Annotated in this window: 38 protein-coding genes and 4 pseudogenes (1 of these 42 cut by a window edge); 33 read left to right on the forward strand and 9 right to left on the reverse strand. The window is 28.0% G+C overall.

Features of this window, described 5'->3' with window-relative positions; translation table 11 throughout:
* The 3 genes in view from LEQ07_RS05035 to LEQ07_RS05045 are tightly spaced (at most 2 nt apart) and all read left to right on the forward strand, a layout consistent with a single transcriptional unit that may run on beyond the window.
* Positions 1 to 134 carry the end of a BMC domain-containing protein gene (locus tag LEQ07_RS05035; RefSeq protein WP_046823930.1) on the forward strand. The gene continues 424 nt to the left of window position 1, outside the view, so the window shows 134 of its 558 coding nt (coding positions 425–558); its start codon lies off the left edge, out of view; it ends in the stop codon at positions 132 to 134.
* Positions 135 to 136: 2 nt separating this feature from the next.
* On the forward strand, positions 137 to 1,228 hold the full coding sequence (eutH, locus tag LEQ07_RS05040; RefSeq protein WP_263329751.1) for an ethanolamine utilization protein EutH: 1,092 nt from the start codon (positions 137 to 139) through the stop codon (positions 1,226 to 1,228).
* 1 nt (position 1,229) lies between these two features.
* On the forward strand, positions 1,230 to 1,703 hold the full coding sequence (locus LEQ07_RS05045; protein ID WP_046823932.1) for a cupin domain-containing protein: 474 nt from the start codon (positions 1,230 to 1,232) through the stop codon (positions 1,701 to 1,703).
* A gap of 127 nt (positions 1,704 to 1,830) precedes the next feature.
* On the opposite strand, the gene LEQ07_RS05050 is transcribed toward LEQ07_RS05045, so the two are convergent.
* The gene (locus tag LEQ07_RS05050; RefSeq protein ID WP_263329752.1) at positions 1,831 to 3,072 is read right to left on the reverse strand and encodes a peptidoglycan-binding protein; all 1,242 of its coding nucleotides are present in this window, start codon (positions 3,070 to 3,072) and stop codon (positions 1,831 to 1,833) included.
* Positions 3,073 to 3,273: 201 nt separating this feature from the next.
* Between LEQ07_RS05050 and LEQ07_RS05055 the strand changes: the two genes are divergently transcribed.
* The 3 genes from LEQ07_RS05055 (at position 3,274) to LEQ07_RS05065 (ending at position 5,262) form a co-directional block, all read left to right on the forward strand.
* Positions 3,274 to 3,768 carry a hypothetical protein gene (locus LEQ07_RS05055; RefSeq protein ID WP_263329753.1) on the forward strand — a complete coding sequence of 165 codons (495 nt, stop codon included), beginning with the start codon at positions 3,274 to 3,276 and terminating at the stop codon, positions 3,766 to 3,768.
* Complete coding sequence (locus tag LEQ07_RS05060; protein WP_263329754.1) at positions 3,722 to 4,222, forward strand: hypothetical protein; 501 nt, start codon at positions 3,722 to 3,724, stop codon at positions 4,220 to 4,222. Before LEQ07_RS05055 ends, LEQ07_RS05060 begins: the two co-directional genes overlap by 47 nt.
* A gap of 209 nt (positions 4,223 to 4,431) precedes the next feature.
* On the forward strand, positions 4,432 to 5,262 hold the full coding sequence (locus LEQ07_RS05065; RefSeq protein ID WP_263329755.1) for a sensor histidine kinase: 831 nt from the start codon (positions 4,432 to 4,434) through the stop codon (positions 5,260 to 5,262).
* A 40-nt stretch (positions 5,263 to 5,302) separates the two neighbouring features.
* On the opposite strand, the gene LEQ07_RS05070 is transcribed toward LEQ07_RS05065, so the two are convergent.
* The 3 genes from LEQ07_RS05070 to LEQ07_RS05080 all read right to left on the reverse strand — a co-directional run bounded on the left by LEQ07_RS05070 (position 5,303) and on the right by LEQ07_RS05080 (position 10,006).
* Positions 5,303 to 7,171, reverse strand: a complete 1,869-nt coding sequence (locus tag LEQ07_RS05070; protein ID WP_263329756.1) for a hypothetical protein — start codon at positions 7,169 to 7,171, stop codon at positions 5,303 to 5,305.
* Between the two features lie 2 nt (positions 7,172 to 7,173).
* Positions 7,174 to 9,267, reverse strand: coding sequence for an efflux RND transporter permease subunit (locus LEQ07_RS05075; RefSeq protein WP_046823935.1), 2,094 nt, complete (start codon positions 9,265 to 9,267; stop codon positions 7,174 to 7,176).
* A 76-nt stretch (positions 9,268 to 9,343) separates the two neighbouring features.
* The gene (locus LEQ07_RS05080) at positions 9,344 to 10,006 is read right to left on the reverse strand and encodes a TetR/AcrR family transcriptional regulator (protein WP_052952090.1); all 663 of its coding nucleotides are present in this window, start codon (positions 10,004 to 10,006) and stop codon (positions 9,344 to 9,346) included.
* A 186-nt stretch (positions 10,007 to 10,192) separates the two neighbouring features.
* Between LEQ07_RS05080 and htpG the strand changes: the two are divergent.
* Positions 10,193 to 12,065, forward strand: a pseudogene (htpG, locus tag LEQ07_RS05085) (molecular chaperone HtpG).
* A gap of 512 nt (positions 12,066 to 12,577) precedes the next feature.
* Here htpG and LEQ07_RS05090 read toward each other — a convergent pair.
* Complete coding sequence (locus LEQ07_RS05090) at positions 12,578 to 12,907, reverse strand: hypothetical protein (RefSeq protein WP_263329757.1); 330 nt, start codon at positions 12,905 to 12,907, stop codon at positions 12,578 to 12,580.
* A gap of 165 nt (positions 12,908 to 13,072) precedes the next feature.
* Here LEQ07_RS05090 and LEQ07_RS05095 point away from each other — a divergent pair, with 165 nt between their 5' ends.
* From LEQ07_RS05095 to LEQ07_RS05140, 12 genes and pseudogenes are all read left to right on the forward strand, one after another.
* Positions 13,073 to 13,210 (forward strand): hypothetical protein, encoded by a 138-nt coding sequence (locus tag LEQ07_RS05095; RefSeq protein WP_263329758.1) that lies wholly within the window; start codon positions 13,073 to 13,075, stop codon positions 13,208 to 13,210.
* 133 nt (positions 13,211 to 13,343) lie between these two features.
* Positions 13,344 to 15,056 carry a tetratricopeptide repeat-containing diguanylate cyclase gene (locus LEQ07_RS05100; RefSeq protein WP_263329759.1) on the forward strand — a complete coding sequence of 571 codons (1,713 nt, stop codon included), beginning with the start codon at positions 13,344 to 13,346 and terminating at the stop codon, positions 15,054 to 15,056.
* 411 nt (positions 15,057 to 15,467) lie between these two features.
* On the forward strand, positions 15,468 to 16,853 hold the full coding sequence (locus tag LEQ07_RS05105) for a peptide MFS transporter (protein WP_084822225.1): 1,386 nt from the start codon (positions 15,468 to 15,470) through the stop codon (positions 16,851 to 16,853).
* Between the two features lie 248 nt (positions 16,854 to 17,101).
* Entirely contained in the window at positions 17,102 to 17,395 is a 294-nt protein-coding gene (locus LEQ07_RS05110) for a nucleotidyltransferase domain-containing protein (protein ID WP_021429368.1), read from the forward strand.
* A 33-nt stretch (positions 17,396 to 17,428) separates the two neighbouring features.
* Positions 17,429 to 17,773 (forward strand): annotated as a pseudogene (locus LEQ07_RS05115) (nucleotidyltransferase substrate binding protein); the annotation flags it as partial.
* A gap of 260 nt (positions 17,774 to 18,033) precedes the next feature.
* Positions 18,034 to 18,300: a hypothetical protein gene (locus LEQ07_RS20815; RefSeq protein ID WP_332842932.1), complete on the forward strand. Its 267-nt coding sequence runs from the start codon at positions 18,034 to 18,036 to the stop codon at positions 18,298 to 18,300.
* Positions 18,267 to 19,685 (forward strand): sigma-54-dependent Fis family transcriptional regulator, encoded by a 1,419-nt coding sequence (locus LEQ07_RS05120; protein ID WP_332842933.1) that lies wholly within the window; start codon positions 18,267 to 18,269, stop codon positions 19,683 to 19,685. The genes LEQ07_RS20815 and LEQ07_RS05120 overlap by 34 nt, the downstream gene beginning before the upstream one ends.
* An 83-nt stretch (positions 19,686 to 19,768) precedes the next feature.
* Positions 19,769 to 19,969 carry a helix-turn-helix domain-containing protein gene (locus LEQ07_RS20820; protein WP_332842934.1) on the forward strand — a complete coding sequence of 67 codons (201 nt, stop codon included), beginning with the start codon at positions 19,769 to 19,771 and terminating at the stop codon, positions 19,967 to 19,969.
* Between the two features lie 238 nt (positions 19,970 to 20,207).
* Entirely contained in the window at positions 20,208 to 21,272 is a 1,065-nt protein-coding gene (locus tag LEQ07_RS05125) for a 2,3-butanediol dehydrogenase (protein WP_263329760.1), read from the forward strand.
* A gap of 224 nt (positions 21,273 to 21,496) precedes the next feature.
* Complete coding sequence (locus LEQ07_RS05130) at positions 21,497 to 22,624, forward strand: ABC transporter ATP-binding protein (protein WP_263329761.1); 1,128 nt, start codon at positions 21,497 to 21,499, stop codon at positions 22,622 to 22,624.
* A 1-nt stretch (position 22,625) separates the two neighbouring features.
* Positions 22,626 to 24,185 carry an ABC transporter permease/substrate-binding protein gene (locus LEQ07_RS05135; protein WP_263329762.1) on the forward strand — a complete coding sequence of 520 codons (1,560 nt, stop codon included), beginning with the start codon at positions 22,626 to 22,628 and terminating at the stop codon, positions 24,183 to 24,185.
* A 191-nt stretch (positions 24,186 to 24,376) separates the two neighbouring features.
* Positions 24,377 to 25,825: a YjiH family protein gene (locus tag LEQ07_RS05140; protein ID WP_263329763.1), complete on the forward strand. Its 1,449-nt coding sequence runs from the start codon at positions 24,377 to 24,379 to the stop codon at positions 25,823 to 25,825.
* A 182-nt stretch (positions 25,826 to 26,007) separates the two neighbouring features.
* Here the strand turns inward: LEQ07_RS05140 and LEQ07_RS05145 are convergent, their stop codons facing one another.
* Positions 26,008 to 26,316 carry a nucleoside triphosphate pyrophosphohydrolase gene (locus LEQ07_RS05145; protein WP_263329764.1) on the reverse strand — a complete coding sequence of 103 codons (309 nt, stop codon included), beginning with the start codon at positions 26,314 to 26,316 and terminating at the stop codon, positions 26,008 to 26,010.
* A gap of 120 nt (positions 26,317 to 26,436) precedes the next feature.
* On the opposite strand from LEQ07_RS05145, the gene LEQ07_RS05150 reads away from it, so the two are divergent.
* Both LEQ07_RS05150 and LEQ07_RS05155 read left to right on the forward strand, forming a co-directional pair.
* Positions 26,437 to 28,983, forward strand: a complete 2,547-nt coding sequence (locus LEQ07_RS05150; protein WP_263329765.1) for a DEAD/DEAH box helicase family protein — start codon at positions 26,437 to 26,439, stop codon at positions 28,981 to 28,983.
* A gap of 47 nt (positions 28,984 to 29,030) precedes the next feature.
* Entirely contained in the window at positions 29,031 to 29,393 is a 363-nt protein-coding gene (locus LEQ07_RS05155; RefSeq protein WP_263329766.1) for an HIT family protein, read from the forward strand.
* Between the two features lie 112 nt (positions 29,394 to 29,505).
* On the opposite strand, the gene LEQ07_RS05160 is transcribed toward LEQ07_RS05155, so the two are convergent.
* On the reverse strand, positions 29,506 to 29,688 hold the full coding sequence (locus tag LEQ07_RS05160; RefSeq protein WP_263329767.1) for a DNA-binding protein: 183 nt from the start codon (positions 29,686 to 29,688) through the stop codon (positions 29,506 to 29,508).
* Between the two features lie 103 nt (positions 29,689 to 29,791).
* Between LEQ07_RS05160 and LEQ07_RS05165 the strand changes: the two genes are divergently transcribed.
* The 3 genes from LEQ07_RS05165 to LEQ07_RS05175 all read left to right on the forward strand — a co-directional run bounded on the left by LEQ07_RS05165 (position 29,792) and on the right by LEQ07_RS05175 (position 31,756).
* The gene (locus LEQ07_RS05165; protein WP_263329768.1) at positions 29,792 to 30,166 is read left to right on the forward strand and encodes a hypothetical protein; all 375 of its coding nucleotides are present in this window, start codon (positions 29,792 to 29,794) and stop codon (positions 30,164 to 30,166) included.
* A gap of 65 nt (positions 30,167 to 30,231) precedes the next feature.
* Positions 30,232 to 30,774 carry a hypothetical protein gene (locus LEQ07_RS05170; protein WP_263329769.1) on the forward strand — a complete coding sequence of 181 codons (543 nt, stop codon included), beginning with the start codon at positions 30,232 to 30,234 and terminating at the stop codon, positions 30,772 to 30,774.
* 382 nt (positions 30,775 to 31,156) lie between these two features.
* Positions 31,157 to 31,756: a hypothetical protein gene (locus LEQ07_RS05175; RefSeq protein ID WP_263329770.1), complete on the forward strand. Its 600-nt coding sequence runs from the start codon at positions 31,157 to 31,159 to the stop codon at positions 31,754 to 31,756.
* Positions 31,757 to 31,950: 194 nt separating this feature from the next.
* Here the strand turns inward: LEQ07_RS05175 and LEQ07_RS05180 are convergent, their stop codons facing one another.
* Both LEQ07_RS05180 and LEQ07_RS05185 read right to left on the reverse strand, forming a co-directional pair.
* Positions 31,951 to 32,175, reverse strand: coding sequence for a DUF4829 domain-containing protein (locus tag LEQ07_RS05180; RefSeq protein WP_442952398.1), 225 nt, complete (start codon positions 32,173 to 32,175; stop codon positions 31,951 to 31,953).
* Positions 32,162 to 32,377 (reverse strand): hypothetical protein, encoded by a 216-nt coding sequence (locus LEQ07_RS05185; RefSeq protein ID WP_263329771.1) that lies wholly within the window; start codon positions 32,375 to 32,377, stop codon positions 32,162 to 32,164. The genes LEQ07_RS05180 and LEQ07_RS05185 overlap by 14 nt, the downstream gene beginning before the upstream one ends.
* 234 nt (positions 32,378 to 32,611) lie before the next feature.
* Between LEQ07_RS05185 and LEQ07_RS05190 the strand changes: the two genes are divergently transcribed.
* The 9 genes and pseudogenes from LEQ07_RS05190 to LEQ07_RS05230 all read left to right on the forward strand — a co-directional run.
* The gene (locus LEQ07_RS05190) at positions 32,612 to 33,955 is read left to right on the forward strand and encodes a PTS sugar transporter subunit IIC (RefSeq protein WP_025161418.1); all 1,344 of its coding nucleotides are present in this window, start codon (positions 32,612 to 32,614) and stop codon (positions 33,953 to 33,955) included.
* A 27-nt stretch (positions 33,956 to 33,982) separates the two neighbouring features.
* Positions 33,983 to 36,652 (forward strand): glycoside hydrolase family 38 C-terminal domain-containing protein, encoded by a 2,670-nt coding sequence (locus LEQ07_RS05195; RefSeq protein WP_263329772.1) that lies wholly within the window; start codon positions 33,983 to 33,985, stop codon positions 36,650 to 36,652.
* Positions 36,653 to 36,664: 12 nt separating this feature from the next.
* A pseudogene (locus LEQ07_RS05200) lies at positions 36,665 to 38,181 on the forward strand (DUF4127 family protein).
* Between the two features lie 83 nt (positions 38,182 to 38,264).
* On the forward strand, positions 38,265 to 39,065 hold the full coding sequence (locus LEQ07_RS05205) for a MurR/RpiR family transcriptional regulator (protein WP_263329773.1): 801 nt from the start codon (positions 38,265 to 38,267) through the stop codon (positions 39,063 to 39,065).
* A 427-nt stretch (positions 39,066 to 39,492) separates the two neighbouring features.
* A complete protein-coding gene (locus LEQ07_RS05210; protein WP_046824250.1) occupies positions 39,493 to 40,368 on the forward strand; it encodes a sulfite exporter TauE/SafE family protein in 876 nt (291 codons plus the stop codon).
* 140 nt (positions 40,369 to 40,508) lie between these two features.
* Positions 40,509 to 40,985: an LURP-one-related/scramblase family protein gene (locus LEQ07_RS05215; RefSeq protein WP_046824249.1), complete on the forward strand. Its 477-nt coding sequence runs from the start codon at positions 40,509 to 40,511 to the stop codon at positions 40,983 to 40,985.
* Positions 40,986 to 41,068: 83 nt separating this feature from the next.
* A complete protein-coding gene (locus tag LEQ07_RS05220) occupies positions 41,069 to 41,548 on the forward strand; it encodes a carbonic anhydrase (protein WP_263329774.1) in 480 nt (159 codons plus the stop codon).
* Positions 41,545 to 41,781, forward strand: a complete 237-nt coding sequence (locus LEQ07_RS05225; RefSeq protein ID WP_263329781.1) for a carbonic anhydrase — start codon at positions 41,545 to 41,547, stop codon at positions 41,779 to 41,781. Before LEQ07_RS05220 ends, LEQ07_RS05225 begins: the two co-directional genes overlap by 4 nt.
* Positions 41,782 to 41,908: 127 nt before the next feature.
* A pseudogene (locus LEQ07_RS05230) lies at positions 41,909 to 42,533 on the forward strand (hypothetical protein); the annotation flags it as partial.

Consider the following 42,533-nt stretch of genomic DNA (forward strand, 5'->3'; position numbering starts at 1 on the left):
GTGGAAGTTTAAGTAGCGTAAATTACGGAATAGATGAAGGTAAAAAAGAGTTGAAGGACAAAGATGTGATACAAGCTTTAGTAATGCCTCATGTAGATGAAAAAATAATAAAACATTTAATAGGGAGAGGATAGCCATGAGTATAAATGAAATTATAATCTATATAATGGTAGCATTTATGGTATTGGGTGCTATAGATAAGTGCATAGGCAATAAATTTGGGTTAGGTGAACAATTTGAAGAAGGTATTGTTGCTATGGGATCACTTGCAGTTGCAATGGTAGGGGTAATATGTTTAGCTCCAGTACTAGCAGATGTATTAAGACCTATTATAGTTCCTGTATTTGATATGTTAGGAGCTGACCCAGCTATGTTTGCAGGTTCTATATTAGCAAATGATATGGGTGGAGCACCCCTAGCAATGGAACTTGCAAAAGATCCAAATGCAGGATTGTTTGGAGGACTTATAGTTGGAGCTATGATGGGACCAACTATAGTATTTATAATACCGGTAGCACTTGGAATAATAGATAAAGAAGATCAAAAATTCTTAGCAACAGGAATTCTTGCAGGAATAATAACTATACCTATAGGAGCGTTTATAGGAGGGTTAGTTGCAGGATTTGATGTAATGATGATAATTAAAAACTTAATTCCTATAATAATATTTGCAGCAATAATAGCTTTAGGATTATTAAAGTTTGAAAGTGCAATGATAAAAGGATTTACTTACTTTGGTAAAGGTGTTGTAATAGTAATAACTTTAGGACTTGCAGCAGCAATAGTTGAAGCTTTAACTGGAATTGTTGTAATACCAGGAATGAACCCTATTAGCGAGGGAATAGAAATTGTTGGAGATATAGCTATAGTTTTAGCAGGAGCATTCCCATTAGTATTTGTTATAACTAAAGTTTTCAATAAACCACTTATGGCTTTAGGAAAACTTTTAGGAATGAATGATATAGCAGCAACTGGATTAGTAGCAAGTTTAGCTAACTGCATACCTATGTTTGGTATGATGAAAGATATGGATGATAGAGGTAAGATTATAAATGTAGCATTTGCTGTATCTGCGGCATTTGTATTTGGAGATCATTTAGGATTTACTGCTGGATTTAATGCTGAGATGATAGCACCAATGATAGTAGCTAAGTTAGTTGGAGGAATTACTGCAGTTATTTTAGCTATGAAATTAGCAAACAAGATGTTAAAAAAGGAGAATGCTTAAGATGGATATAAAGAATTTAGATAAATCTATGTTAGAACAGTTAGTAAGACAAATAATACAAGAAAAGATAAATGGAAGTGAAAATAGTGTTGACTTTCTAAGAGATAAAGATGAAAGTGGAGTAATTTCTATAAAACTTCCAACTGTAAAAGTTGATGAGTCAAATAGATTAGATACAGGAAATCCAAGTGATGTAGTATATACTAAAGACTTATTTACATTAGAAGAAAGTCCTAGATTAGGATGTGGAATAATGGAGATGAAAGAAACTACATTTGATTGGACATTAGATTATGACGAAGTAGATTATGTAATAGAAGGAACTTTAGATATCATAATTAATGGAAAAACGGTATCAGCATCTGCAGGAGAGTTAATATTAATACCAAAAGGTAGTAGTATACAATTCTCAGTTAAGGATTATGCTAGATTTATATATGTAACTTATCCTGCTGATTGGGCTTCACAAAATTAAGCTAAGTTTAAAAATTTTGTAGTTATGAAGGTGGTAACAGTAGTTTTGCTTCCAAAGCTGGAAAGATGCTTTGAAGGTCGCTAAAACTTCTATTACCACTTTCACTATTTGTTTTTGCTATTTTAATTTATATTTCAAACTCTGCTATTTTAGTTACTGCTACATAAATTTTAGATATAGCATACCAAGTAGCAAAATCAACGTTTCCGCTTTGATTCATTCTAAATATTTCTTGGAATTTACGAACACTTTCTTGTGTTTTTGGACCGTAAATACCATCAACATCAACTTTAGGTAAAGCAGGATAAGCATTGGCTATAGCATTTAATTGATTTTGTATAGTTCTAACTGGTTCGCCTGTAGACCAAAGTGTAAGTGTATATCCTGGGAATGAAGAAGGAACTCCTTTTATCATATCCGTACCTTGAAGTCCTATATCTTGGCCGTAGTAATATCTTAAAATTTCATCAAACTTATAACCTTGATCTCCTAGATACTTACTTCCCCATTGAGTCATTTTACCAGGGCATTGAGTTTGAATTCCATCGCAGTATTGAGCTAATAGGGGTTGAGGATTTCCTTTTGGTCTTTGAATATATACATTAAATATATTATCAACAACGATACTTATAGTATCGAAAATATTTCTATTGTATATAAATTTATGGTCATATGCTGTAGTAGATGTAATTGTAAAATCATATCCCATATTTCTATACCATTCAGTATAAACTCTATTTAAAGTAAATGAAACTATAGCTACTACATTTGCATATATTGTTTCTGTTGGCCATGTAGCGTAAATCTCAGAGCTTGCAACGTTTTTAATATAATCTCTAAACGGGATCCAATAATTAGGTGCATTTTTATCACTTGGCATACCATCATGAACTATTATATATTCTGGAACTACAACATTTGATAAAACAAATGGTATTGGTTTTAAGTCGTCTTCAAGTATTGTAGGTTGATAATTTCCGTATAATACGTTATCACTAATTTTATAAATTTTTTTAGTTTTAGTAGTAAAAGCAGATATTTTTGAAAGTGAAATATTTTGAATAGCTTCTACAAGAGGAAGAATTTGAACTCCTTGTATTACAACTGTTTGATAACCTTCTTTAGATATTGTTAGTATATACGTACTGTAAGCCCTAGGTGAATTAGGAACTTGAGAGTAAATAAAATTTGGTGCATCTAATGAAATTTTTTTTATCATACCGGATGAATTGGTAATGAGATTTTTATAAATATATTTGCTTTTTGTGCTTCCTTCTTTAGGAATTGCACATATATTTATAGAAACTCCTTCAATTGGGAAGTTTGTAATTTCATCAGTCACTTTAATCGTCAATAATCCCTTATACAAAAAAATCCCTCCTAAATAATCTATTAGTTTATATGTATGTATAAAATATTTAAAGTGTACCAGTTGTATTATTAAATTGAACTTATGATATAAATGAATAAATTTAATAATGTAAAATTTATGAAACAGAAGGTAAAAAGGAGCTATATGTAGAATTATTATATTTGAAGTACATTTAAGTAAGGGCAGGGAGACTTTTTAATGAAAAAAAAGCGGGGAACGAAAAAATATATTTTTATATTCATATTTGTTTTTATAATCTTTTTCAAAGTTTTTAATTATAGGGTACAAGCATATGAAGCATACGAAAAAGAATCTAGAGGATTTAACGTTTTGGTATTAAACTCATATAATCAAGGGCATCACTGGGAAGCAGCTATAATGGATGGGCTAGAATCTTATTCTAAAAAAAATCCTGATGAGAGTATAAACTTTAAAATAGAGTACCTAGATTTTAGAAACAATTATAATGACGAATATATAGAGTCATTAAAACATATGTTAAATGAAAAGTATCCAAGGGGAAGTATAGATGCTATATATACTGTAAATGATGAGTCTTTTGAAGTATTTAATAAAGAAGTTTTAAATCAAAATAGCAGTTTTTACAAAATTCCGTTAGTATTTAGTGGAGTAGATGGAAAATTAGATGGAAGTAAAGAAGAAAAAATACATGGCGGGTATATATCATGGTGATGATAGTTTAAGTTTAATGAACTTGGTCTATTCACTTAATCAACAAACTAAAAATATAAATTTAATAGTTGAAAAGTCTAAGTATGGAGAGTCTATAAAAAGCGAGATTAATAAATTGATAGACACTTATTTAAACGATCAAATAGATATAAATTACATACAAAGCAATTACAGTGAAGATATAATATCTAAATTAAAAAAGTCAGATGATAAGCCAGATACTATAAACATTATAGCTGGTGAATTTCAGTGCAAAAAATCAAGTGGATATGTAGAACCTAAGGATTTAATACGTGATATTAAAAAGTATAGTAGTTCACCTATATATTCAAATGATCAGACTTATCTACATGCAGGTATTATTGGAGGACACGTAGATATAGGACAAGAGCAAGCGAAGATTATATGTGATATGATAGTAAAAATAAAAAATGGAACTCCTATTGAAAAATAAAAGATGAGGTAGAGCCATCTGCAAAGGCGTATGTTGACTATAAAAGTATATATGAATATGATATAGATCCTTTTGATGTAGGAACAAATGTAAACTTAATAAATAAAGGGCAATATGAACTATTAGCTCCAACATGGATGAAATACTTATTGCTTATTTTGCTTGTATTTTTTTTAATATCTATTGTATTTGTTACTAAAGCAGCTTCAATGTATAGAAAAGATATAAAAAAACAATTAGAAGACGAAGAAAAAGCAAAAGAACGTGAAAAATTAAAGTCTGACTTCATAGTTAACTTAAGTCATGAATTAAGAACACCTATAAATATAATATTGGGCACAACTAAACTTTTAGAATATAATATATCTAAGGGGAAAGCTAAAGAAGATGATGTCATAGATAAATTAGAAAATATAAATCAAAACTCATACAGATTATTAAAAATATCAAATAATATAATAGATATGACGAAAGCTGAGTGTGGAATGCTTAGCTTGAATTTAGAAAATTGTAATATTGTTAGTATAATAGAGGATGTTTTTGAATCAAGTATTGAATTTGCAAAAATAAAAAATATCGGTATGATATTTGACACGAAATATGAAGAAATAATAACAGCCATAGATGTTTATCAAATGCAAAGGGCTGTGTTAAATCTTTTATCAAATGCAATTAAGTTTACAAATGAAAATGGTGTTGTAGAGTTATCGATATATAAGGATAAAGAGGATATCATTATAGAAGTAAAAGATAATGGAGTAGGAATACCCGATAATAAGATAAACTATATATTCCAAAGATTCTACCAAGTCGATAACTTATATACTAGAAAAAATGAAGGTAGTGGAATAGGCCTTTGTATATCAAAAGAAATAATAGAAATTCATGGAGGCAAAATAGAGATAGAAAGTAAACTTGAAAAAGGTTCATTATTTAGGATAATTATTCCAATTAATATTGATGAAAGTTTGCCTGAGTATGATCCTTCAAATAATGTAGATACAAATAAAATTGTGAATTTGGAAATGTCAGATATTTAAAAGAATATAAAAAGAAGCTGTAAAAACAGCTTCTTTTTATTTAGTCATTTATTTTCATTATAAACTTAACTTTTCCATCCATATCCTTATTAAGGCCAGAGAAGTTATTATAATCTTTAGATAGTTTAACCATTTCATCTTTAACATCTACCAAACCTTGTATATCAGATAATTTAGTATTTCCTTCTTTATAGATTTTATCTAGCCCATCTTTTTTTAATTTATTAACCCCTTTATATAATTCGCTAGATCCTTTTGCTAGGTCATTTGTTCCTTTTAAAAGTTTGCTTGAATTATCATTTAAAGATTTAGTACCATTAACTAAACTTTTACTACCTTGAGATAGTTGGTTAGTACCTTTGCTTAGTTCACTTGTTCCTGCAGCCAACTTTTTACTACCATCTTCAAGTTTATTAGTAGCTGCTGATAATTGTTTTGAACTACTGCTTAAAGTTGAACCAGCATCTACTAAAGATTTGAAATTAGAGCTAAAACTATTTGAACCGGATTTTAATTTTTCTAGTCCAGCGCTTAAGCTATTAGCTCCACTTACAGCACTGCTCATTCCATCTTTTAAACTATTTAGCCCACCTCTTTGACCTTCAGACACTTGATTTAAAGAGCCTGCTAATCCTCTTAATTGATTAGCAACTTCTGGATTAGATTCGTCCAAAGCTCCAGCTATGTTAGCTATCCCTCCAGCGACTTGGTCTATATTGTTTGTAGAAGCTATTAAACTATCTACACCGCCAGATCCATTAGAAAGGCCAGAACTAAGTGCATTAGCACCATCGCTAGCACTATTAATTCCGCTGTTAATAGCTGAATAAGCATCGTAAAGCTTATTAGTATTTCCTACAAATGATTCAACACCGTTAGAAAACTTGCCTTGAGAATCATTTAGTTGACTAAGACCGCTACTTACACTTTTTGCTCCATTATCTAAAGATGGAGCTGATTGATTTAATTTATCTATCCCACTGCTTAGATCTTTAGATCCTTTATCTAAAGATTTTACACCTTTATCAAATTTTGCGAAATTAGTGTTTAATTCATTATTTCCGTCCAATAATTTTTTAGATCCATCTAATAAATCATCTCCACCTTTTCTTAAATCATTTAAAGATTTAGATAAATCATCTAATGTAGAGTTTTTATCAATTCCTTTAAGCTCTGGAATTTTTGGAGTTGCCATAACCATTATATTAGGCATTTTAAATTTATTTGCATTTCCTTCAATAACTAGTGTGTCTTCTAATTCTAAATAATCTTCTATATCTTTACTTAAATCTAAGCTTTCTCTTAAACCAGGGAAAGAGGCAAATGTTACACTAGATTTTTTACCATCGTCTAAAAGTTCTCCACTATTTATTTTTATATTTTTAAAATTATCTCTTTCAAATAAAACTTCAGTAGCTGTTAAAAATGGTACATACATATCTCTATTTTTACCGTTTACTTTACGTATTCTCTTTTCATTATTTTTAAGGTCTATAGTTATTTTAAATTTACCTGACTTCCCAGTGATTTCCTTAGCACTAACTTTCTTGCCATTTAATTCATATTTAACATCTACATCAATAGGGAGTTTTTTAGAACTCTCTCCTTGGTAGTATAAATCCTCTTTGTTAACATTCCACTCAACCGAATCATCCTTTATTACAGGCTTTTCATCACCTTTTACATTTTTTATATTTTTAAGATTACTAGAATCAGTAAATTTTCCAAGCTTTTCATCGCTGTTTATCCAAGTAGAAACAATAGTTTTTTCAACGCTACCATTATTATTTAATATGGCATATACAGTTTCTTCTTTTTTTACATCTGCAAAGCAAATTCCAGTATTTAAAAATATCATAAGTGTAGTTAAAGTAGCTATTGAAGCTTTTGGTAAATTAATTCTTTTCATCCTTATATATCCCCCTTGTTTAAATTTTTAGGTTGTGGAGTCACGAACCCTTTACTAGTTTTTATTATAAATTTGTGGCAAACTAATAAAATTGCAGGAAGCATAAAAATGATTATAAACATACTTATGATAGCTCCTCTTGCCATAAGTGAACATAATGCACTTATCATTTCAAGTTTAGAAATAAGTCCAACACCTATTGTAGCTGAGAAGAATGATAAAGCGCTTGTTACAATTGATCTTGCACTGCTTTGTATTGAAGCTGTCATAGCTTCAAACTTATTATCATTTACAGCTAACTCTTCTTTAAACCTAGAAGTTAAAAGTATAGCATAGTCAACAGTTGCACCAAGTTGAATAGTACCTATTACTATTGATGCTATAAAAGGTTCCACAGTACCTGTATAGTAAGGTATTCCAAGATTTATGAATATAGCTGATTCAATTGCTAAAACTAATAAAATAGGTAAAGAAAGTGATTTAAACACTATGGCTATAATTACAAATATAGCTATTATAGATACTAAACTTACTTTTTTAAAATCTGTGTCAGCAATTTTTATAAGGTCATCAGTTAAAGGTGCTTCTCCTCCAACTAAACCATCTCTGTCGTATTTATGAACTATATTATTTAGCTTATCTATTTGAATTCCAGCTTCATCTGTTGCAGCTCTATATTCAGAATTTACTATAAGTTGTTCGTATCCTCCAGATTTAACAGAGCTTATTAAATCACTTGGAAGTATATCTTCAACTATTGCAGGCCCTATTATCTTTTCAAGTGCAACAACTGAATTTATTCCATCTAAATTCTCAATTTCTTTAATCATTTGCTCAACTTTATAAGAATCAAGTGAATCCTTAACTAGAATTATATTTGTACTATTCATTTTGTAGTCATCTTTTAATTTATTTGTAGAAACTATAGATGGTAAATCATCAGGTAAAGATTCGTCTAGGTTATAATAAACTTTTGCATTTGATGAACCTATTAAAGATGGTATAAACATCAATAAAAATAGAACTACTAATAATTTGTAATGTTTAACAACTATTTGTGATGATTTTTTAAATGTAGGTAAAATTGGTTTGTGTTTGTATTTATGAATTTGCTTGTCAAATAGTAGTATAAGAGAAGGTAGTATAGTAACTGTACATAAAACTCCTAGTAAAACTCCTTTTGCCATAACTAAGCCCATATCCATTCCAAGAGCCAAATCCATTGCACAAAGAGCTAAAAACCCTGCTACTGTAGTTAATGAACTACCAAATACTGCTGTTGTTGTATTTGCAATAGCTATGGCCATTGCATCTATATGACTATCGTATTTTGACCTTTCTTCATCATATCTATGAAGCAAGAATATGGAGTAGTCCATGGTAACTCCAAGTTGTAATACAGCACTTAGAGCTTTAGTTAAATAAGAAATTTCACCAAATATTATGTTACTACCAAAGTTATAGATTATCGCAAATCCTATACTAAGTAAAAATATAAATGGAGTAACATATGAATCCATTGTAAAACTTAAAACTATCAATGTAAGTACTACAGCGACTATTACATATAGTGGAGTTTCTTTATCTGAAATGTCTTTAGTGTCTTTTATGATACTTGCCATACCACTTAAAAATGCTTGCTTTCCTGTAACTTTTCTTATTTCTTCCACAGCATTTAATGTTTTAAGAGCTGCAGAACCTTCTTCTAACTTAATAACCATAAGCGTTGAATTTTCAGTATATAATAAGTCAGTTACATCTTTTGGAAGAAGTTCTCTAGGGACTGATAAATCTACAGCATCATCAACCCATAAAACATCTTTTACACCTTCAACTTTAGTTAACTTTTCTTTGAGTTTAGATACATCTTTATCTTCCATGTTTTCAACTATTAACATAGCCAAAGATCCGCAATCAAACTCATCTTTAAGTATTCTTTCTGCTTGAGTTGTCGATAAATTATCTGGTAAATAACTTAAGATATCATAGTTTATGTCTGTGTTTAAAAAGCCAATTGCCGATGGAACTAATAATAGTATAGCTATTAATAAAATCAACTTATTTCTTTTAGCTATTTGTTTTGACAATCCCCTCATCTAAAGTTTACCCCCCTCTAAAATATTTAGGCATGCCCAAATTTGTTTACAAAATAGATTGTATGAGTAGTACAACCTATATGTCAAGTATATTTATGTTTTTTATTATTTCATTAATTTCTATGTTATTTGTTACTTCCTTAGTATCTAAAATAATTTGAATTACTTTTTCTTGTCCTATATTTAATAGTAACAGTCTAGTTTTTATTGTACTTTCAATAATTTCATCTAGTGTTAAGTTAATATCATTTTTATAAAATCTACGTAAAAGTTCATCTTCTCCAGCTGAACCAATTACAATGCTTAGGCTTATATCTTTTTCCTTAAAATCAAAATTTAATTCTCTTAAATTGGACTTTAATATTTCACCTAGAGTTTTAAGATATTCTTTTCTTACTGAGTCTATTTCAGATGCTTCTATGTATACTCTAAATAAAGATTGATTGGTTGCTATAGTCTTTATATATATATACTGGGTTATTGCATAACTAAGTAGAGGATCTATAGACTCACTACTTGATCTCTTTGTATGAAAATAAATTTTTTCAATTAAGTTTTTATAAAGATATAAAACAATATCTTCTTTTTTCTTAAAATAATAGTATAAATGTCCTCTCCCTAAATTGCAGACTTGTGCTATTTGTCTTATTGTTGTTTTTGTATACCCCTGTTGAATAAAAAGTTTAGATGCTTCTAGTATTATTGTATTTCTAATGTCATCCTTGTTTTCAAACTCCACATTCATCACCTCTTTAATTTTGTTTATAGTATCATTTTAACAACATTTTTTTGATTTGTAATCTATTTTAAAAAAATTAGCACTCTGATATTGACAGTGCTAACAAAGATGGTAAAATAATAAATGTAGGGGGATTTACTTTATCCCAATTTTATTTAATAAACATAAATTTAAGGAGGAGATAAAATGGAAAATAAAAAAGGAAACATATCAATACATACAGAAAACATATTTCCTATAATAAAAAAGTGGTTATATTCTGACAAGGATATATTTGTAAGAGAGCTTATAAGTAATGGTTGTGATGCTATAAATAAATATAAAAAATTAGTATCACTAGGGAAGTAGAAAATAAACAAGAACAAGATTATAAAATTAATGTAATAATAGATAAAGACAGTTCAACTCTTATATTTAAAGATAATGGAATCGGGATGACTGAAGAAGAAGTTGAAAAATATATAAATCAAGTTGCATTTTCAGGAGCTGAAGACTTTGTAAACAAATATAAAGATAAAATGAGTGAAGAAAATGATATTATTGGACACTTTGGATTAGGTTTTTATTCAGCTTTTATGGTAGCTAGCAAAGTTCAAATAGATACTTTATCATACAAAGAAGGAGCTCAAGCTGTAAAATGGATAAGTGAAGGTCAAACAGAATATGAACTTTCAGCAAGTGAAGATAGAAATTCAAGAGGTACTACTATAACTTTATTTTTAGCTGATGATAGCAAAGAGTTTTTAGAAGAATATACAGTAAGAAGCATAATAGACAAATACTGTTCATTCTTACCTGTAAATATTTACTTAGATGTTAGAGATAGCTCTAAAGAAAAAGATGAGAATAGTGAAAATGAAATAAAACCGTTAAATGATACTTATCCTTTATGGTTAAAATCTCCAAAAGATTGCACAGATGATGAATATAAAGAGTTTTACAGAAAAGTATTTAATACATTTGATGAGCCATTATTCTGGATACATCTAAACGTAGACTATCCATTTAATTTAAAAGGAATATTATATTTCCCTAAATTAAAAAATGAATTTGAACTTATAGAAGGTAAAGTTAAATTATATAATAACCAAGTTTTCGTTGCAGATAACATAAAAGAGGTTATACCAGAGTTCTTATTATTACTAAAAGGTGTAATAGATTGTCCGGATTTACCATTAAATGTATCTAGAAGTTTCTTACAAAATGATAAAGATGTAAGTAAAATATCTAAGCATATAATTAAAAAAGTTGCAGATAAACTAAAATCACTTTATAAAAATGAAAGAGACAACTTTGAAAAATTCTGGGATGATATACAAGTATTTATTAAATTTGGATGCTTAAAAGACGAAGGATTCTATGATAAGATAAAAGATATTTTATTATTTAAAGATATAAATTCAAATTATATTACACTTAATGATTATTTAGAAAAATGTAAGGGAAAACATGAAAATAAAGTATTCTATGTAAGTGATGAAGAACAGCAATCACAATATATTAAGTTATTTAAAGATTATGATTTAGATGCAGTTATACTAGACTCTAGCATAGATAATCACTTTATATCTTTTATAGAATTTAAAAATCAAGGAGTTACATTTAATAGAATAGATGCAGATTTATCAGATGTATTAAAAGACAAAATGAAGATGAAAACAAAGAAAATAAAACAGAAATAGAAAACTTATTCAAAGAATATGTTAAAGATAAAGTAAAAGAGTATTCTGTAGAAAGCTTAAAGAGCGAGGACACTACAGCTATAATATTAGTATCTGAACAATCTAGAAGAATGGCTGAAATGAAATCTCAATTTGCAGGAATGGATCTTGGAATGAGTTTTGAAGAAGAAAAAACTTTAGTTATAAATGACAATAGCCCTATAATTAAAAAGTTAGTATCTTTAAAAGACGATGAAAGCAAAAAGGATCAAATAGAATTAATATGTAATCAAATTGTAGATGTTGCATTACTTGCAAATAAAGAATTAGACGCTAAAGAATTAGATGAGTTTATAAGTAGAAACAATAAACTTATGAATATGTTAATAGGTTTATAGGGATAAAGGAGTGTTGATATGATTTGCTACACAAGCTGAAAAGATGCTTGAAATGTAGCTAAATCATATTAATACTCCTTTTATATATCTATTTACTTTTAATAGTGGTTAATTTATTATATGAGTGGAGAGAAAAAATTGAATATTAAATACGATGATTGGTGTGAAAATTTGGAAGGTTCCGAAAATAGATTGATATATATATACAAAAATGTTATATTTGAATTATAAAACGCAATGTTTATAAAATGACAAAAAAAGTATGGGGGACATGATTATGAAAAAATTATTATCTATATGTTTTATGCTTGTATTATCAATTATGACATTAATGGGATTTTTAAATCAAAAAAGAAAGAAAAAAATAGTTTAAGTGCAATAGTTATAAATAGGATTTGTATATTGGAGTATCTAGATGTATAAATGAAATTATTATAAAAGGGTTCGTTATTATATATTGAAATACAAGCTGAAAAGCTTTATAGTATTTTATATATAATAACGAACCCTTATTAATTGTAATTTATTAGATGGATTTTATATATTTTTATTATTTTTTCTTCCTTTTTTATTTTGTTTTCAACGACTTTACCTACTACAAACTTTACTATAGCATATAGAACAATAGCGATAATAGCAGAAGTTATACCTTGTTTTAGATTAGTCCATAATAATAGTACTCCTACAGATAAACATATAAAACCATTTATAGATCCATTTATCTGGTCTTTAGAATAAAAGAAAGGAAGTCCTTTACACTTCTCTATTCCAGAAACTATAAGCCCATAACCTATAAACAAAAACCCTAGAATAGCTCTTATTCCAATTTCAGTACCAATCATTAAAAAACCTCCTACAAAATCATATTTACTATAAGCGTAGTCACTTTATAATAAAAAAGTCAAGTAACAAAATTTTATACTGATTTTTGAGGATTGTTTGATAATATAAATTTAGGGTAATATTAATATAGTTTAAACACGGGAAACTTGAGGAGAGAAAAGATTTTGAGAAACAATATGAAAAAAATATTTATATTTGTATTAATTATAGCATTTATATCTTTGGGAGGGGCAGCTATAGACGGAATATATGATAATATCTATACTATTAAATTAATAAATACTGAAAATGAAAAATGGTAGGAGATTTATCTAAGCAAGATATAAAAATATATGAAGATAAAATAAAAATGAATTAAACAATAAATTAATCAAAATTTTTTCAAAATTAAAAATAATAAAAATAGATTATTATGCTCTAGGCAAAATAGAGTCATTGAAAAAAAACTATAAGCAATCTAACCAATATTTATTAAAAGCTATGAAATACATTGAAACTAAACATAATGAAATAGATTTTAAAATATATAGAAACTTAGCAATGAATGCTATTAACAGAAATGATGATAGTAACTTTAAAAAATACTTCGAAAAAGCTGAATCTATTGCATTAAAAGAAAATTTAAGTAATGAATTATCGAATTTTTATTTTTCGCTAGCAAAAAGAAATTTAAGATATAAAGGTAATGTGTGTAAGAGTATAGAGTTAATGGAAAAAGCCATAGATTTAGAAATAACTGATAAAACTAAAATAGAAGAATATAACTTTTTAGCTTCTTTATATAGATCTAATGGACAATTTAATGCATCACTAACTTGTGTTATGGAAAGTTGGAAAATTTCTTATCAAAATAAAGATTATAAAAATATGTATAAAGCAATTGTAAATTTGGGTGAAAACTATTATGTACAAGGAGATTATAAAAAGGCAGCATATGTATATGAATCAATTCTTAAGGATGATAAATATAAAATGAATGCTAAAAATTTATCAGTCATAGGTTACTTAATGGAGTCATATTTCAAAATAGGTGAAAATGAAAAGGCAGAAAAATTAAAAAGTAAATATGAATTAATTGCAAATAATCTAGAAGATAGTGAAAAAAATAAGGAATTAATATGGCTTTATATGATTTATTCAAATGTTAAATTAGAACAAAATAATCTAAAAACATCTAAGGAATATTTAGATAAGGCTAATAAATTGTATAATGAAAACTCTTTAAGTGCATACCCTAACTCGGATTTATATTTAAAAAAATTAGAGATAGGAAGTAATTACAAAAGTGATTCAAACGTTTCTTATTCTCAAACCTTAGAAAATTATAATGGATTATTAAATGAAATTAAAAAAAGAGGTATAAAATCAGATATATATATAACTGTATTAAAAGATATAATTAAACTTACTGAAGAAAACAATGATTATGAAAATATTATAAAGTACAATAAAACTCTACATGAATATGAAAATAAATCAAAAAATATAGAGTCTACAGATACTATATTTTTTGAGTTGCAAGAAAAAATATATAAAGAAAGTCAAAAATCTCAGAATCTTAAACTATTGTTTTCTATAATTTTATTAGCATTGATATCTATACTTGCACTTATAGTAGCTATAAAAAATAGTAAGATAAACAAGCTAAATAAAGAGTTAGAAGAAATTTCAATAAAAGATCCTTTAACTAATGTGTATAACAAAAGACACTTTTATAATGTTTTAGAAAAGCTTTCAAAGGAGCAAAAACATATTACATTTATAATGATAGATGTAGACTATTTCAAAGCTTTTAATGATAATTATGGACACTTAAGAGGTGATGAAGTATTAATAAAGGTATCTAAAATACTTGAAAGCACATTTAATGAAGATTATGTATTTAGATATGGAGGAGAAGAGTTTGCTATTGTTTCAGAGGGTAATTTAAAGGAAAGCTTGCTATCAATAAGTATTTTAAGAGATAGATTATATAAAGAAAATATAAAACATGGATTTTCAGAAGCAAGCGACAGAGTTACTCTTAGCATTGGAATTAAATGTGGGAAAATAGCATCTAAAGAAGACGTAGAACAAATTATAATAGATGCGGATGAAAGATTGTATAAATCCAAAACAAATGGAAGAAATAGATATACTTGCTTTTAAAATATCATATTTCCGAGGAAATTTGATATTTTAAATTGTTGGAAATTGAAAAAATTAAATTTAAATTAGGCCAGGTAGTTTTGTCTACCTGGTTTCTTTATGAAAAAATTAACAATAAAATTCTAAGATATTTGAAAATTATAAACAATAAAGAAAATTTATAATTAATTTATAATTTAAGGTATTGTACAAACTTGTCGAATATGATAACATTTAGTCACAAGATAACTACGAGGGGTTTTGTAAAGGGCATTAGGTATGACATCAGACATTATAATTAATATTTAATTAAAAATGAAAACGTTAACCTTGAATGAAGGGGCCAGGAAAACAATAACATACGTAATTATCTTAAGTTATCATCAATGTATTTTGAAATTATATTATACTTAAGAAAGGACGATTGAAATTATGAGTACAACAGCAGTGAAGAAAAAAAATAAATTTCCAATGGGATTTTATATTTGTGCAACTACATTTGCATTTGAAAGAGCAGCGTACTATGCTTCAAAATACCTGATCTATATATTCTTAATTACAGCAGTAGTTAAGGGTGGTTTAGGTATAGAAAAAGGTCAAGCAGCTATGATGCAAGCAAACCTTGTAGCATTTACTTATCTTTCACCTATAATTGGTGGATATATATCTGATAGATGGATAGGTGCTAGATATACAATACCTTTAGGTATGTTTATTATGGGGGCAGGTTATTACGTAGGATCAATAGCCACATCATCATCTATGGTAGGTTTAATGGTTATTTTGGTAGCAATTGGGACAGCGTTTTTCAAAGGGAATGTTTCAGCTGTAAATGGACAATTGTTTAAGAACCAAGAAGAGTTAGATTCAGCTTTCTCTGTTCAATATTCATTTGTTAATATAGGTTCTTTCGTAGGAACTACAGCAGTTGGAGTTTTATATGCTCAAACATTTGTTAAAAATGGAGTTTTAGGATTCTCTCAATGTTTCTTCCTTGCAGCAATTTTATGTGTTGTAGGTGGATTATGGTTTATATTTGGATGGAGATTCTTAGGAGATGCAGGAAAGAGACCTTTCAAAGAAGGTGTTGTTGCTGAGAAAACTGAGGCTAAGGATAATACACCTTTAACTCGTACAGATAAAAAGAGAATATGGGCTATAGTTTTAGTTTCTGCTTTCTCTGTATTATTCTGGTTATTCTGGTATTTAACTTACCTTGCAGTTTATGATTATGGTGCAGCATTTGTTGATATGAATGTTGGAGGATTTGAAGTACCTTTAGCTTGGTTTGACTCATTAAATGCATTAACTTGTATAGTATTAGGTCCAATATTTGCAGCTTTATGGTTAAAGCTTTCAAAGAGACCTCAAGGGGATATAAGTTTATTTAAGAAAACTGGATTAGGATTTATATTCTTAGGATTATCATTCTTTATGCTAGTTGGAGCAGAGTTTGCAAGAGGAATAGGTGCTCCTGAGACAGCTAAGGCTAGTATACTTTGGATAGTTGCATTTGGTGTTTTATTAAGTATGGGAGAGATGTTCTTCTCACCACTTGGAAACTCATTTGTAAGTAAGTATGCTCCTAAAAGAGTGTTAGCAGTTTTAATGGGAGTTTGGACTTTCGCAACTTTCGTTGCTGGAAAGAGTTACGGATATTTATATGACTTTACTTTAAAATTCGATATGATAACTGTATATACTGTTATACCTGTTATATTATTCGTTGCAGCTGCATTACTATTTATATTTGATAAGAAGTTAAATAGTCTTGTTGAAGATGAAGAAACTAATGTAAAAGAAAAGTCTATAGCATAGATAGTAGAATGAGAGGGATGGATATTATATTGTGCCACACAAGCTGGAAAGATGCTTGAAATGTGGCTAAAATATAATATCCATCCCTCTTTATGTTGGGGTGAAAAAGGGCAAGGAAGTTTTGATACACAAGCTGGAAAGATGCTTGAAATGTAGTTAAAACACAATAGTACTCTATCTTTTATATATAGACACTTTGTAGTTGAAGAATTATAATAAAGTTATATTAATAGATGGTATGGTGATAAATGATAAGTGAAAAATTAAAACTTGAGTTGAAAAATATATTTTCTAAGTACCCAGAAATAGAAAAGGTATTATTATTTGGATCAAGAGCAAGGAATGATCATAGAGTTAATTCAGATGTAGATATATGTTTATTTGGTAAAAATGTAAATCATTTGATATTAGCAAAAGTAAGTATGGATATAGATGAATTAAACACACCTTTAAGTTTTGATATACTTAATTTTAATGAATTAAATAAAGTGGAACTTATAGATAATATATTAAAGGAAGGAATTGAAATATATAATGGGTAAGAAGTTAGATGAGAGAAAACAAGATTTTTCAAAGCTTTAAAAAGGCTAGAAGAAGCGCTTGAAAAGGATTTAAATGATGACATAATAATAGATGGAATTATACAAAGATTTGAATTTACTTTTGAACAAGCATGGAAGGTAATGAAATTATATTTAGAAGATCAAGGGATATTAGATGAAGCTTTAGCACCAAGAAGTACTATAAGATGTGCTTTTAAGCATAAATTAATAACGGATGGTGATATATGGATAGAGATGATGTTAGATAGAAATAGAACATCTCATATGTATGATGAAACGACAGCTCGTAATATAGTTAAGTTAGTAGAGGCAAAATATATAGCTGAATTTAACAAGTTAAAAGAGTTTTTAATTTAATTAGAAGAGAAGGAGCCTTATATGTTTTGGCACACAAGCTGGGAAAATGCTTGAAATGTGCCTGCAACATATAAGGCTCCTTCTATATGTAAGGGCGAGGAATGGATATTATATTTTGCTACACAAGCTGAAAAGATGCTTGAAATGTGGCTAAAATATAATATACCTCTATCTTAATTTGAGAAGGTGATTGTATAAGGTTGGTATTTGAAATAAAATAGATATAGATTAGTAAATATACAGGTATTGGAGTTATGCATATGGGAGATTATATAAGCTTTATTGAAAATGCGTGGAAGAGATTTATTAATACAGGGGAAGTTGATTTAAGTGTTAGAAAAGATATAAGAAATTCTTGGATAAGATGTAAGTCTTATGGAGTTGATTACAATAGTGGTTGTGGAAGTGTAAAACATGATAATATTAAATATTTAATAGAAAAAATAGTGAGCTTATTTCTGTATCTAAGCCTATTATGGAAGGTATATATAGTATGGTTTCAGGCTCAGGGTTTGCAATTATGTTAGCTGATAAAGATGGATATATTATAGAAGTTATTGGTGATAAGGATATAATGGATAGGGCCAATGAGCTAAACTTTTTAAAGGGAGAGCTATGGACTGAGAATATAGTTGGGACAAATGCAATAGGAACAGCTATATATCTTAATAAGCCTATACAAACGATAGGAGCAGAGCATTATGGTAAAAATCAACACTCGTGGACTTGTTCTGCATCTCCAATTTATGATGAGGATAACAACTTAATAGGGTGTATAAATATGTCTGGAAATTATTATGATGCACATTCGCATACTTTAGGAATTGTAACAGCTGCATCTAAGTCAATTCAAAACCAACTAGCTTTAACTCTTTCATATAAATTATTAAATATTACTTTTGACTCTATATCAGAAGGTATGATTGTGCTTAATCAAGATTTAAGTATAAAAAAAGTAAATGGAAGAGCTTTAAAAATATTAAATACATCATTAGATAATTTAATAAAGGTAAATATTGAAAACATACTAAAAGATATAGATTTTTATGAGATTTTAAATGAATATAAAAAGGTAACTAATATAGAATGTGATTTTTATATTAATTCTAATAGAATAAAGTGTGTAGTAAATATAACTACATTAAATACACATGGAAACAATACTGGTTTTGTAATAACTTTCAATGAAGTAAAAAAAGTTCATAAATTAGTAAACAAAGTAGTGGGATACAAAGCTCAATACAAGTTTGAGGATATAATAACTGCAAATGAAAAAATGAAATCTATGATTTCTTTTGCAAAGAAGATATCAAAAACAGATTGTAACATATTGATAGAAGGGGAAAGTGGAACAGGAAAAGAATTAGTTGCCCAATCAATACATAATTTTAGTGAAAGAAAAAATGGACCTTTTGTTGCTATAAACTGTGCATCTATACCTAGAGAGTTAGTTGAAAGTGAACTATTTGGATATGAAAAAGGAGCATTTACTGGAGCATCAAAGGAAGGTCATCCTGGAAAGTTTGAATTAGCTGATGGAGGAACAATATTTTTAGATGAAATAGGGGAGTTACCACTAGACACACAAAGTAAACTACTTAGGGTTTTAGATAATGGAAAAGTGATTAGAGTTGGAGGTACATATGAAAAACAACTTGATGTAAGAATTATTGGCGCAACAAATAGGATACTAAAAAATGAAGTAGCTATAAAGAACTTTAGAGAAGATCTATATTATAGATTAAGTGTAATGAACATAAATACTATTCCTTTAAGAGAAAGAATAGATGATATAGATGTGCTAGTTAACCACTTTTTAGAAAAATTAAATTATAAGAACAAAAGTAATAATGTAGAGGTTAGTTCTTTATATATAAAAGAACTAAAAAATATAATTGGCCAGGAAATATAAGAGAGCTTAGAAATATAATAGAAAGAGATTATTATTTAAGTGAAAATAACTTAATAAGTATAAGTAGATTAGATAATATAAACATGTTTAAAGATGAAGAAAACGAAGAAAAAGAAATAGTACCTTTAGAATGTTTGGAGAAAAAAGCTATAAAAGAAGCTATGAAAAAGTGTAACGGAAACATGGTTATGGTATCTAAGTTATTAAATATAGGAAGATCTACACTATATAGAAAAATTAACAAATATAATATAATGTATCAAAATGGAACAGAAAATATATAATGTATCAAATGGGATAGCAAATGTATTGAAATGATACACTTGCTATTTTTATTTTACATAAACTTATAAATTAGGAATTTATACAAATATAAAAAAACAACATAATTCCTTGAAAATACTAGGTTTCAACAGGATTATAATAAATAAAATATATAACTTATATTTTGGCATAGGTGTTGCTATATAAAGTGTGAATAAATTAACACTTTATATAATGAAACTTAGGGAGGATTTGGGAATGAAAGCAGCACTATGGTATGGAAAAAGAGATGTTAGGGTAGAAGATATTGAAGAGCCAAAAGCTACAAAAAATAATGTGAAAATTAAAGTTAAATGGTGTGGAATATGTGGATCAGACTTACATGAATACTTAGGAGGACCTATATTTATTCCAGTAGGACAACCTCATCCTGTAAGTAAAGGAATTGCACCTGTAGTTTTAGGTCATGAGTTTTCAGGGGAAGTTGTAGAAATAGGAGAAGATGTAACTAAATTTAAAGTTGGAGATAGAGTTATAGTTGAGCCTATTGTAGCATGTGGTAAATGTGAAGCTTGTTTAGAAGGTAAGTATAATTTATGTTCATCGTTAGGTTTCCATGGACTTTGTGGAAGTGGAGGGGGACTTGCTGAGTATACAGTTTTTCCAGAAGAATTCATTCATAAAATACCAGATGGAATGGATTATGAACAAGCAGCATTAGTTGAGCCTATGGCTGTTGCACTACATTCAATTAGAATATCTAATTTTAAAATAGGGGATAGTGCATTAGTATTAGGATCAGGGCCAATAGGGTTAGCAACAATAGAATGTTTAAAAGCAGCAGGAGCTAAGTTAGTAGTTGTTCTTCAAAGAAAATCTATTAGACAAGAGTATGCTAAAAGAGCTGGAGCAGATTTTGTTTTAGATCCTAATGAAGTTGATATAGCAGAAGAAGTCAAAAAGCTTACTGATGGATTGGGGGTAGATACGGTATTTGAAACTACTGGAGCACAAATAGGGTTTGATATAGGAATTAAAAGTTTGAAGTTTGAAGGAACTATGGTTATAACTAGTATTTGGGAAAATACTATAAACTTTAATCCTAATGATTTGGTGTTTACTGAAAAGAAAATTGTAGGAACTCTAGCTTATAGACATGAGTTTCCAGCAACTATGGCCCAAATGAATGATGGAAGAATTAAAGCTGAAGGTTATATAACTAAGAAGATTCATTTAGATGATATTGTTGAAGAAGGGTTTGGTACGTTAACTGGGCCTGAAAAGAAAAAACATGTTAAAATTTTAGTTACTCCGGAAAGATAATAAGGGTAAGAGGGAGTACTATTGTATTTTGCTACACAAGCTAGAAAGAAGCTTGAAATGTAGCTAAAACACAATAGTACTCCCTCTTTATTTATGGAAAGGGAAAGGAAGTTTTGCATAGTAAAATTTGACAAGAAGCTAATTTAAGTGTTATTATTAACTTATGCAAAGAAACAACTTCATATTAAATATAAGTTGTATGTAGACAAGATGGGAGGTATAGTATGCTCAGATTTGAGAATATAGTAAAAAAGTTTAATGGTAATTATGTTTTATCGGATGTTTCATTCGAGATAGAAAAAGGAAACCTTGTAGCTATCATCGGGGAGAGTGGATGTGGAAAAACTACATTACTAAAAATGATTAATAGATTGATAAAACCAAGCTATGGGAAAATTTATATAGATGATAGAGATATTTCAAAGATAGACCCTATTAAACTTAGAAGAAATATAGGATATGTAATTCAGCAAACTGGATTATTTCCTCATATGACTGTGAGAGAAAATATTGAAATTATATCTAGGATTGAAAAAGTAGATAATTTAAAGATTGAAGAGAGTACTTATAGATTAATGAATATGGTAGGGCTTGATCCTGAAAAATATCTAGATAGATATCCTGCTGAGCTAAGTGGAGGACAGCAACAAAGGATAGGTGTAGCAAGAGCATTTGCAACAGATCCAGAAATAATATTAATGGATGAACCTTTCTCAGCACTAGACCCAATTACAAGGGTAGACTTACAAGATGAGCTTGTTGAATTACAGTCAAAATTTAAAAAAACAATTATATTTGTAACTCATGATATGGACGAGGCAATAAGAATTGCAGATATGATATGTATAATGAAAGATGGAAAAGTAATGCAGTATGATACGCCTGAAAATATTTTAAAAAATCCAATAAATAACTTTGTATCAGACTTCATAGGTAAAAATCGTATATGGTCATCTCCTGAATTTATAAAAATTTCAGATATCATGATTGAAAACCCAATTGTGTGTGGTTCAGAACTACCAATTTTAAAATGTATTGAGAAAATGAGAAGAAATAAAGTTGATAGTCTTATAGTTACTGACTCTACAACGAAAGAGTTTATAGGAGTTGTAAAAGCTAAATTTATAAGAAATATTGAAAATAAATCTCAGAGAATTGGAGATATTGTCAAGAATGAAACTCCAACACTTATGCCAAATGACACTATTTTAGATGCATTAAATATTACAAATAAATATAAAATTTCAGCTATCCCGGTTATCAATAAAAACAAACTTGTTCAGGGATTAGTTACAAAAAGTAGTTTAGTTACTACATTAAGTCAGCAATATTTAGAAGTAGAGGAGGAATAGCATGAATTTAATAAACTACTTTATTCAAAATAAAGAACAGATAATAACACTATTAATTGAACATATAAACTTAACTATAATATCTGTATGTATTGCTATTTTAATTGCGATACCATTAGGGATTTTAATAAGTTATAAAAAGAAGTTGAGTAAGCCAATTTTAAGTGTAGCGAATATCGTTCAAGCTATTCCTAGTATGGCCTTACTTGGATTTTTAATTCCTTTTTTAGGAATAGGAAAATTACCGGCAATAGTAACGGTTATAATGTATTCTTTATTGCCTATAATTAAAAACACATATACAGGGTTAGAAAGTATAAATCCAAATACTGTAGAAGCAGCTAAAGGAATTGGATTAACAAAATTTCAAATTTTAGTAAAAGTTCAAATTCCATTAGCGTTACCTGTTATTATGGCAGGGGTTAGGATATCAGCTGTAACGGCTGTAGGATTAATGACTATGGCTGCATTTATTGGAGCTGGAGGATTAGGATACCTTGTATTTTCAGGAATAAGAACTGTTAATAATAGTCAAATATTAGCAGGTGCAATTCCAGCATGTTTACTTGCTTTGGTTGTGGATTTTATTGTTGCAACTATAGAAAAATTAGTTACACCTAAGAATATGCAAAAAAATACAAATACTAAAAGTAAAAAACATACAAAAACTATTATAGGAATAAGTGCTGCTGTTGTGATAGTAGCTTTAATTGCATCATCAATAACAGGTGGTGTAAAAAAAGATAAGTCTATAACAATTGGTGGAAAAGATTTTACAGAACAATCAATTTTAACAAATTTAGCAGCATATATGATAGAAGAAAATACAGACATATCAGTTAAAAAGAAAACTGATCTTGGAGGTACACAAGTTATTTTTTCAGCTTTAAACACAGGTGAGGTTGATATGTATCTAGAGTATATGGGGACTGCATATTCAGATATACTTAAAAACCCTCCTATAAACAATATGGATAAAGTTTATAATACCGTTAAAAGTGACTTGAAAGAAAAACATGATTTACAAGTATTAAGTCCAATGAAATTTAACAATACTTATGCATTAGCTGTGACTAAAGAAACGGCTAATAAATATAATTTAGAAACAATAAGTGATTTTGCTAAGGTTTCGAAGGATTTTAAGTCAGGAACTACATTTGAATTTTTAAATAGAGATGATGGACTTTTAGGGTTAAAAAAAGAGTACAACTTTGATTTAAAAGATGAAGTTGCATTAGATAGTTCACCTAGATATGTTGCTTTAAAAAATGGAGATGTAGATGTAATAGATGCATTTACTACAGATGGGTTAATTAAAAAGTTTGATTTAAAAATACTTAAAGATGATAAACAATTTTTCCCACCATATTATGTAACTCCTGTAGTTAAGAGTGATGTATTAGAGAAGTATCCTGAAATTGAGCCTGTTTTAAAAGATTTAGGAGAGGTTTTAACTGATGAAATTATGATGGAGCTTAATTATAAGGTAGATGAGCTACATATGGATCCAAATACTGTAGCAAAAGATTTTTTAGTAGAACAAAAGTTAATTAAAGAGTAGGGTAAAGTTAATATGGAGGAATAGTATGCTTTGCTACACAAGCTGAAAAGATGCTTGAAATGTAGCGAAAACATATTATTCCTCCATATTTGTTTAGTTGAAGAGGAGCAAGAAGAATAATTATAATAATATTCACGAGGACGAGATATATTCCATATACATAGTAGCAATAAGATTAAGGGAGGTTAGTTATGAGTAAAGATTTACACAATTCAAGTATTACTCCTGATAATTTAAATGATTCGGGTTTTATAGATTCGATAAAGCTTACTAAAGATGAAAGAAAAATCGGAATCATTAAGTTTCTTATATTTTCAGCTATTGCTATAATGATATTTTTTATACCTATAGAACAAAATGGAAAACATAATATATTATTTGGAATTATTTATAATGCTATAGTTAAATTTTTAGGAGTACCAGGATTTTGGTATGTAGCAATTTTAATTACAGGAAATGCGATCTGTAGTTTATATGGAAAGTATATAGCTAGGCCTGGGAATAAATTATATGAATATTATAAAAGTGATTCAAAAATACATCCTATTTTATATTTAATGGCAGCTATATTTATTGTTATGTACTGTTTGCAAATTACAATACCTAATATGAATTTACCACAAATAATAGTGGGAAATGATATAGGTGGAGTTGTTATTCCAGACATTGTAATAGGAGTTGCTTGGATTATACCTGTCGGAGCTTTCTTTGTTCCATTTTTACTTAACTATGGAAGTATAGATTTCTTTGGAGTATTGCTAGAGCCTTTAATGAGACCTTTATTTAAAGTTCCTGGAAAGAGTGCGGTTGATGCAACAGCTTCATTTGTAGGGTCAACATCCATGTCTATAATAATAACTAGTAGGTTATTTAAAAATACAACTTATACAAAAAAAGAATCAACTATAATAGCTACATCTTTTAGTGCTGTTAGTGTGGGATATGCTTTTGTTGTAATGAAAACAGCATCTATTGAACAATATTTTTTACCTGTGTATTTCACTTCATTTTTATTAGCTTTTATAGTAGCGTTTTTCGTTGTTAGGATACCTCCTATTAATAAAATGGAAAGTGTTTATATAAATGGAAGAGAACAAAGTCTTGAAGATATAAAAAATGAACCTAAGTATGGCAAAGGTATGATTAAAAAAGGTATCGATAGAGCTACTAAAAGAGCTTATTATTCGGAGAGTTTGTTTAAGAGCATTAAGGATAGCTTGGTAGATGGATTTAAGGTTTTACCTAAGGTTATTTCGTTACTTTGTGCTATAGGAATTTTAAGTATGATTATAGCTAAACATACACCTGTTTTTGAATGGCTTGGATATTTATTTTTACCTATTTTGAAAATTTGTCAAGTTCCTGATGCTAATGCTATTGCAGCTTGTATGCCTGTAGGTATAACCGAGATGTTTATTCCTACGTTAATAATTGCAGATCAAGCTAATGTTATAAGTGAAGCAGCTAGAGCTTTTGTTGTTATGGTTTCTACTGTTCAGGTTATATTTTTTGCTGAGTCTATTGTTGTTATTAAGTCTACTGGAATACCAGTTAGCTTAAAGCAGTTGATTATATTGTTTATAGAAAGAACTATTATTGCTATACCGTTTGCTGCGGTTTTTGTTAAGATACTTTTCTGATTAGTTTTTTGTTTTGTATAGTATGGGAAGAGGGATGGATAGTATATTTTCCACACAAGCTAGAAAGATGCTTGAAATGTGGATAAAATATACTATCCATCCCTCTTTATTTAGCTGAATAATCAAGCATAAAATAGTGTGATTTAAAGACTTTAAAACTTATATATTTTTAGACATAATTATTACCACGTTTTATTCAAAATCAAATTATCTTTAAAACCACCCCTAGCATCTTTTTTCTCATTTCTTCTATTCAAGACATCCTCTTCGCTATAACCATATTTAGATCCAATAGCAAATAAAACTTCCATAACGTCAGCTATTTCATCAAGGTTTTTATCTTCTAAAAGTTCACTAACTTCCTCGTTAAGCTTCTTATAAAGATACTCTAGTGCAATCTCATCACTAACAACTTCAATTTCACATTTATTCCCACTAGATTCAATAATTTCAGGAATTCTATCTCTAACTAATTTATCGTAAACTTTCATAATTACCTCCAAATTTAAAATTACAATTTAAATTATAGAAGTTCATATAACCTTTGTCAAAACATGATAAAATATAAAAGTAAAAATATGTAATAATATATATTTATGAAAGGGGAGTATATGAACTTAAATTGTATAACAGGAAATAATGACCATTTATATAAACATATAAAGCAAAGTTTTTATAAAGCTAAAAGTATAGATATTATAGTATCTTTTCTTATGGAAAGCGGGGTCAAGTTATTAAGAAAAGACTTAGAAGAAATATCAAATAAAAATATACCAATAAGAAGTTTAACAGGAAATTATTTGAATATAACTCAACCATCTGCACTATACCTTATAAAAGATATACTAGGTGATAATGTAGATTTAAGATTTTATAATGATACAAAAAGGAGCTTCCACCCAAAAGCTTATATATTTGAATATGAAGATGGAGGAGAAATATTTATAGGGTCTTCAAATTTATCAAAATCAGCGTTAACTGAAGGTATAGAATGGAATTATCGTATAGATAAACATAAAAATATAGATGACTATAAATATTTTAAAGATATGTTTGAAGATTTATTTTACAATGAATCAATTATAGTAAATGACCAAGAGTTAGAGACTTACTCAAAGACATGGAAAAGACCTAAGGTATATTCTAATATGGGTGTAGATGAGTTTAAAAAGGATGTAAAAGAAGAAAATAATGTAGTGAGTATATTTGAGCCAAGAGGTGCACAGATAGAAGCTTTGTATGAGCTTAGAAAAACTAGAGAAGCTGGAAATGATAAGGGGTTAGTAGTAGCAGCTACAGGTATAGGAAAGACATATTTAGCAGCTTTTGATAGTAGAGAGTTTAATAGAGTATTATTTATCGCACATAGAGAAGAAATATTAAAACAAGCTTATGAAACATTCAAAACTATAAGAATAGATAAGCGAATAGATAAAAATATAGTGGTAGTTGATAACAACATAGAAAGTTATGATTATCTACAAAACAAAAAAGAAACACAGTTAAATATAGCTGAGAATATAGAGATTAAAGATTATAAAAGATGTGAAGAAGAGTTTAATATGGGCTTTTTTATGAACTCTCAAAGAGATACTAATAAAGATATTATCTTCGCATCTGTACAAAGTTTAGGTAAAGAATGTTATTTAAATGGAAACTATTTTGCTAGGGACTATTTTGACTATATAGTTGTAGATGAGTTTCACCATGCAGTATCAAATAACTATCAAAATATAATTAATTATTTTGAACCTAAGTTTATGTTAGGTCTTACGGCAACTCCAGAGAGGTTAGATAATAAAGATGTTTTCAGTGTATGCGACTATAACACAGTTTATGAAGCTACTTTAAAAACTGCAATTGATAAAGGTTGGCTAGTCCCTTTTAGATACTATGGAATATATGATGAAAGTGTAAATTATGATGAAGTAGAGTATAAGAATGGAAAATACAGCACAAAGGAATTACAAGAAGCTCTGAGTATAAATAAAAGAGCTGATTTAATATTTAATCATTATAAAAAATATAAATCATTTAGGGCGTTAGGGTTCTGTACAAGCAAATCTCATGCAGAATTTATGGCTAAATATTTTAATGAACAAGGGATACCTTCATGTGCAGTATATAGTGGAAGTGAAGGAGAATATAACGAGGATAGAAATATAGCTTTAAATAAGCTAAGAGATGAAGAATTAAAAGTTATATTTTCAGTTGATATGTTTAATGAAGGGTTAGATGTTAAAAGCATAGACATGGTTATGTTTTTAAGACCTACAGAGTCACCAACTATATTTTTACAACAATTAGGAAGAGGACTTAGAAAAGATAAAAATAAAAAGTATTTAAATGTATTAGATTTTATAGGTAACTATAAAAAGGCTAATTTAGTACCATATCTTCTAATAGGTGAAAACAAAGTAAATGCATCATCAAATAGAAATATGCCTTCGGAGGAAGATTTCCCTGAAGATTGTTTTATAGATTTTGATTTTAGGCTTGTGGATATTTTTGAAAGAATGAGAAAAGAAAATCAAAAGGTAAAAGACAAGATAACTGAAGAGTATTTTAGAATTAAGGCATATGTAGGACATAGACCATCTAGGTTAGATATATTTACTTATGCTGAAGATGAGATATACATAAATATAAAAGGCAAGAATGATATATTTAAAGACTACTTAGGGTATTTACAAGAGATAGATGAAATAACTGATGATGAACAAGTTTTAAAAGACTCATTTCCAGGCGAGTTTTTAAATATGGTAGCAACTACAGGGATGCAAAAGTTTTATAAAATACCTATATTATTAGCTTTCTATAATAATGGAAATGTTAAAGCTAAAGTTAGTGATAGTGATTTAAATGAATCTTTTATTAGTTTTTATAAATCAGGAACTAATAAATATTTTATTATGAAAGATAAAGATATAAAAGATGAAAAAGCTATATACACTGATAAGTTTATAAATAATGCAAAGAAAAATCCTATAGATGCCTTTTTAAAAACTAGTAGTGAATATTTTTATATGGAAGAAGATATGTTTTGTTTAGATAATCGTATGTTAGAGTTTTTAGATAATGATATCTTTATTAAGGAGTTTAAAGATTGTATAGATTATAGATTGAAAAAGTTTTATAAAGATAAATTTGAAAAGTAAAGATTATATAAAGTTTGAGTTTTGATTAAAGTAGAAAGGAGCAAAGTATGAGTTGTATATTTTGTGATATGAAAGATTATGTTTTAGAAAATGATGTGGCTTATGCTATATTTGACAAGTTTCCGGTAAATAAAGGCCATATGTTATTCATTCCTAAAAGACATGTGAAAGATTTCTTTGATATAACTAACAAGGAAAGAGAAGCTATTTTTAAACTTGTGGATGAAGGAAAGAAGTTGCTAGATGAAAAGTATTCACCAGATGGATATAATGTAGGGGTTAATTGTGGGGAAGTTTCAGGACAGACTGTAATGCATGTTCATGTACACCTAATTCCAAGATATTTTGGAGATACTAATTGTCCAAAAGGTGGAGTAAGAGGAGTAATACCTGATAAGATGAAGTATTAATAAATTAAAAACTATATATCAATATAAAACAGGGAGGATAAAGGTATAAGTTCTATAAACAGTTAAAGTACATACAAATGTAAAAAATTTATATCTTTATCCCTAAAATACACTATTGATGAGTGTGTTTTTTTTTATTTATTAAAACTAATTCTTCATTAACGTATTTGTACAAAACAGTTACTATAAGATTATTTACACTTCTATTTTCGTTTTTTGCAAGAAGCTCTAGCTTAGATTTTAAACTTTTAGGAATTGTAAGTGTAGTTCTCATATTAATTTCCTTATTAATCACAAAATCACCTCAAAATGTATTATAACCAAAAAATTACCACTTATAACACTATGATATATACACACCATAATAGTGAAGTCACTATCAAGGAGAGGTGAATCAAATGCTAAGAAAAAAACTTCAAATAGATTTTAACAAAGTAGTTAGATTAATAGATGAAGGATATACTCAAATACAAATAGGGAAAGAATTAGGAGTAGGTAAAAATACAATAATTAGCTATTTGAAAGAAAATAACTTAACTACTAAACCAAGATATGAAGATTTAGTAAATTTGAGATTTGGTAAATTAGTTGTATTAGAAAGAGCTAAAAACTCAAAAGATAGACGAAGAAGATACTTATGCAAGTGTGACTGTGGGAGAAGCATAATTGTTAAAGCTAAGTATTTAAACAATGGCGATACTAGAAGTTGTGGATGCTATAAAAATATGGAAAACTATAGGATGAATAACTATAAAGAAGCTTCTAAAAAATAGGTGAGAAGTATGGGAAATTACAAATTGTAGATATAGTTTTAAATAAAGACAGAGGAAAATACTTAATGGTTTGTAGTTGTGATTGTGGAAGCATATCATTAAAATGCTATACAAAGATGAGGCAAGGAAAGACAGTTTCTTGCGGGTGCTATGGAAGAGAACTTCGAAGTAAACGACAATCAGCAAATAGCTCAAATAAAGATAGATGGTATTTTATAAAATGTAATGAGAAAGTATACTGTAGATCTAGTTATGAAGTTGTTTATGCAAATTATTTAATTATAAATAATATTGATTTTGAATATGAGGCAACATGCTTTAAATTAAGTAACGGTAAAAGATATACTCCTGACTTTTACTTGATAAAAGATGATAAATATATCGAAATCAAAGGAATTGATTATAATATATTAGATAAATCTAACCAAAAAGAAAAGTTTGATTTATTTAGTAATTATTATAATATCGAACTATACTTATGGAAAGATTTAGTTAGTATATGTAAGTTGCCATATAAAAGTTATTCAAGTTATAGATATCAAGCAAATAAGCTTAATATAGAAATTGAAGCCTATTTTGCTAATATGGTATACATTAAAAATAAGTAAACTCAGTAAAAAACATAATGTAGAAATTGATGAAACAACATAATGTAGATTTGAAGCCATTCAAACAATTAAAAATGCAACTGGATTACTAAATAATAAAGATTTATACCCTGTGTCGGAAAATCCGACAGGGGTATTAAATCGTAAAAACAGCAAATAATAACTTTTCTAATGTTCAGCTGCGTTGTATGAAATATTATATAAGTATTTTAATAGATTATTAAATTCTTATAGGAAATAAATTAAAGAACATTTACAATATAAGATAGTTCATAATTTATCTAATGTAAGGGATTAATTAGAATTCTACTTATACTAACTATAGCTGGGACTAGGGATGAAAGTTTTAGTTACGGAAAATCGAAGATTGGGGGTTCTAAAAATGGGAACTAAGCATAATAAAAAAACTTGCACTTTAATAAAAGTTATAATTATAGTAGCTATATTAATATTAACATGCACTATAATAATGAGGGGCCGAAATAGTGAAATAATTGGTAATACAGATGAGGAAGTATTGAATAATATAACATCAAGTGATTTGATGGATTCAATAGGCAAAGAAAATATATCTATTGTAGATACTATAGGGATAGAGGATTCTAAGATAGTAGGATTCAAATCTGATACAGGTCACGGATATGCAGTATATGAAAAGAACAAGCAAGGTGATTTTGTAATGACAGATAGTGCAGCACAAGGTATTTCAGATACAGGACTAAGAGCAAGTGATTTTGTTGTTTCTTATGACACAAGCAATGGACTTGAACATAGTGAGAAAGCTTATATTTCAATATCAGAGGATAAACGTATTTCAAAAGTAGCTATGAGCATTAATGAACGTACATTTATTACACCTTTTGATAGTAGTAAGCCTGCTATGGTTGTTGTATCAGATGTTGTTCCAATCACACACAATAAAGATGGAGTTACTTATAAATGTATTTACTTCGACCAAAATGGTAAAGAGATTATAGAATAATTTACATATAAAAAAGAGATATAGTTAGAATACGTGTATTTCAACACTTCTGTCAGAAAATCCGACAGGGGGTATTAAACTATAAAAACAGCGAAGGATAAACATATAAGTTTTATCGACCTTTAAAGCATCTTTACAGCTTTGGGAGAAAAACTTATATTTTATCCTAATCGCTAAAACATAGTACCTTACGTTTAATATCCGCAATCATCAATTTTCCAGTTTTTAGATTTATCATCTCTAATTAAAACCCAATTGTAATCAGTATAAGTAGAATTTGGCTCTAAAACAGGATTTTTTCCTGAGCCATCTACATCAAAATCAGAAAATAGAACAATGACATTTTCAGCCTTAACTTTGTTTTCTAATCCTTTTCCAAACTGCAAATAATCCTTAACAGCATTATTAGATTTTTTCATCGTAGTATATTTTAGTCAGAGTGCAAGCCTCAAAATCAAAATTACTTTTTAAACAATCTACAGCCTTGTTTATTTCTTCATCACTAAAATTAATAGACTCTCCTATATGAACTTTAAGATTAGTATGTTTATCATTTTGATTACATCCAACTGATATGAATACCACTAAAATCATAATTAAATACGTAGCTACCCTTTTCATAATACTTTTCCCCTTTTTTATATATAATAAATGAACAACATAAAATAATTGAGAACCTTATTGTATTATAAATGCTATAAATTTATTTGCCAATGAAAAACACTTATAGACATAACTTATAATTTATCCTGAGCAACACACTAGTAAAAATATTACTCAATCTGTAATAGGAAAACATTTTTACAGCCTATATAATAAAGATAACAAAAATAAAATAAAAGGCAGGGGATTATGATGAACAAGCTTTTAGACTTTCTAGAAAAATTTATGACACCTATTTCGATGAAGATTTCATCAAACAAATTACTACAGTCTATCAAAGATGCATTTATACTAAGTATACCATTTACGGTTGTAGGATCTTTTGTTGGACTTATAAAAATGCAATTAGAATACTTTACAAAAGGAACAGAAAATCAAATATTATTAGCAATAATAAATATACTAGGAACTGTTGGAGATATATCAATGGCTCTAATAGGAATAATAATAGTCATGGCATCAGCTTATTATCTATCAGAAAGACTTAAAAATGATAAAGTTCATATAAACTCTATCGCAGTAGCTTTACTTGCACTAGTAGCTTATGCAGCAACTATACCTACGACAGTAGCTGATCCAGAAACAGGAAATTTAATATCAGGATATGCTAGAAATTTTTTTAACTACGAAGGTATGTTTACAGGATTAATAGTTGGGTTAACAACAGCTTATTTATATTCAAAGTTAATAAAAAGTAAGATAACTATAAAACTTCCAGATAGTGTTCCTCCAGGAATATTAAACTCATTTAAATCTATAATTCCTATGGCTATAATAATAACTTTATTTGCTGTAGTAAAAGAACTTGTAATACTAGCTGGATATGGATCATTACAAGAGTTAATATCTACAATTATAGTTGCACCTTTAACAAATGTAGGGACAGGCCTACCAGCAATAATTATAGTAATTATATTCATGCAACTACTATGGTTCTTTGGACTTCATGGATTTTCAATTATGTGGGGTTTAATATCAGCTATATGGTTACCTATATTTATGAGACATATAGAGATATTTGCTAAAACTCAAGATTTTTCAGCTATAACAGAAGTTGCTCCAAATGTAATGAGTAATATATACGCAATGATAGGTGGATCAGGATCTACATTAGCTTTAATAATAGCTATATTATTAATATCAAAGAAACAATCAGCAGAAAGAGCTATAGCTAAAATATCTTTAGTTCCAGGTCTATTTAATATAAATGAGCCATTAATATTTGGATTACCAATAGTTTTAAATCCTATAATGTTTATACCATTTATATTTGTTCCAGTTATAAATGCTGTTATAGCATACTTTGCAACAGCATCAGGGCTTGTAACACCTATGGTTGTATTAAATGCAGGAGTTGAGCCAGTATTACTTAATGCATGGGTACTCGGAGCATTTAAAATAGGACCAGTATTATTAATGTTAGCTTTATTGATATTAGATGTAATTTTATATGCACCATTTGTAAAGTTATTACAAAATCAAAATAAGATTGAAGAAGAGGATGATTTTGATTTAAGTGACGGATTTGAATTATAAAAAAGTACTAATTGGAGGTAAAATATTATGAAAAACGTACATTATATACCACATACTCACTGGGATAGAGAATGGTATAGATCATCAGAGGCATTTAGAATAAGACTTGTATATAGCTTTGATATGCTATTAGATATATTAGACAAAAATCCAGAATATAAATATTTTACCTTCGATGGGCAAACAGCAGCAATAGAAGATTATCTTTCAATTAGACCGGAAAATAAAGAAAAGATAAGTAAACATATTTTAGATAAAAGATTATATATAGGTCCTTGGTTTATACAACCGGACCTATTCCTTGTAAGTGGGGAATCTATACTTAGAAATTTGGTTATAGGATCTAATATAGCTAGCGATTTAGGAAATTGCATGGAGATAGGATGGGTTCCAGATGCGTTTGGACAAATTCAAAGTACACCTCAAATTTTTAAGGAACTAGGAATGAAAGCTGTTTTTGCATGGAGAGGGTTTAATTATAGAAAAACTAAAGACTCTGTTTTTCTTTGGGAAGCTCCAAATGGAGATAAGTTATTAACTGTACATTTTCCACTTGGATATGGTCACTATAGATATCTCCCAACAAATAAAGAGGATGCAATAAAAGATATACAAAACGTAATAGATAGTGTTGAAAATAGATTTATTGATAATCAACTGTTATTTATGGGAGGTAGTGATCATGCAAGACCTCAAGGAGACATAACAAATATATTAAATGAAGTTTGTGAAGAGTTTGAGAAAAGTGGATATAATTTAAAGATTTCTAATCCAGAAGAATTTGTAGAAGATGTGTTAAAAGAACAATTAAAATCAAACAGAGAAGTAGAAGTATATGAAGGAGAAGCTAGATCGGCAGATTTAGGAAGAATTCATGCAGGGATTTCATCTACTAGAATGGATATAAAAAATCCTATGAAAGATTACGAAACAAAACTTCCTTTAATAGCTGAACCTATGTCAGTTATAAATAGCTTGTTTGGAGGAAGTTATAGTCAATCTATAAGTAATTTCTTCTGGAAGATATTATTTAAAAATCAATTCCATGATTCTATTTATTCATCTTCTCCAGAATCTATAAATAATTCTGTAGAGAATAGATTGCTAAGTTTAAGACATGGAATAAATGAGATGATATGGCTAAACTTTAGATTTTTAAGAGATAAGATTAACTTTAGTAGTTTAAATGAAAATGAACAACCTATAGTATTGTTTAATACACTTCCATACAAAAGAGATGATTTAGTATTCATTAATTTATATGTGAAAGATGACAACTTTACTATAAAGGATTTTGATGATAATGAAATTTACTTTGTAAAGGTTGATAACTTAGAAAATATAAATAATGAAATTGAATATTATAATGGATTATTAAATTTAAATGATATAGCTGAAGTTTCAGAAGGCACTATGAAACAAGTGCAAATAAAAATAAAGGCAGATATATTGCCACCTATGGGCTACAAAGCTATAAAGGTATGTTATGGAGAATCACCTAAGTTAAGTGGAAATATTGACTTATTATTAGATAAAGAAAATAGAATGTTTGAAAATAGATATTTAAAAGTAAACATAAAAGATGATGGAACTTTAACTGTTTTAAATAAAGAAAGTAATTTAACTTATGAAAACATACTTTACTTTGAAGAAAAAGGTGATGATGGAGATGAATACAATTATTCACCTCCAGTTAAGGATTTAGTTATAACAACTAAAAATACTAATGCAGATATAAAGTTGATAGAGTCAAATCCTTTATTTATAAAATATGAGATAATTCATAAGATAGATGCACCTTTTGAGTGTATAAACCATGAAAGATGTGAAAAAATAGAAACTTCTTATATAGTTACAGAAGTAGTTTTAAAGAGTGATAGTAAAAGAATAGATTTTAAGACAACAATTATAAACAATAATAAAGATCATATAATAAGAGCTGTATTTGATGATGTGTATGAAAGCAAACAAAGTTTAAGTGAGGATCATTTTGGAAGTGTTATTAGAGATAATGAAATTAAAGATATTAAAAAGCTAGAAGATGGAGCAACTGAACTTGAACTCCCTATATATCCAATGCAAGGGTATGTAAAATTAAATCATGATAAAGAAGTTCTTGCAGTTTTATCAAAAGGTCCTAGTGAATATGAGATTTATAATGATAAATCTATAGCAATAACTCTTATAAGATGTGTTGGGAAATTTGGTAAAGCAGATTTAAAAATTAGACCGGGTAGAGCATCAGGGTATAGACTAGATGCTTCAAGTTCTCAACTTCTAAAAGAAGTTACTTCTACTTATTCAATATACTTTGATAATAATGTTAGCTTAGGAGATATATCAAAAGAAGCTAATAAGTTAAAAGTAGATGTTATATCAAGACATTTAAAAGACTTTACTAGAGATATTAATGATAACTTAAAAGATGAATTTTCATTAATTGAACTAGATAATAGATTAGAAATAATGGCTTTAAAAAAATGTGAAAAAAGTGATGATTTTATTTTAAGAATAAAAAATAGTAATGATTTTGACATTGAAAATATAAATTTAAAAATCAATGCTTTAATAAATGAAGTATATGTATCTTCTTTAAGAGAAGAAAAAATTGATAAGTTAGATATAAATGAAGGTAAAGTTACTATAAATAAAATTAAGAAAAATTCATTCCTAACGTTGATGTTAAAACAAGTATAAAGGAGATTAGTCATGAATGTAATTTATATTCCTTTAGATGAAAGACCGTGTAATAGATTATATCCAGAATATATAGCTTCTTGTAATGATGAAATAAATATATTAAGTCCAGATTTAAGTATCTTAGGATATAAAAAACTCCATGTAATTTAGAAGCAGTATGGAAATTTCTAGAAGATAATGCTCAATTTGTAGATGTAGCTATATTATCAATAGATATGTTGCTTTATGGAGGGTTATTGCCATCGAGATTGCATAAAAGTACAGCTGAAGAGCTAGAAGTATATATAGATAGAATAAAGAATGTAAAAAGTAAAAATAAAAATCTTAAAATATATGCTTTTAACTTAATTATGAGGACTCCTAAGTATAGTTCTAGTGATGAAGAACCAGACTATTATGAGCATTATGGAGCTGAAATATTTAAAAGGTCATATTTAATTGATAAAAAAGATAGAGTTGGAATATCTAGTGATGAAGAACAAATTTTATTAAACTTAGAAAGAGGTATACCTAAAGAATATATTGTAGATTATGAGATAAGAAGAAATACTAATATTCAAATGAATAAAAAAGTTTTAGAGTTATTAAAAGATAATATCTTAGATTATTTAGTTATACCTCAAGATGATTCTTGTGAGTTTGGATATACTGCAATGGACCAAAGAAAAATAAATCAGTATATAGACTTAAATAATTTATTTGGAGATGTGCTTATATATCCTGGAGCAGATGAAGTAGGAGCTACATTACTATCTAGAGCTTTTAGTGATTATAAAAATAAAAGAGTAAAGATATACCCTGTATACTCATCTACACTAGGTAAATCTATAATACCTTTATATGAAGATAGACCTATGTTTGAATCTTTAAAATCACATATTATGTCAGCTGGAGGACAAATTGTATATAACTATGATTGTGCTGATATTATACTTGCGATAAACTCTCCGGGAAAGGTAATGCAAGAGTCATGGGATCAATTTGAATGTAGAGATGTATCCTATGATTCATATAGAAATATATTATCTTTCACACATAGTATAAAAAATTTTGTTGAAAGTGGTAAGAATGTAATAATAGCTGACTGTGCATATGCAAATGGTGGAGATTATCAATTAATAAAGTTATTAGACAAGTATGAAGTATTAGATAAAATAAAAGCATACTATGGATGGAATACTCATTGCAATAGTTTAGGAACTACTTTAAGTCAAGGGATAATAACTCACTTTGGATTTAATAAAGACAATGTAGATAAAAGTTTGATATATCATTTATTAGAAGATGTGTTTTATCAAAGTAAAGTAAGAATGTATATTAATAAAGAAATACTTCCTAAATACGAATGTAGTTACTTTGATATATCAAGCTCTATTGATATTGTAGAAGAAAAGATTTGTAGTTTAATAAAAAACGAGTTTGAACAAGTTATTAAAAACTCATTTAAAGATAAAACTATTTCAAATTTAAGTGTGTACAATCCATGGAAGAGAATGTTTGAAATTGGATTAGACTTAGACATATAAACTTATATAATAGACAAGAAAAAATAATATGGTAAAATGGTATAACAAGAACAAGAGAATAAATACTATTTTAGGTGATTATTATGAACTTAGTAGAGAGAATAAATGAATATGGAAATAGTCTAAGTAGCACTGAAAAGTATTGTTTAGACAACATAATAAGTAGTGACAGTATGGTTAAAGTAACTATACAGCAACTAGCTGATAATTTAAATGTATCAACTACAACTATTTTTAGAATGGTAAAAAAGTTAAAATATAAGTCATTTAATGATTTCAAGGATGATCTTTTATTAAATAAAACACTAACCCTTGAAAATTCATCTATTCCTGATGAAGATGATGAAATAATAAATAACTTAAGTAGGCAGTACTTACAAACTTTGCAACTAATGAAAAGTGTAGACTTTGAACCAATAGTAAAAAGTATAAAAGAAGCTAAAAATGTTTTGATATGTGCTATGGGAATGACTCACTATATAGCTAGAGTTTTAGAAATTAAGACAAAGTTAAATGGCATAAATTCAAGACATTTTAGTGATCCTTGGTTTATGAAACTAGAAGTAAACTCAATGAATGAAGATGATATGGTTGTAATATTGTCAAAGACAGGAGAAACTAAAGAACTCGTTGAAGTCGCTAATATTGCGAGAGTAAATAAGTGTAAAATTTTATTTATAGGTGAAGTTGGAAAATCAACTATAAAAGATATGTCTGATTATTTTATACCAGTTGCAAATACAGAAAATATAGGTTTAGATTTAGATACAAGATTGCAAATACATGTTGCAGCTAATTATTTTATGAAAAAATATATAAATAATAATAATCCCTATGTCGGAAAACATGACATAGGGATTTATAATCGAAAGTTAATAACATAAATAAAAAAAGGTGTATACCACTGTGGTATACACCTTTTTGCGTTGTGAAAGACGCGTCTAAAAATGACAATAGTCTGAAAATTGACATTATGAAAATTAAATCTAAAAAGCAAGTAAAATAGCCATTAATAGAATATTTTCTTTTGATTGTCCATAAAAAAGCGTCTAATTGTTGACTTTTTGACAAGTTTAGAATAAATTACACAAAATTTAGGAATAAATAAAAGTAAACGCAAATATATATAAAATACCAAAGATTTGAAAGATTTCAACGATTTAAAATTTAATTGTTAATAAAAGAACAAGTGGCACAATAATTGCTTTTTTTAAAGGAATAAGGCTTTTACAGGGGGTGAAAGTTAAAATGAGCCGACTCACGAATGTGATGACTAAGGGGAAAAACAAGTATATATTAGGGGGTTCAACTATGATTAACGTAATAAGAGTTTTACTAGGAGTGTTTACAGCTTTATTTGGGTTTTCATATTTCAAGGATATAGCAAAAGCAAAATCAGAAAATAACTTTGAAGATGTATCTACAGGCAAATCATTAGCAACAGGTTTTGTAACAGACTTTTTTGATACACTGGGAATAGGGTCTTTTGCCCCAACGGTTGCAATGTTTAATGCCTTAAAGATGAATATATCAGATAGATTAATACCTGGGACATTAAATGTATGTCACACTATACCAGTTGTTTTGGAAGCATTTATATTTACAACTGTTATAAAAGTAGATCCAGTAACTTTAATATGTTTAATAGGAGCTGCTGTAGTAGGTTCATACCTTGGAGCTGGTGTTATAGCTAAGATGGATGAACGTAAGATACAAATTATAATGGGAATTGCATTAGCAATAACTGCACTTTTAATGTTATTAGCTCAATTAGGATTAATGCCTGGAGGCGGAACTGCTACAGGATTAAGTGGAGCAAAATTAGTTATAGGAATAATAGGTAATTTTATATTAGGAGCATTAATGACTGCAGGTGTTGGATTATATTCTCCATGTATGGCTATGGTTTATTTCTTAGGAATGTCACCAGACGTTGCCTTCCCTATAATGATGGGATCTTGTGCAATGTTAATGCCAGTTGCAAGTACTAAGTTTATAAAAGAAGGAGCTTATGCTAAGAAAACCTCATTCTTTATAACAATAGGTGGAGTTGTAGGAGTATTTATAGCTGCATTTATAGTTAAGAGTATGCCAATTGATATATTAAAATGGGTAGTTATAGTAGTTATAACTTACACGTCTATATCAATGTTAAGAAAAGCATTCAAATCTGAAGTAACAGAGTAATTTAATACAATAAAAAAGGAAGTGATTTTTATCACTTCCTTTTTTTATTATATTAAAATTTATTAAAAATATCATTATGAATACAAGTAAACTATATAATAAATAATATATACAAATACCAAATGTAAAGGGGAATAATAATGAAATATTATATGAAATCGAAGTTGTTTAAAATTAAAGAAGATTTCTGGATACAAAATGAAGAAAATGAAGAAGTGTTCTTTGTAGACAATAAATTATTTGCAGTGGGTCTTCAATTTGATCTTATTAAAGATGAAAAAACATTATATTCTGTTAAAGAGACTGTCATATCTTTATTAGCTAAATATCAAGTAAAAGAAGGCAATGAAGTTGTAGCGGAAGTAAATAAAAAGCCTTCGTTTATGAGAGATAGTATAAAGATAGAAAGTAAATATGGGGATTTAAATGTAACAGGGGATATAATTGATCACAATTATGAAATATATAAAGGAAGTGAGAAAATAGCTAGAATTCATAAAGAAGTTTTTACTTTTACAGATAGTTATAATGTAGAAACTGATTTTGAAGATGAAGCATTTGTTTTAACTTTAGCAGTTATAGTTGATGATATAATTGATAAACAGAGAAGTAAGTAGTTTTAAATTAAACATTTTTTCGCATCAATATATATTTTTAGGAAACAATAAGTTTGGAAAAATAATATTTATAGGTGATATATATGAAAGAAAAAAAAGAATTATTGTTAGCAATTTTTATACTTGCAGCATTATTTTGCGTAAAGACATTTGTTGAAGAGATGGAAAAAACGAGTTTAAGTAATGAGAATCAAAATATTATTCAAACTTATAGTGATACAAAGGAAGATCCTTTAAGTAGATTGAAAAAAGGAAATGAAATATATTTAGATGCTACATACAATAAAAATATAATTGATAAAGATATAAGAAAAAAACTTAATGAAGAAGGCCAAAATCCTTACGCTGTTATTTTAACTTGTTCTGATTCAAGGGTAGTTCCTGAAAATATATTTTACACAGGGTTAGGAGAACTATTTGTGGTTAGGGTAGCTGGAAATGTAATTGATGATACTATATTAGGAAGCATTGAATATGCTATAAGCAAGTTAGATGTACCTTTAGTTGTAGTTATGGGTCATGATAATTGTGGAGCTGTAAAAGGAGCATCTGAAAAAATATAAATGGGAAGTTAGAAACTATAGTTAAAAAAATTAAACCAAGTTATGAAAAAGCAAAATTGCAAGGTGGTTCACAAGAAGAAATTTATAATAATGCAGTTAAGTTTAATACTGAGAACTCCATGAACTTAATTAAAGAAAATGAAATTGTTAAAAAATATATTGATGAGAAAAAAGTTAAAGTAACTGGAGCAAATTACGATATGGAAACGGGTTTAGTTAAATGGTTAGACTAATTTTATAATTCTAAAAATTTAAACTTAAAGGGAGTAATATAAAATTACTCCTTTTGTGTTTTCAAAGTATATAAGTAGTGGTATATTATTCTATAGAAAATTTTAGAAACATCAAAGGAGATTTATTATGGAGAAGAAAAAAATCTTATCTACTACCATAATGTTTGTAGTTATAGTAGCAGCAATTGTGGGTTTTAAAAGTGTTTTTGGAGATGAAAATACATTGGTTGGAGTAGCAGGAATTACAGCAGCTTTATCATTACTAGGAACAGACTATACTATAAACCCAATAAGAAATACAGTGTATTTTGTATGTTTAGAGGTTGTATTAGGTATAGGAGCTTTTCTAGCTGCAAATAATTCACTTTTAGCATTAATTATAACTTTTATATTAATATTTACTGTTTTATATAATTTTACATATAATACTAAAAAGCCTACTTACGTGGCCTTTACATTAGGATATTTATTTATGCTATACAGTCCTGTTGACATAAAAGAGTTACCAACTAGAGTAGGAGCTCTTGTATTTTGTGGATTAGCAATAATGGCAATTCAAATGCTAGCTAATAAAAATAAACTTAAAACACAATCTAAAAAAACAATAAAGAGTTCTATAGAGTACATAAGTGAGGAAATAAACTGTATATTAGAAAACAAAAATTTAGATTTTGTAAATGAGTTAAACAAAAAAACATACATAGGAATAAGAGACTTAGTATCTGATATGTATAAAAGAATAGATAAAGATA

The organism is Paraclostridium sp. AKS73 (genome assembly GCF_025671395.1).
GTDB lineage: Bacteria > Bacillota > Clostridia > Peptostreptococcales > Peptostreptococcaceae > Paraclostridium > Paraclostridium benzoelyticum.

Bases quoted from the DNA above. Each gene is read 5' to 3' on its own strand.
- eutH (WP_263329751.1), top strand. From the start codon at position 137: ATGAGTATAAATGAAATTATAATCTATATAATGGTAGCATTTATGGTA.
- LEQ07_RS05045 (WP_046823932.1), top strand. From the start codon at position 1,230: ATGGATATAAAGAATTTAGATAAATCTATGTTAGAACAGTTAGTAAGA.
- LEQ07_RS05055 (WP_263329753.1), top strand. From the start codon at position 3,274: ATGAAAAAAAAGCGGGGAACGAAAAAATATATTTTTATATTCATATTT.
- LEQ07_RS05060 (WP_263329754.1), top strand. From the start codon at position 3,722: ATGGAAGTAAAGAAGAAAAAATACATGGCGGGTATATATCATGGTGAT.
- LEQ07_RS05065 (WP_263329755.1), top strand. From the start codon at position 4,432: ATGTATAGAAAAGATATAAAAAAACAATTAGAAGACGAAGAAAAAGCA.
- LEQ07_RS05070 (WP_263329756.1), bottom strand. From the start codon at position 7,171: ATGAAAAGAATTAATTTACCAAAAGCTTCAATAGCTACTTTAACTACA.
- LEQ07_RS05075 (WP_046823935.1), bottom strand. From the start codon at position 9,267: ATGAGGGGATTGTCAAAACAAATAGCTAAAAGAAATAAGTTGATTTTA.
- LEQ07_RS05090 (WP_263329757.1), bottom strand. From the start codon at position 12,907: ATGATTGGTACTGAAATTGGAATAAGAGCTATTCTAGGGTTTTTGTTT.
- LEQ07_RS05105 (WP_084822225.1), top strand. From the start codon at position 15,468: ATGAGTACAACAGCAGTGAAGAAAAAAAATAAATTTCCAATGGGATTT.
- LEQ07_RS05110 (WP_021429368.1), top strand. From the start codon at position 17,102: ATGATAAGTGAAAAATTAAAACTTGAGTTGAAAAATATATTTTCTAAG.
- LEQ07_RS20815 (WP_332842932.1), top strand. From the start codon at position 18,034: ATGGGAGATTATATAAGCTTTATTGAAAATGCGTGGAAGAGATTTATT.
- LEQ07_RS05120 (WP_332842933.1), top strand. From the start codon at position 18,267: ATGGTTTCAGGCTCAGGGTTTGCAATTATGTTAGCTGATAAAGATGGA.
- LEQ07_RS20820 (WP_332842934.1), top strand. From the start codon at position 19,769: ATGTTTAAAGATGAAGAAAACGAAGAAAAAGAAATAGTACCTTTAGAA.
- LEQ07_RS05125 (WP_263329760.1), top strand. From the start codon at position 20,208: ATGAAAGCAGCACTATGGTATGGAAAAAGAGATGTTAGGGTAGAAGAT.
- LEQ07_RS05130 (WP_263329761.1), top strand. From the start codon at position 21,497: ATGCTCAGATTTGAGAATATAGTAAAAAAGTTTAATGGTAATTATGTT.
- LEQ07_RS05135 (WP_263329762.1), top strand. From the start codon at position 22,626: ATGAATTTAATAAACTACTTTATTCAAAATAAAGAACAGATAATAACA.
- LEQ07_RS05140 (WP_263329763.1), top strand. From the start codon at position 24,377: ATGAGTAAAGATTTACACAATTCAAGTATTACTCCTGATAATTTAAAT.
- LEQ07_RS05145 (WP_263329764.1), bottom strand. From the start codon at position 26,316: ATGAAAGTTTACGATAAATTAGTTAGAGATAGAATTCCTGAAATTATT.
- LEQ07_RS05150 (WP_263329765.1), top strand. From the start codon at position 26,437: ATGAACTTAAATTGTATAACAGGAAATAATGACCATTTATATAAACAT.
- LEQ07_RS05155 (WP_263329766.1), top strand. From the start codon at position 29,031: ATGAGTTGTATATTTTGTGATATGAAAGATTATGTTTTAGAAAATGAT.
- LEQ07_RS05165 (WP_263329768.1), top strand. From the start codon at position 29,792: ATGCTAAGAAAAAAACTTCAAATAGATTTTAACAAAGTAGTTAGATTA.
- LEQ07_RS05170 (WP_263329769.1), top strand. From the start codon at position 30,232: ATGGTTTGTAGTTGTGATTGTGGAAGCATATCATTAAAATGCTATACA.
- LEQ07_RS05175 (WP_263329770.1), top strand. From the start codon at position 31,157: ATGGGAACTAAGCATAATAAAAAAACTTGCACTTTAATAAAAGTTATA.
- LEQ07_RS05180 (WP_442952398.1), bottom strand. From the start codon at position 32,175: ATGAAAAAATCTAATAATGCTGTTAAGGATTATTTGCAGTTTGGAAAA.
- LEQ07_RS05185 (WP_263329771.1), bottom strand. From the start codon at position 32,377: ATGAAAAGGGTAGCTACGTATTTAATTATGATTTTAGTGGTATTCATA.
- LEQ07_RS05190 (WP_025161418.1), top strand. From the start codon at position 32,612: ATGAACAAGCTTTTAGACTTTCTAGAAAAATTTATGACACCTATTTCG.
- LEQ07_RS05195 (WP_263329772.1), top strand. From the start codon at position 33,983: ATGAAAAACGTACATTATATACCACATACTCACTGGGATAGAGAATGG.
- LEQ07_RS05205 (WP_263329773.1), top strand. From the start codon at position 38,265: ATGAACTTAGTAGAGAGAATAAATGAATATGGAAATAGTCTAAGTAGC.
- LEQ07_RS05210 (WP_046824250.1), top strand. From the start codon at position 39,493: ATGATTAACGTAATAAGAGTTTTACTAGGAGTGTTTACAGCTTTATTT.
- LEQ07_RS05215 (WP_046824249.1), top strand. From the start codon at position 40,509: ATGAAATATTATATGAAATCGAAGTTGTTTAAAATTAAAGAAGATTTC.
- LEQ07_RS05220 (WP_263329774.1), top strand. From the start codon at position 41,069: ATGAAAGAAAAAAAAGAATTATTGTTAGCAATTTTTATACTTGCAGCA.